Source organism: Streptomyces sp. NPDC054796 (assembly GCF_053611545.1).
Genome location: NZ_JBSHAO010000068.1, coordinates 1 through 41,479, shown reverse-complemented (window position 1 = coordinate 41,479; position 41,479 = coordinate 1). Strand labels below are relative to the sequence as shown.

Below are 41,479 nucleotides of genomic sequence, written 5' to 3'. Positions count from 1 at the left end.
TGGGGTGTCCCCGCAGGTCGAGACGAACGACGGCAGAAAGCCGACAACGAAAGCTTCACGCCGAGGAGACACCCCACCGCGGCACCGGACACCCCCCACCCACACACCCCACACGGCCACCGGCACAAGCCAAGAACCACGCGGCGCCAGCCGCACCGCACCGCAACCACACGCCGCGCCGTAGCCACCGGCCCGCACCCGAACACGGCGCCCCGCCACACGCGCACCGCCCCCGTGCAGCAGCGCGAAAATCAGCGCGGGACCCTACAGTGCGCACCACACCGGCCAACCGTCCCGCGCAACACCCCCGACGAACCGGCAACCCCCCGTTCCCTTACGCACCCCGCGAAGGGGCCCCGCGGTCCTCCGGGAAGTGGCAGGCCGAGGGGTGGTGGGGTGGGCCGGAGGTGGAGGCGAACTCGGGTGGGACCGTGAGTGGGGGTTCGAGGTCCGCGCAGCGCTGTTGGGCCTTCCAGCACCGGGTGCGGAAGCGGCACCCGGAGGGCGGGTCGGCCGGAGAGGGGACGTCCCCTTCCAGGACGATCCGCTCCCGTCGGGCCTCCGCCGCGGGGTCGGGAACGGGCACGGCCGAGAGCAGCGCCTGCGTGTAGGGATGCGTCGGATGCTCGTAGATCGCGCTGTCGGACCCGATCTCGACGATCCTGCCGAGGTACATCACCCCGACCCGGTCGGAGATGTGCCGCACGACGGACAGGTCGTGCGCGATGAACATGTACGAGAGGTCGAACTCGTCCTGGAGCCGGTCCATGAGGTTGACGACCTGGGCCTGGACGGAGACGTCGAGGGCCGAGACCGGCTCGTCGGCGACGATGATCTCGGGGCGGAGGGCCAGCCCCCGCGCGATGCCGATGCGCTGGCGCTGCCCGCCGCTGAACTGGTGCGGGTACCGGTTGATGTACTCGGGGTTCAGCCCGACCACGTCGAGCAGGTCCTGGACCTTGCGCCGCCGGTCGCCCTTGGGTGCGGCCTCGGGGTGGATCTCGAAGGGTTCGCCGATGATGTCGCCGACCGTCATCCTCGGGTTCAGCGAGGTGTACGGGTCCTGGAAGACCATCTGGATGTTGCGCCGCACGGCCTTGAGCGCCTTGCCGGACAGCCGTGTGATGTCCTCGCCCTTGAAGCGGATCTCACCGGCCGTCGGCGCCTCCAGGCTGGTGACCAGCTTGGCGACGGTGGACTTGCCGCACCCCGACTCCCCGACGATGCCGAGCGTCTCGCCGCGCCGCAGGTCGAAGGAGACGCCGTCCACGGCCTTGACGGCGCCGACCTGGCGCTTGAGGACGACGCCTTGGGTGAGCGGGAAGTGCTTGACGAGGTCGCGTACCTCGAGGATGGGCTCGCCCGCCGCGTAGGCCGTCTCGGCGCGGGACCTCGCGAGCAGCTTCCGCGCCGTCTCGCCCTCCTCGCGGGCCTCTTTCCGGCCGGAGCTGTCACGGTGCATCGAGCATCTCCTTCCAGAAGTGGCAGGCGCTGGCGCGGTCCTCGGTCACCTCGTACAGGGGCGGCTCGTCCGTGCGGCAGACGGGGCGTGCCATGGGGCAGCGGGGGTTGTAGGCGCAGCCGGGCGGGATGCTGAGGAGGCTGGGCGGCAGGCCCTTGACCGCGTTCAGTTCCCGGCCCTTCTGGTCGACGCGCGGGATGGAGTCGAGCAGGCCCCTGGTGTACGGGTGGGCCGGGGCGGCGTACAGCTCCCGTACGGGTGCGCGTTCCACGATGCGGCCCGCGTACATGACGGCGATGCGGTCGGCGACGTCGGCGACGACCCCGAGATCGTGGGTGATCAGGATCAGGCCCATGCGGTACTCGCGCTGTAGCTCCGCGAGCAGGTCCATGACCTGGGCCTGGACGGTGACGTCGAGCGCCGTCGTCGGCTCGTCGGCGATGATCAGTTCGGGTTCGAGCGCCAGCGCCATCGCGATCATGATGCGCTGGCGCATGCCGCCGCTGAACTGGTGCGGGTAGTCGTTCACGCGCTCCCGCGCGGCGGGGATGCGGACCCGGTCCATCAGCTCGACGGCCCTGGCCCTGGCGTCCTTGCGCGAGCTGCCCTGGTGGACGCGGTACATCTCGCCGAGCTGGTAGCCGACGCTCAGCACCGGGTTCAGGGAGGAGAGCGCGTCCTGGAAGATCATGGCCATCCGGGCGCCCCGTACCTTGCGGCGCTCTTCCTCGGGGAGTTTCAGCAGGTCCTGGCCCTGGAAGAGGATCTCGCCGCCCGTGATGCGCCCCGGCGGGACGTCGAGGATGCCCATGACGGCCTGCGCGGTGACCGACTTGCCCGAGCCCGATTCGCCGAGGACGGCGAGGGTCTCGCCCGCCGCGACCTCGTAGCTGACGCCGTTGACGGCCTTGGCGACCCCGTCGCGGGTGTGGAACTCGACGTGCAGATCGCGTACTTCGAGCAGTGTCACGTACGCCTCCCTCAGCGCAGCTTGGGATCGAGGGCGTCGCGCACCGCGTCGCCGAGCATGATGAAGGCCAGCACGGTGAGGCTCAGCGCGGCGGCGGGGTAGAGCAGGATGTGCGGCGCGTTGCGGAACTGCATCCCCTGGGAGGCGGCGGAGATGTCCGCGCCCCAGGAGACGGTGGGCGGCTGGAGGCCGACGCCGAGGTAGCTGAGGGTGGCTTCGAGCGCGATGTACGTGCCCAGCGCGATGGTGGCGGTCACGATGACGGGCGCGACGGCGTTGGGCAGGATGTGCCGGACGAGCATGCGGGTGTTGCCCGCGCCGAGCGCGCGGGCCGCCTGGACGTAGTCGTTCTGCTTGGCGGTGATGACGGAGCCGCGCGCGATACGGGCGATCTGCGGCCAGCCCAGCAGGACGATGAAGGTGACGACGGTCCACACGGAGCGGCTGCCGGTCATGGAGAGGAAGACCAGCCCGCCGAGCACGATGGGGATGCCGAAGAAGATGTCGGTGATCCGGGAGAGGATCGCGTCCCACCAGCCCCCGAAGAACCCGGCGAGCCCGCCCAGCACGCTGCCCAGCACGGCGACGCCGAGGGTGGCGCAGACGCCGACGGTGACGGAGGTGCGGGCGCCGTAGACGACGCGGGTGTAGACGTCGCAGCCCTGGGTGTCGTAGCCGAACCAGTGGCCCGAGGACGCCTCGTTGAGCGATTTGCCCAGTTGGCAGGAGAGCGGGTCGCGGCTGGCGATGAGCCCTGGCCACAGGGAGATGAGGACGAGGAAGAGGATCAGCAGCCCGGCGATGAGGAAGACGGGGTTGCGGCGCAGGTCGTACCAGGCGTCGGACCACAGGCTCCGCGCCCGCTCCCGTGGCCCCGTCCCGTCGGGGCGCGGGCCTCCGCGCAGCTCGCCCGCCTCCTCCGTGGCCAGGTCCAGCGCGCCTCCGGCGCCGCCGATGGCGGGGGGCCCGCCCGGCGCGACGGGGTCCCCTGGCAGCCGCTCAGCCATGTGCCACCCCCAGGTGCCGGTACGGGTGCGGAGGCGCGGGTTCAGACATAGCGGATCCTCGGGTCGAGCACGGCGTAGAGGAGGTCGACGAGCAGGTTCGCGAGGAGGAAGACGATGACGAGGATCGTCACGAAGCCCACGACGGTCGGCGAGTTCTGCCGCACGATGCCCTGCCAGAGCTGGAAGCCGACGCCCTGGATGTTGAAGATCCGCTCGGTGACGAGGGCCCCTGCCATCAGGTTGCCTACGTCGGTACCGAGGAAGGTGACGACGGGGATCAGCGAGTTGCGCAGCAGGTGCCGCACGGTCACCCGGCTGCGCGGCAGGCCCTTGGCGACGGCCGTACGGACGTAGTCGGCCCGCGCGTTCTCCGCGATGGAGGTACGGGTGAGCCGGGTGACGTAGGCGAGGGAGACGAGGGCGAGGACGAGCCCGGGGAGCAGCAGTTCGCCCGCGGGCGCGGCGGGCGAGACGGCGGGCCGGATCCAGCCCCACTTCACGCCGAACACGAACTGGGCGAGGGTGCCGGTCACGAACGTCGGCACGGAGATGACGACGAGGGTGAGCATCAGCACCGTCGTGTCGACGGGACGGCCGCGGCGCAGCCCCGTGACCACGCCGAGAATGATGCCGATGACGATCTCGAAGGCGATGGCGATGAGGGTGAGCCGGAGCGTGATGGGAAAGGCGGTGGACATGAGTTCCGTGACGGGCTGGCCGTTGAAGGCGTTGCCGAAGTCACCGGTGAAGATCTTTCCCATGTAGAGCAGGTACTGCTGCCATACGGGCTTGTCGAGGTTGAACTCTGCGCGCAACTGGGCCGCGGTCGACGGGTCGGGTGCGCGGTCCCCGAACATGGCGTTGACCGGGTCGCCGACCGCGTAGACCATCACGAAGATGAGAAAGGTGGTCCCGATGAACACCGGGATCATCTGGAGCAGTCGTCTGATGACGTAGCGCCCCACGGAGCCTCACTTGACCTTGATGTCGGTGAACACCGGCACGGAGAAGGGGTTGAGCCGCACGCCGCTCACCCGGTCCGAATAGCCCGCGTTGCCGTTCTGGTACCAGAGGGGAATGGCGGGGAGGTCGCGGAGCACCTGCTTCTCGGCCTCCTGGAACTTGGCGATCGCCGCCGATTCCTGGGCCGCGTTCGCCTCGTCCATCAGCTTGTCGACGGTGGAGCTGGAGTAGCCGGAGTCGTTGGAGGAGGCGTCGGTGTAGTAGAGCGGCTGGAGGAAGTTCTGGATGAGCGGATAGTCCATCTGCCAGCCGGTGCGGAAGAGGCCCTTCATCTTCTTGCCCGCGATGTTCTTGCGGAATTCGCCGAAGGTCGGGACGGGGTTGACGCTGCACGCGTCGCTCTTGCCGAGGGTGTCGTTGATGCTGTTGCAGACGGCTTCCATCCACTGCTGGTGTGAGCCGGTGTCCACGTTCGAGGTGAGGGTGATCTTCCCGCCGGGGAGGCCGCCGCCCTGCTTGATGAGCTGCCGCGCCTTCTTCGGGTCGTAGGTGCAGGTCTCGCCGCACAGGCCCGCCTTGTAGCCGCCCGCGGCCTTGAGGACGGGCGAGGTGAGGTCCGTGGCGGGCTTGCGGGTGCCGTGGTAGATCTTCTCGGTGACCTCTTCGCGGTTGATGGCCATCGACAGGCCGCGCCGCACGAGCAGCGCCTTCTCGCCCTTCCACTGCTTCTTGTAGAGGGGCAGCGAGACGGTCTGGAGAATTCCCGCGGGCTGGTTGATGTAGCGCCCGTCGAGGTCCTTCTTCGCGTTCTTGAGCTGGGCGGCCGGCAGTTCGTCGACGACGTCGAGGTTGCCCGCCTGGAGGTCGGTGTAGCCGGTGTTCTGGTCGGTGTAGACCTTCAGCTCGACGCCCTTGTTCTTCGGCTTGTCCTGGCCCGCGTACTTCCCGTTCCTGGACAGCTTCATGGACTGTCCCTTGGTGTACGAGTCGACCTTGTACGGGCCGTTCCCGACCGGCTTCTCCAGCCAGCCGTCGTGGTCCTCGAAGAACTTCTCCGGAAGCGGCGCGTAGGCGGCGTAGCCGAGCGTTTCGGGCCACAGGGAGAACTTCTGGTTGAGCTTCACCGTGAAGGTGTGCTTGTCCTCGGCCTTGAGCCCGGACAGCTTCTTCGCCTTCGGCTTGCCCTTTTCGGGGTGAACGTCCTCGTACCCCTCGATGTATTCAAAGAAGTACGAGTTCACCTGCTTGTTGGTGACCAGTGCCCCGTAATTCCAGGCGTCCACGAAGGACTTGGCCGTCACGGCTGTGCCGTCGGAGAACTTCCAGCCCTTCTTCAGCTTCACCGTGAAGTTCCGCTGGTCGCTGGTCTCGATGGACTCGGCGACGGCGTTCTCGGCCTTGCCGGTGTCCGGGTCGTAGCGCTTGAGACCGCGGAAGGTCATGTCCAGGACCTTGCCGCCCTGCACCTCGTTGGTGTTGGCGGGCTCGATGGGGTTCTGCGGGTCCGTCCAGAAGGCGCGTACGACCCCGTCCTGGGTCCCCGTGTCCCCGCCCCCACCGCCGCCTCCGCCGCATCCTGCGGCTGCCAGCACGATGGCCGCACATCCGACGGCCCCTGTGACTCGCGTGGCTCCGCGCATGAGGTGCCTCCCGTGGTGCTGAAAGTCATGACTCAGAACCACATAACACTCTTTTCGCCCCAGAAGCCGGTTCACCAGGCCGCCAGGGGAAGGACGCGATGCGCAGAAACCCCCGTATGCCGTACCGCGCCCGGGACGCACACGCACGAGGGCGGCCCCCGCGCGATGCGGGAGCCGCCCCCAGGCGTGCGTGCTACGGGCCGACGGTCACCGGCCGCCGGTCACCGGTCAGCGCTTGGCGCGGGCAGCCGCGCGGGCGCGCTCCTTGTGGTCGAGGTTCACCTTGCGGATGCGGATCGTCTCCGGGGTGACCTCGATGCACTCGTCCTCGCGGCAGAACTCCAGCGCCTGCTCCAGCGAGAGCTTGCGCGGCGGCACCAGGTTCTCCGTGGTGTCGGCCGAGGCCGCGCGCATGTTGGTCATCTTCTTTTCCTTGGTGATGTTGACGTCCATGTCGTCGGAACGCGAGTTCTCGCCGACGAGCATGCCCTCGTACACCTCGGTACCGGGCTCGATGAAGATCGTGCCGCGCTCCTGGAGGTTCATCATCGCGAACGGCGTCGCCTTGCCCGCGCGGTCGGCGACCAGCGACCCGCTGTGACGGGTGCGCAGCTCGCCGAACCACGGCTCGTGGCCCTCGAAGAGGGAGTGCGCGATGCCGGTGCCGCGGGTCTCCGTCAGGAACTCCGTGCGGAAGCCGATCAGGCCGCGGGCCGGGACGATCCACTCCATGCGGATCCAGCCGGACCCGTGGTTGGTCATGGTCTCCATGCGGCCCTTGCGCGTCGCCATGAGCTGCGTGATGGCGCCCATGTGCTCCTCGGGGGCGTCGATGGTCATCCGCTCGACGGGCTCGTGCAGCTTGCCGTCGATCTCGCGGGTGACGACCTCGGGCTTGCCGACGGTCAGCTCGAAGCCCTCGCGGCGCATCGTCTCGACGAGGATGGCCAGCGCCAGCTCGCCGCGGCCCTGGACCTCCCAGGTGTCGGGGCGCTCGGTGGGCAGGACGCGCAGCGAGACGTTGCCGACCAGCTCGCGGTCCAAGCGGTCCTTGACCAGGCGCGCGGTGACCTTGTGGCCCTTGCCGCCCTTGCCGACCAGCGGCGAGTTGTTCGTACCGATGGTCATGGAGATCGCGGGCTCGTCCACCGTGATCAGCGGCAGCGCGACCGGGTTCTCCGGGTCCGCCAGCGTCTCGCCGATCATGATGTCCGGGATGCCGGCGACGGCGCAGATGTCACCGGGCCCTGCCTCCTCGGCGGGCTTGCGGGTGAGCGCGTCCGTCATCAGCAGCTCGGTGATGCGCACGTTCTGGACGGTCTTGTCCCGCTTCATCCAGGCCACGGTCTGGCCCTTCTTCAGCTTGCCGTTCTTGACGCGCAGCAGCGCGATACGGCCGAGGAAGTTGTCCGCGTCCAGGTTGGTGACATGGGCCTGGAGGGGCGCGTCCTCCTCGTACGTCGGCGCCGGGACGGTCTCCAGCAGCGTGGTGAAGAACGGCTCCAGGTTCTCGCTGTCCGCCGGGACGGTGCCGTCCTCGGGCTGCGTCAGCGAGGCGATGCCGTCGCGCGCGCAGGCGTAGACGATCGGGAACTCGATCTGCTCCTCGTCCGCGTCCAGGTCGAGGAAGAGGTCGTAGGTGTCGTCGACGACCGCGGAGATGCGCGAGTCCGAGCGGTCCGTCTTGTTGATGCACAGGATGACGGGGAGGCGGGCCTCCAGCGCCTTGCGGAGCACGAAGCGGGTCTGCGGCAGCGGGCCCTCGGAGGCGTCCACGAGCAGTACGACCGCGTCCACCATCGACAGGCCGCGCTCGACCTCGCCACCGAAGTCGGCGTGGCCCGGGGTGTCGATGATGTTGATGACGATGGGGCCGCCGCCGTCCTTGGGGTGGTACTTGACGGCGGTGTTCTTGGCGAGAATGGTGATGCCCTTCTCGCGCTCCAGGTCATTGGAGTCCATCATGCGGTCGTCGACGGACTCGAGCTGGTGCGCGGCGAAGGCGCCCGCCTGCTTGAGCATGGCGTCGACCAGGGTGGTCTTGCCGTGGTCGACGTGAGCGACGATGGCGACATTGCGGATGTCATTGCGCGTGGGCATGCTGCGGCGCTTCTCCCGGAGTTGTGGGTGGGGCGCGGTGCTTTTGGGTTCTTTTTCGCGCGCCCTGCCGGGCTGATCCGCCGCGGCCTCGTCAACCATGGTACGGGCCCGGGGCGGCAACGCCTCCCCGGGCCCTCATGCTGACCGCGTAGCGCGATCGGGTGACTACTTCTCGTATCCGATGTCCTGGTAACGGGGCGTCTGGAAACCGAAGGCCCCGGCGTTGACGACCTTGTCCTTCGTGGCGACGAGCTGCGGGCGCTGGTAGAGCGGGACGGAGCCGGCCGCCGCCCAGATGCGGGCGTCGGCGCGCCGGATCAGCTCGTCGCGCTCCCCTTCGTCCAGCTCGCCCGACGCCTGCTCGAAGAGCTGGTCGATCTGGTCGGTTCCGACGCGGGTGTAGTTGTGCCCGACGGAGAGCGAGCCGTCGGCCGCGGGGCGCGGCTTGGCGAAGATCGGGCGGGCGTCGGTGGCGGGGTAGGCGGAGGCGGGCCAGGAGTAGAGGGCCATGTCGTACTCGCCCGCCGCGATGTGGTCCTTGAAGTAGCTCTCGTCCGCGACCTTCTTGATCTGCGTACGCACGCCGATGCCGTTCAGCATGTCCGCGATCCGCTCCCCCGTGGCCCGGATCGGCCCGGAGCCGGGACCGGCCGGGAGGACGAAGCGCAGCGCGAGGGGCTTGCCGTCCTTGGTGCGTACGGCCATGGCCCGGCCGCCGGAGAGCAGCCGCAGCTCGTCGGCTGTGGCCCGCTGGTCCCGTGCGGCACGGAGCGCGGCGCGCGCGACGCGCTTCTTGCGGGGGCTGCCCTCCCAGACGGCGTGCCGCAGCTCGGCGCGGGCCGCCTGGACGAGCAGCGCGGCGCGCTGGCCTGCGGCGGGCGCCGCCGGGCTGAGCGGCTTGCCCTCGACGCGTGCGGCGTCCTCGGCGCTGACGCTGACCGCGGCGGCCTCCGCCTCGGTCCTGTGCTGCGGGCGGGGCTGCGCAGGGCGGGGGGCTCCGCCTTCGGGGCCCGTGCCGTTCTTCGGGTGGGCGCCGGTGGAGCCGTCGGGGGCGTCGCGGCGTGCGGCGGGCTTGCCGTCGTCCTGTGCGGCGGCGGCGCGGGGCTTGTCGTCCGTACCGGCGTACCGGTCGCCCGCCCCGGCGTGCTTGGCGTCACCGTGGCCCGCTCCGGCCTGCTTGCCGTCGGCGCCCGCGGGGGGCTGGGCCGGGCCGCCCTTCCAGCCCGCCTCGCCGAGGAGGCTCTGCGCCGACTCGACGTCCCTCTTGCCGATCGCGGCACTGTTGTCGCTGTAGCCGTGCTGGTCGACCATGCGCAGGTGGCTGCCCAGCGGCTTCGCGGGGAGCCCGCTGTCGCTGAGCGCCTGCTCGGCCAGGGCCTCGCGGTCGATGGCGCGGGCGACGGCGCGCCGTACGCGCTCGTCGGCCAGCGGACCCTCGGCGCCGTTCAGCGCGAGCTGGGTGTAGGCCGGGTCGAGGGCCTTGCGCAGGGTGTAGCCGCGCAACTGGCGCTGCTGGGCCGCCAGCGCCTTGGCCTTCGCGCGCTGTTTGGCGGCCTTCTCGCGCTCGGCGCGCTCCGCCTTGCGGGCCTCCTTGCGCGCCTTCTTGCGGGCCTTCTCCGACAGGTGCGCGTCGGCCCAGGCGTGCAGCGAGTCGGCCGCGCGCTGCCCGCTGACGAAGCGGGGCTCCTGCCCCGGTTCCCTCGGGCTGATGTCCTGGCCGCCCCGTGCCGCGTGCCCCACCTCGCCCGGCGCTGAGGGGGCGCCGCGCTGGGGGAGCTGCTTGTCGGCCTGGTCGCCGTTCTTCGACGAGGCGTTGGCGGCGGAGACGAGCTGCGCGACGCTGCCGTCGACCTCGGCGAGGTCCAGCTTGTGCCCCTCCAGGGCCGCCGCGCGCTTGGCGCGGGGCACCGCCTTCAGCTTGATCCTGTCCAGCTTGGCCCGCTCGCCCCACCACGCGGGGTCGCGCACGAGGCTCACGGACCGGCTCGCCTTGCTCACCCGGCTCAGCTTGAAGGGCCCGGCGGAGACGGGGAGCTTCTTGCGGGAGCCCTGGTTGAAGGCGTGGGGCCCGCGCATCGCGGACTTCGGGTAGAGCGGCGCGAAGAGTGACTGCCAGTCCGCGTACGGCTTCCCGAACACGACCTTGACCTGGTGCGCGCCGGACCCCTTGGTGATCTTCGCGATGCGGTTGTACCCGGCGTTGCGGGCCGACCAGTACGCGCCGTGCCTGCCGTTCAGCGCCTTCCACTGGGCGACGAAGTCCTTGGCGCCCAGCGGGCGCCCGTCGTTCCACTTCGCCTTCGGGTTGAGCTTGTAGACGACGGTCTGACGGGGCTTGGTCGCCGTGACCTTGGCCGAGACGAGGTAGTCCTTGTTGGCCTGCGGCCTGGCCTTCTCGTCGAGCGTGAACAGCGAGGGCAGGGTGGCGCCCGCGACGCGGTCCGTCGTGGCGTCGGCGTCGGGCTGGTACGTGTTGAACGTCTGCGGCACGCTGTCCACCGCCCACCGCAGCGTCCCGCCCTCGGCGACCTGCGCGCGCGAGGCGGTGGGCACGTCCCGGGCTGCGCCCGTCGCGCCCCCGGCGGAGTCCTCCGTGGTGGAGCTGCACCCGGCGAGAGGGAGCAGCGCACCGGCCGCGAGAACGGCGACGTAGCGCCGAGCGACGGTATCGATGGCTGGCACGGCTGGCATGGCAGAAACCTCCCGGGCTGGCCGCTCACCCATGCTTGTCCACATTTGGCGGCTTTGGCGGCTCATCACATCTTTTGCCCCACTGAATGCGAGCCCTTCCCCCTCATCGGGGAGGCACGCGTGAATCGGCCCCGACGCCACCCGTGCGGAGCACGCGGGGGCGCGCCGCAGCCGGGACGGCCGGTCACCCGACAGGCCGAGCCGCCTCCCCCAGGGCGACCTCGGCCCAGACGGACTTGCACGGAAACGGGCCCGGCGCGACTCCCCAGCGCAGGGCCAGCGCCTCGACGAGCAGCAGCCCGCGCCCCGACTCGGCGTCCTCGGCCACGACCCTGAGCCCACCGGACCCGGGCGGACGCGCCTCGCCCCGCGCGTCGGCCACCTCGACGCGCAGCACACCGTCGCAGCGCAGAAACAGCTCCAGCCGGAAGCGCCGCCCCGGCACGCGCCCGTGCGTCACCGCGTTGGCGGCCAGCTCCGCGACCACGCTCGCGGCCCCCTCGGTCGCCACGACGGGCACGCCCCACGCACAGAGCTGTGCGACGGCGACCAGCCGGGCGCGGTGGGCGCCCTTGCGGGTGGAGGGGAGCAGGACGGTGAAGTGCGGTCGGCTCATCTCACCCAGCGTGGCCAGCGGCACGGAGGGTGACCAGCAACGGCAGGCGAACGAGGCGCACTTGTACGGATGAGGTGGGGGTTTGTACGGGCCATCGACCGTGACACGCCTAAACCCACCTGTGTTGAGTACGGGGAGAGACGTCACGACGAAGGCAGGCGCACGTGAACGAGGGAACATCCGGCACGCGACGATCGAACTACACCACGGACGGCGCGGACGGTAGCACCTGGGATCCCGACGCGGAGGACGACAGCGGACCGGTGCTTCGCGCCGTCGGCCGCATGATCAAAGTGTGGCGCGAGGCCGCAGGGCTGAAGCAGTCCGAGCTAGGCGTACGTATCGGCTACGGCGAAGACCTGGTCTCCTCGGTGGAACGCGGCAGGCGCGTCCCGAAGCCGGAGTTCCTGGACAACACGGATGCGGTGCTGGGGGCCAACGGCAAGATCTCGGCCATGAAGAAGGACGTGGCCGAGGCCCGCTACCCCAAGAAGGTCCGGAATCTGGTCAAGCTGGAGGAGCACATCGTTGAGCTGGGCGCATACGGGAACCACAACCTGCACGGCCTCCTACAGACCGAGGACTACGCCCGAGCACTGTTTGCCATGCGACGACCGGCCTACAGCGAAGATGAGATCGACCGCCAGGTAACCGCACGAATGGCCCGGAAGAAGATCTTCGACCGGCAACCGGCGCCAACACTCATCTTCGTCCAGGAAGAGGTAACGCTGCGCCGCCCCCTGGGTGGCAGGACTGTGTTCCGTCGCCAGCTCGAACACCTCTTGGAGGTAGGGCGTCTACGGCACGTGGAGCTCCAAGTGATGCCGACAGGCTGCGAAGAGCACGCCGGGATGGGAGGCGGGCTACGCGTGCTGAAAATGGATAACGGTGCGACAGTGGGCTTCTTGGAGACCCAGCTCTCGCACCGTTTGATCTGGGATCCGAAGGAGTTGCAGCTCATCACGATGCGATATGGCATGCTCCGAGCGCAGGCTCTCACCCCACGCGAGTCGTTGCAGTTCATCGAGAAGATCCTGGGAGAGACATGACCCGCCATCACCGGACCGGACCTGATGCCCCGCTGACATGGGTCAAGAGCAGCTACAGCAGCAACGAAGACCCGGACTGCGTCGAGGTCGCCGCCACCTCGGCCACGGTCCACATCCGCGACTCCAAAGACGTCACCCTCCCCCACCTCACCGCGTCCCCCACCGCCTGGTCGACGTTCGTCGCGCACGCCACCACGCGCTGACCACCCGGCACGGCGCACGGTTCGCGAACCGTAGGCCGTCGGCAAGGTGAAGCGCCCGGAACTTTGACACGTCCGGGTGTCGAGAATGCCGCAGCGGCTCCGTCCCAGGGGTAACAGCAGCCAGAACGGACTGGGCTGCGCGACGCAGGAGGAGCACCCCGTGACGATTCAGCGGATGGACAACGTAGGCATCGTCGTCGACGACCTGGAGGCCGCCGTCGACTTCTTCATCGAGCTGGGCATGGAGCTGGAGGGCGAAGCGCAGACCGGGGGAACCGTGGCGGACCAGATGCTCGGTCTCGACGGGGTCCGCAGCGCCATCGCGATGATGCGCACCCCTGACGGCCACGGCAAGCTGGAGCTGACGAAGTTCCACGCCCCCGCCGCGGTCACCGCCGGGCCGCTCGACCCGCCACCCAACACGCTGGGCCTGCACCGCGTCATGTTCGCCGTCGACGACATCGACGACACGATCGCCCGTCTGCGCCGCCACGGTGCCGAACTCCTCGGCGAGGTGGCGCGGTACGAGAACGTATACCGGCTCTGCAACCTCCGCGGGCCCTCGGGAATCATCGTCGCGCTGGCCGAACGGATCGGCTAGGTTCCGTCACCCGCGAGGTGGGTGGCGCGCGAGGTGGGTGGGCAGCTATGCGCGGCGCATGTCCACGACGAACTTCCCGCGCACGCCCCCCGCTTCGAGCCCCCGGTGGGCCTCCGCGATGCCGTCCATCGGCAGGACGGCGTGGATCACGGGCCGCACGTCCCCCTTCTCGGCGCGCCGGGCGAGTTCCGCTATGCGCTCGGCGGGCGGGTTGTTGCTGAACAGCTTGATCCGACGGGGCCGGAGCGCGGCGCGCACTCCCGTCCCGAGCATGGACGCGACGATGCGGTCCGGGTCGAAGGCGAGGGCGATCATGCGTCCCCGCCGGTCGAGCCGGGCCTGATAGGCGCCCAGCTCGGTGCCGACCACGTCGACGATGACGTCGAAGCGGCCGAGGTCGCCCGGCCGGGTGGTGCGGTAGTCCAGGGCCTCGTCGGCGCCCAGTTCCCTGATCCAGTCGAGGTTCCCGGCACCGGCGAGGGCGGTGACGTGCGCACCGAGCGCCTTGCCGAGCTGCACGGCGATGCTGCCGACGCCCCCGGTGGCGCCCCGGATCAGTAGCCGCTCGCCGGGGGCGAGGCGCGCCTTCTCCGTCAGCGTGGTCAGCGCGGTGGTTCCCGACGTCGGCAGCGCCGCGGCCTCCAGCAGGCTCAGGTTCCCGGGCGCGGCGGCGAGCCGTTCCCCGGGGACGGCGACGTAGTCGGCGATGGCGCCGAAGGTGAAGTGCGGCATGACGCCCCACACCGCGTCGCCGGGCTGCCAGCCGCGCACCTGCGCGCCTACCTCCACGACGCGCCCGGCGAAGTCGCCGCCCACGCCACGGGGGAACTTGGCGCGGGCGATGCCGCGCATCTTGCCCGCGCGGAAGGCGGTCTCCCCCGCGTCCACGCTGGCCGCGTGCACCTCGACCAGCACTTCTCGCGGTCCGGGGCCGGGCTTCGGCACCTCGGCGACGCGCAGCACCTCGGGCGGGCCAAAACGGTCGTACTGCACGGCACGCATGACGGTTCTCCTGACTCTCCGTACCGTCCACCCCGAGAAACGGGGTGGCCCCCCACTTACGCTCGCTACAATAAACGGAGAGGCACCCCATTTGGCAAACCTGGAGGTCATGGTGGTCGGCAGCACGGCGCGAGGGCCCATGCGCGCGGACGCCCGGCGCAACTACGAACGCATCGTCGCCGCCGCGGAGGAGACCTTCACGGCCCACGGCGCCGACGCGTCACTGGAAGAGATCGCCCGCAGGGCCGGTGTCGGCTCCGCGACCCTGCACCGGCACTTCCCCTCCCGGCGCTCGCTGCTGGAGGTCGTCTTCCGCGACCGCGTCGAAGCACTGTGCGCCCGGGCACGGGAGCACGCGCAAGGCGGCGAGCCCGGCACCGCGCTCTTCGCCTGGCTGCGGGACTTCACCGCCTACGCGGCAGCCAGCCACGGCCTGGTCGGGTCACTGCTGCGCGGCGGCGGCCAGGACGCCGACCTGCTGGAGGGGAACGACGGCTGCGCGACGATGATCACCGCCGCGGCGGACGAGCTGCTCGACCGGGCGCGGCAGGCGGGCACGGTACGTGCCGGTGTCCGGGCCGAGGACCTGCTCGCTCTCGTCAGCGCCATCTCGGCCACGTCGGAGGAGCACGACGGCGGCGCGCAGGCGGGCCGGCTGCTGGACCTCGCCATCGAGGGCGTGCGCTCCCCCGCCCCTGACCCCGCCTCCGCTCCGTCGGACGGCGCCTGACAACGCCGGCCGGACATGCCGCTGCCCCGGAGACCGGTGGGCCTCCGGGGCAGCGGGGCAGCGGGGCGCTCGGAACGACGAGCGCCGGGCCGGGTCTGCCGGGTGTCAGCGCAGCACCTCCAAGAAGACCCAGCCCTTCTCGTCGGTGTAGCACCGGGCGTCCTTGTAGGTGCCGTCAGCCTTGAGCTGCGCCGCCTCGGCCTCGCACTCGGCCAGCGAGCCGTACACCGCGGGACCGCCACCGACCGGCTCCCAGCCCTCAGCGGCAGCGGAACCGGCGGTCAGCGGGATGGCGACCACAGCGGCGGCCACGGCCAGACCGGCAGCGGCACGGGAACGCCACGACTTCATACATCCTCCAAGTGAGACCAACTTCAGAGCTTCCGCGCACAGCACCCCGGAAAGGTGAGCCCGGCCGGTGAGTCCTCGGCGCCGCCGCGTCTTTCATAAGGTTGGACGCGCGCTCTGTGACGTGAGTTCACGAAGTGGCGCCCCTCTTCGGCACCCCCACCGATCGCCCACCGCCCAGTCACACCGCTCTCACTCCGCCCTCTTCGGCGGCTTCCGCTGGTGAGGAGTCGCGCGCGGAGTTGTTCCGGTCAGTGACGACTGAACGGCATGTACTCATCGTGCTGGACAACGCGGCCACCGCCGGAGAGATCCGCCCCCTCCTGCCCGGCTCTGCGAACTGTCTGGTTGCCGTCACGAGTCGTACCCGTATGTCGGGTTTGGTGATTCGGGAAGGTGCACATCGTGTGAACGTGGAAACGCTGTCACAAGACGAATCGATCCAGTTGCTGCGTGCTGTCATCACCGACTACCGCACCGATGACGACGACGCGGATTTGGCCGAACTGGCCCGCCTCTGCGCTCATCTGCCGCTTGCCCTGCGCATCGTCGCCGAACGCGCCGCAGCACGTCCCCGTATGCCACTGCGCGATCTGATCAGGGATCTCCGTGACGAGTCAGGACTGTGGGACGCGCTGTCGGCGACGGCCGAAACGACTGAAGGGGAATCCGACGAGGCGGACGCCGTGCGTACGGTATTCGCGTGGTCCTACCGCGCGCTCACGCCGCAGACCGCTCGGGTGTTCCGACTGCTGGGGCTGCACCCTGGACCCGAGTTCGGGGTGGCTGCCGCGGCGGCCCTCGCGGCCACCACGCCCGCCCGCACCCGCCGTCACCTCGACAGCCTGGCCGGCGCGCATCTGCTGGAGGAGTGCGGTCACGACCGCTACCAGTTCCACGACCTGCTGCGGGCCTACGCCGTCGACCAGGCCCAGCGCGAGGAATCGCCCGAAGACCGGCGTGCGGCCTTGGCACGCGTCCTCGGCTGGTATCTGCACACCGCCGCTTCCGCCGCACGAGCCGGTTCGTGCACGTTCACCATGCCGCTGACGCTCGAACCGCTGGACGACGGGGCCGAGCCCACCGTCTTCGACGGCGGTAAAGCGGCCGTCGCCTGGTACGAGACCGAGCGCGACAATCTCATCGCCTCGGTCCGCAGCGCCGACGGTACCGGTCTGGACCGGATCGCCTGGCAGATCCCGGCCGTGCTGACGATGGTCATCGCGGACCGTGAGTCGGCCGACACCTGGCTGCCCGCGCAAGGCGTGGCCCTGGAGTCCGCCCGTCGAGCAGGCGACCGGTACGGAGAGGCGATCACCCTCGACACCCTCGGCATCGCCTACCGGCACCTGTTCAGGCTGACCGAGGCCGAGGAGAGTTTCGACGCCGCGCTGCGGATCTTCCGGGAGCTGGGAAACAGCTTCGGGCAGGCTCACGCCGCCAACGGCCTGGGCGTGGCCCACATGTTCGTGCACCGTCTCGACGCTGCCGCCTCCTGCTTCGAGCAGGCTCTGGAGCAGGCGCACGAGCTGGACGACGCCCTCTATACCGGTGCCTTCACACGAAACCTCGGCTGGGCGCTCCTCGAAAGCGGGGACCTCGACCGGGCGGAGGCGCTGCTGAGCCGGTCGGCCACCATGCTGGCCGACATCGAGGAGCCCCTGGAGCAGGCCGAAGCGCTGACACGGCTGTCGGCCATACACCGACGGGCAGGACGTCTCATCTCAGCGCACCAGACGGCCGAACAGGCACTGTCCATCGCGGGCGAGGCGGACGGCACCCTCTTTGAAGCCCTCGCTCTCCTGGAACTGGGCCACATCGCCCTGGCTCAGGAGAACGGCGCTGAAGCCCTCAGCCACCTCCAGCAGGCCGCTGCCCTGTTCCAGCGCGTCGGCCGCCCCGACCTCCAGGCCGCCGCATGGGACACGACCGGCGAGGCATACCTCCTGCTCGGGCGCGCCGACGACGCGGTCGCGTTCCACCGTCAGGCGTCCGCCGCGTTCCGCGGCAAGGACGACCGGTGGTCCCTGGCGCTCTCCCTGGCCCACCTCGCCACCGCTCTGACCCGCAAGGGGGTTCAGGAGGAGGCCAGGGAACATCGCGGAGAGGCGCTCCGCCTGCTCGCGGGGTTCCCCGACGCGGTGGCGCGGGCGATGCGGTCCGAGGTGGAGGCGGCATCGTCGTAGGGCGCGCCCTCACCCGCGTACGAACCGGCCACCCGGCCGGTCCCGCACCGCCGCTCGCCCGGTCCGCACCGCCACCCGCCGCGCCGCCGCACCCCGCGAGGCCCCGCGCAAGGCCCACCGCAAGGGAACGCACCCCCTTAACGCCCCCTCGTGCGGCGTAAACCCGTGCAGCGCCCTTCACAAGCGGGAGTGTGACGCGCAACACTCGCCAGGCGCATGAACGTCGAGCCAGCCAGCCGCCACCACTTCGCGGAGGTGGGCAAGTCATGTCTCCTCACGGTCACGGTCACGGTCCGCACAGCGCCCCTGACGCCCGAGGCGCGCCCGGAACGTCCCTCTACGACGAACTGACGGCCGCCCAGCGCTGCGTGGACGATCTCGCCCGCAGCATCAGCCGCCTGGAACAGCACATCGGCACAGGGCTGGAGATCCGCCGGGTACGCAGTGACGCGGAGCATCTGCGCGAATCGCTCTCGCTCCTGCGGGCCGCGACGCCCGACGCCGCTCCCGCACCGCTGACCGAGATGGTGACCATCCCGGACCAGCCGTACGACAGCGGGCTGTGGAACGACGTCGACGACGAGGGGCTCGGCGCCAAGGACCGCCACGCGCCCTGATCGTCCCGCGCCCCGGCGGTGAGCGGGCCGCCCACCCTCACCGCCCTCGCCTCGCACCTCGCACCTCGTACCGCCCTCACCGACGTCGTCGCCTCACCCGGAGAAACCGTTGGCCACTGGCACCGAACCCTCTACCCGAGCGGGCGGCGTGCGCGAGGGAACGCGCCCCGCCATCGCCGAACGGCACCTGCGCAAGGACCACTGGTGGCTCCTGCCCGCCACGAACGCGGCGGGCCTGCTCGCGTTCATCGTCTACTCGACGTGGCGCGCGTTCGCCAACGCGGACTACTACGCGGCGCCCTACGTCTCGCCGTTCTACTCCCCCTGCCTCGCGGACAACTGCCACGAGATGCGCGCCGGTCCCAACTGGGCACTCCTCGGGGACTGGTGGGGGCTCTCCCCCGCGCTGATCATCCTGATCTTCCCGCTGGGCTTCCGGCTGACCTGCTACTACTACCGCAAGGCGTACTACCGGGGCTTCTGGGCCTCGCCCCCCGCCTGCGCCGTCGCCGAGCCCCACAAGAAGTACACCGGCGAGACCCGCTTCCCGCTGATCCTCCAGAACATCCACCGGTACTTCTTCTACGCGGCCGTCCTCGTCGCGCTGATCCTCACCTGGGACACCCTGCTCGGGTTCCGCAACCCCGAGTACGAGTGGGGCCACATGGGCCTGGGGACCGTGGTCTTCCTGGTCAACATCGTGCTGATCTGGGCGTACACCCTCTCCTGCCACTCCTGCCGTCACATCGTCGGCGGACGGCTCAAGCACTTCTCCAAGCACCCGGTGCGCTACAAGCTCTGGGGCCTGGTCGGGAAGCTGAACGCACGGCACGCGGCGCTCGCCTGGGCCTCGCTGATCAGCGTCGCGCTCGCGGACTTCTACGTCTACCTGCTCGCGACCGGCGCCTTCACCGACCCCCAGCTCTTCTGACGGCCGGACGGCCCGACGGCTCACCCGCACGAGACCGCGACACCGTGAGACATCTGAGAGGGATGCACGAGACATGACGCAAGTCGAACGCCAGCAGTGGGACGTCGTCATCGTCGGCGCGGGCGGCGCCGGGCTGCGCGCGGCGATCGAGGCACGGGAACAGGGACTGCGCACCGCCGTGATCTGCAAGTCCCTCTTCGGCAAGGCCCACACCGTGATGGCGGAGGGCGGCATCGCCGCCAGCATGGGCAACGTCAACGAGGGCGACAACTGGCAGGTCCACTTCCGCGACACCATGCGCGGCGGCAAGTTCCTCAACCACTGGCGCATGGCGGAACTGCACGCCAAGGAGGCGCCGGAGCGGGTGTGGGAGCTGGAGACCTGGGGCGCGCTCTTCGACCGTACGGCCGACGGGCGCATCTCCCAGCGCAACTTCGGCGGCCACGAGTACCCGCGCCTCGCGCACGTCGGCGACCGCACCGGACTGGAACTGATCCGCACGCTCCAGCAGAAGACCGTCGCCCTCCAGCAGGAGGACTTCAAGGAGAGCGGCGACTACGAGGCGCGGCTGAAGGTCTTCCAGGAGTGCACCGTCACCCGCGTCCTCAAGGACGGCGCGGGCCGGGTCGCCGGGGTGTTCTGCTACGAGCGCGAGAGCGGCAGGTTCTTCGTCATCGAGGCCCCCTCCGTGGTGCTGGCCACGGGCGGCATCGGCAAGTCGTTCAAGGTGACGTCCAACTCCTGGGAGTACACGGGCGACGGGCACGCGCTGGCCCTCCTCGCCGGCGCCTCGCTCATCAACATGGAGTTCGTCCAGTTCCACCCGACGGGCATGGTCTGGCCGCCGTCGGTGAAGGGCATCCTCGTCACCGAGTCCGTGCGCGGCGACGGCGGGGTGCTGCGCAACTCCGAGGGCAAGCGGTTCATGTTCGACTACGTGCCCGACGTCTTCAAGGAGAAGTACGCCGAGTCCGAGGCGGAGGGCGACGGCTGGTACGAGGACCCGGACCGCAACCGCCGCCCGCCCGAACTGCTCCCCCGCGACGAGGTGGCCCGCGCCATCAACGCCGAGGTCAAGGCGGGCCGGGGCTCACCGCACGGCGGGGTCTTCCTCGACGTCTCGACGCGGATGCCGGCCGAGGTCATCAAGCGGCGGCTGCCGTCCATGCACCACCAGTTCAAGGAGCTGGCTGACGTGGACATCACCGCCGAACCGATGGAGGTCGGCCCGACCTGCCACTACGTGATGGGCGGCGTCGACGTCGACCCCGACACGGCAGCCGCGGCCGGGGTGCCGGGGCTGTACGCGGCGGGCGAGGTCGCGGGCGGCATGCACGGCTCCAACAGGCTCGGCGGCAACTCGCTCTCCGACCTCCTCGTGTTCGGCCGCCGGGCGGGGCTGCACGCGGCCCAGTACGCGGCCACGCTCCAGGGCGCCGACCGGCCGGGGATCAGCGACGAGCAGATCGACGCGGCGGCGGCCGAGGCCCTGCGCCCCTTCAGCGCCGAGGAGGAGGCGGCGGGCGCGCCCACGGAGCGGGCGGCGCCCGCGACCGCCGCGACCGCCGCGCCCGCCGCCGCACCGGCGGAGAATCCTTACACCATCCACCAGGAGCTCCAGCAGTCCATGAACGACCTGGTCGGCATCATCCGCCGCGAGGAGGAGATGTCCCAGGCCCTGGAGCGGCTGGCGGCTCTGGGCGTACGGGCGCGGCGCGCCGGAGTCGAGGGGCACCGGCAGTTCAACCCGGGCTGGCACCTGGCGATCGACCTGCGCAACATGCTGCTGGTCAGCGAGTGCGTGGCACGTGCCGCGCTGAACCGTACGGAGTCCCGCGGCGGCCACACCCGCGACGACTACCCGGACATGGACCGCGAGTGGCGGCGCGCCAACCTCGTGTGCACGCTCGCCGAGGAGACCGGGGAGCCGGAGGCGCCGGGCGGCGCCGGCGGCCGCATCAGCCTGCGCAGGCGGGAGATGCCGCCGATACGGGCCGATCTGCTGGAGCTCTTCGAGAAGGAGGAGCTGATCAAGTACCTGACGGACGAGGAGCTGACGACCGAGTGAGCGCACCCGAGACATCCGAGGCGGCGGGCAACCCTACGGGCACCGGCAGCAGCACCGGCACCGGCACCGGCACCGCGTACGACGCGCACTTCCGCGTCTGGCGCGGTGACATCGAGGGCGGCGAGCTGACGGACTTCACCGTCGAGGTGAACGAGGGCGAGGTCGTCCTCGACATCATCCACAGGATCCAGGCCACCCAGGCCCCCGACCTGGCCGTGCGCTGGAACTGCAAGGCGGGCAAGTGCGGCTCGTGCAGCGCCGAGATCAACGGGCGGCCACGGCTGCTGTGCATGACCCGGATGTCCGTCTTCTCCCGTACGGACACGATCACCGTCACCCCGCTGCGCGCGTTCCCCGTGGTCCGGGACCTGGTGACCGACGTCGGCTACAACTACGCCAAGGCCCGCGAGGTCCCCGCCTTCGTGCCCCCGGAGGGGCTTGGGCCCGGTGAGTACCGGATGCGGCAGGAGGACGTGGGGCGCTCGCAGGAGTTCCGCAAGTGCATCGAGTGCTTCCTGTGCCAGGACACGTGCCACGTGGTGCGGGACCACGAGGAGAACAAGCGCCCCTTCGCGGGCCCGCGCTTCCTGATGCGGGTCGCCGAGCTGGACATGCACCCCCTCGACGCGGCGGAGGACGAGGGCCTGGACCGCAAGAGCGCGGCCCAGGAGGAGCACGGACTCGGCTACTGCAACATCACCAAGTGCTGTACGGAGGTGTGCCCCGAGGGCATCCGCATCACCGACAACGCGCTCATCCCGCTGAAGGAGCGGGCTGCCGACCGCAAGTACGACCCGCTGGTCTGGCTGGGCAACAAGATCCGCCGCCGGACGACGTGACCCCACCGGACCACCGGGCCACCAAGTACCCGGGGGGGCGTCAGAACAGGCTGAGCAGGGCCTCGGCGGGGTCGGTCACCTTCGTCTCCCCGTCGGGGCGCGACAGCTCGAACCACACCGCCTTGCCGCGCGGCGTACGCCTGCTCCCCCACCCCGAACTGAGCAGTCCGACGAGCTGGAGGCCGCGTCCGCCCTCGTCCGTGTCGTGTGCCCTGCGGCGCCTGGGCTGGACGAGACCGGCGTCCCAGACCTCGCACACGAGCGTGCGGTCGAGCAGCAGCCGCAGCCGGATCTCGCCCTCGCCGTGCCGCAGCGCGTTGGTGACCAGCTCGCTCACCAGCAGCTCGGTCGTGTCCGCCAGATCGCTCAGGTCCCAGGCCGCGAGCTGCTCGCGGGCCAGCTCCCTGGCCCGGGCCACGGAGCGCGGCTCGGACGGCAGGCTCCAGTCGCCGACGGACTCCTCGGGCAGGCCGTGCACCCGTGCCATCAGCAGGGCGATGTCGTCCTCGCCGTGGTGCACGTTGAGCGTGTGGAGCACTCGGTCCGAGACGTTCTCCAGCGGTTCGGTCGCGTCGGTGAGCAGCGCGCGGAAGGCGTCCAGGCCCTCGTCCAGCGGGTGGTCGCGGGACTCGACGAGGCCGTCGGTGTAGAGCGCGAGCATCCCCCCGTCGGGCAGCTCGACCTCGATCTCCTCGAACGGCTCCCCGCCGACACCCAGCGGCACCCCCTTGGGGACCTCCAGCAGCAGCGCGGGCTCGTCCGGCTCGACGAGGATCGGCGGCAGGTGGCCCGCGTTGGCGAAGGTGCAGCGGCGCGAGACGGGGTCGTAGACGGCGTAGATGCACGTGGCGAGGTAGACCTCGGAGAGGTCGGTGCTGCCGCGCCCGCCCCGCTGGGAGCGCGGGGTGCCGCCGAGTCCGCGCGCGATCTCGTCCAGCGCGCCCAGCACTTCGGCGGGTTCCATATCGGTGAGCGCCAACGTCCGCACCGCCGTGCGCAGTTCGCCCATGGCGACGGCCGCGCGCAGTCCGCGCCCCATGACGTCGCCGACGACGATTGCGGTGCGGTGGCCCGGCAGTTCGATGACGTCGAACCAGTCGCCGCCGACCTCGGTGGCCGGGTTGCCCGGCAGATAGCGGCAGGCGATGTCCAGTCCGGCCGCCTCGGGGTCGCCCGGGGGCAGCAGGCTGCGCTGGAGGATCAGCGCGCGCTCGTGCTCCCTGCGGTAGAGGCGCGCGTTGTCGATGCAGACGGCGGCGCGGGCCGCGAGTTCGGCCGCGAGCGCGGCATCCCGCTCGCCGAAGGGCTCGCTCCCCTTCGTACGGGAGAACTGCACGAGTCCGAGCACGCGGTCGCGCGCCACCATCGGTACGGCCAGCGTCGACTGGACGATGGTGCCGAACTGCGCCGGCACGGTGCCGTCCTGGCCCGGGATGTGCTGGACGCGGGCGGTACGCAGCGCGGTGGCGCAGGCGGAGTGGATGGCGTAGCAGTGGGTGGACCCGACGGTGACGGGGCTCGTCCCGTCGGACTCGCTGCCCTTGTCCCCGCCGGCGCGGTGTCCGGAGAGGGGCAGCGGCGCGTCGGACACGGCGCTCGCGAAGGCCACACGGCGCAGTTCGCCGCTGCCGTCGGCGGGTCCCACGGGGCGCGGTTCGTCGCCCGCGAGGACCTCTTGGTAGAGATCGACGGACGCGAGATCGCAGAACTGGGGGACGGCCACGTCGAGCAGTTCGCGTGCCGTGGTCTCCAGGTCGAGCGAATTACCGATGCGGGCACCCGCCGCGTTGAGGAGCGCGAGCGCGCGACGAACGTCGTCGGGCTTGCCCGCCGCCTCCACTGGGATATCGCTCAACGCCTCCCCTTCCCGTGACCAGTGTGTGCCCCGGTCAGAGCAGTGTCGCAGGCAAACACCATACGGAACACGCTCTTCCCGATCGCTGCACGATTTTCTGTCGGAAGAGACAGAAACCGTGCGGACTCACACCTCTGTGCTTGCCGCTCTGTGCTCGGCCGCCTGTCGTCCCGCAGGGGCCATCCCCTCTCTCCTAACCCGGAGAAGCCCGCCCGAACCTCCCTCCCCGTGTGACCTCAGCCCTTCGGTCGGGGCAAGGCTCAGGGCAGGGCTCGGGACAGTGCCGCAAGGCAAGGGCTCCGGGCAAGGGTCAGGGCAGGGCGAGTTCGCACCAGACCGTCTTGCCCATCGCCCCGTGCCGCGTCCCCCACCTCCGCGCCTCGCGCGCGACGAGCTGGATCCCCCTGCCGCCCTCGTCCTCCTCCGTCGCTGCCCGCTCCCGCGGCGGATCGGGCAGCGGATCGGAGACCTCCACCAGGAGCGAGGTGCCGCGTACCATCCGCACGCCGATCGGACCGTGCGCGTAGCGCGCCGAGTTGGTGACCAGCTCGCTCACCAGCAGCACCGCTGTGTCCTCCAGCGCTTCGAGACCCCACTCCCGCAGCGTCTCCCGTACGACCTCACGCGCCCTGCGTACCGCGTAGCTCTCCGCCGGAAACGTCCAGGATGCTGCGCTCCCTTCGGGGAGGCCGCCCAGCTTCGCCATGAGCAGGGCCACGTCGTCGGCAGAGCCCGCGCCCTCGCGCTGGGCGAAGTCGGCGATCAGCGCCTCGCAGGCGTCCTCCAGGCGGGGCCGCTCTCCCGCGTGGTCTCCTGGCCCGCAGGTGAGCTTGGCGCGGAGGCGGTCGAGGCCCTCGGTGATGTCCTCGTCGCGGTTCTCGATGAGGCCGTCGGTGTAGAGGACGAGCACGCAGCCCTCGTCCAGCTCGGTCTCGACGGACTCGAACTCCACGCCGCCGACCCCGATCGGCGCGCCCGAGGGCAGCTCCATGACGTGGGCCTCCCAGCCGCCGTCCGCGCCGGGCACGAGCAGCAGCGGCGGCACATGGCCCGCCTTGCAGAGGGTGCAGCGGCGGGTGGAGGGGTCGTAGACGGCGTAGACGCAGGTGGCGATGAGGGGGTCGTCGGGGTCCTGGGCGATGTCGTCGGCCAGGTCGTTGACGCGGCGGACGAGTTCGTCGGGCGGCAGGTCGAGGCCGGCGAGCGTGCGGACCGCCGTGCGCAGCCGCCCCATGGTGGCCGCGGCGCGCAGTCCGTGGCCCATCACGTCGCCGACGACGAGGGCGACGCGGCCTCCGGCGAGCGGGATGACGTCGAACCAGTCGCCGCCGACCTCGGTACCGCTGCTGCCGGGGACGTAGCGGTAGGCCACGCGCACGCCGGGCGGTTCGGGCACCCGCTGGGGCAGCAGGCTGCGCTGGAGCATGAGGGCGCCCTCGCGCTCGCGCGCGTACAGGCGCGCGTTGTCCAGGGAGGTGCCCGCGCGGTCGGCCAGTTCCATGGTGAGCGCGAGGTCGTCGCGGTCGAAGGGCTCGCGCTGTCCGGCGCGGCTGATGACGAGCAGGCCGAGCACGATGCCGCGGGCGCGCAGCGGCACGGCCATGAGGGAGTGGATGCCCAGGTCCAGCGCGGCCTGCACCTTGGGGTCGCCCGGGTAGGTGGCGGCCAGCAGCTCCTGCTGGGAGGCGGCCAGGTGGGGCGTGCCGGTGAGGAGCGCCTGCCCGAAGAAGGAGCCGGGCTGGAAGGCGATGTCCTGGCCGACGCGCAGCATCCGCTCGACGGCGGGCCCGTCGTAGCGCGCGGCCACCCCGAGCTGGAGCAGCGGCGTCCCGGCGAGGGGTCCGGAGTCGGGGAGTTCCCCGCCGTGGGCCACGGCGCTCAGGAGCTGGACGCCGGAGTAGTCGGCGAAGCGGGGCACGAGCGCGGAGGCGAGGGCCTGCGAGATGGCACGGACGTCGAGCAGGTCGCCGAGCGCGACGCCCACGTCGTCGAGCAGCGCCAGCCGCTGCCGTGCGGCCTCGATCTTCTCCAGCGCCTCCTTGCGCTCGGTGATGTCCATGACGGTGCAGCTCACGCCGAGCACCTCGCCGTTGTGGTCGGTGAGCCTGCTGTACGAGACGGAGCGCGCGCCCGCGCCGTCGGGCGAGGGCATCACCATGTCCACGACCGAGCGGCCCGTCTCCAGGACGACGGACTGGACCTGCGAGATCTCGTCGGCCATCCAGGCGGGCAGCACCTCGTGGATGGTCTTGCCCAGGTGCTCCTCCGGCGTGGAGTGGTTCAGCCGGGCCAGCGCGTCGTTGACGCGGACGAAGCGCTTGTCCCCGTCGAAGAGGGCGATGCCCAGGGGAGAGGAGCCGAAGAGGGCGTCGAGCGCGGCGAGGTCGTGCTCGACGGCGCGCAGCCTGCTGGTCTCGACGATGTTGGCGAGGACGAAGGGGTTCCGGTCCGTGTCGTGGAGCGCGGAGGCGCGGCCCTCGACCTCGACGGTGTGGCCCTCGGCGTGCCGGATGTGCAGGATGCCGCGCCAGTGGTGCTCGTGCCGGAGGGTGCGGCGGACGCGGAGGCCGACGTCGCCGTCCTCGATGTACTCCTGGATGGGGCGGCCCACGAGCTGGTCGGCCGTCCAGCCGAGGATCTCCTCGGTCATGGGGCTCCACAGGAGGATGCGGCCCTCGCCGTCGAGCATGACGATGCCGACGCGGAGGGTGTCGAGGAGCGGGGAGGCCGCCCGCTCACTGGCGGGCTCTGCGGGCTCTGCGGGCTCAGCGGGCGCGGGACTCTGCGACGGTGCCTGCGACGGCGCACGCCGACTCCCGGGATGGCCGGTGTCCCCGGTGTCCTCGGAGGGTCCTGTGCTCACGCCGCCCACGTCCCTGATCGGGTAACGGTCTCACCGGGACGTCCCAGCCATGCCGCAGGAACATTCCGGTCAAGATGGACTTACAGCCCGTATACCCGATTCTGCACGCGATCAGCCGCGGCCACCGCTCCCGCGGTCCATACGCTCCACCAGATAGCTGTCAGCGCCGCCGTCCCCGTTCTTCCCGAGACGCTCGGCGACCTGCTGCGCTTCACTGCGGGTGGCGTAGGTGCCGACGCGGTAGCTGTTGCCGTTGCCGTCCTGGCGTATGACGTGCCAGAGCAGCACGGTGCCGCTGTCGCCGCTCACACTTCGCATATGCCGGAGCTTACGCCCGACCTTCACTCAGCGCATTCGTCTTGGCACAATGGGGCAGCGATTTCGGCCAGACGTTCGCACCGGAACCGTCAGCCGCAGGTCAGAGGACCGGGGAGCGACGGCTGAGGCATGAGGAGGCGGGGGGAGGCAGAGGGAGGCTCCGGCTCACTTCACCGGAAGGTGGTACGCGACCCTGAAACGGTCCGCCGGAATGACCACATCCGCCGTCTCGACGGGACGGCCGCCCGCGAAGAACGTCCGCGTGATGACCATGACCGCGTGCCCCGGCACCCCGCCCAGCTCCACCGTCTCCTCCGCGAGACCGGGGCGCGCGCCGACCTCCTCCACGACGTTGTCCACGATCACATCGATGGCCGCCATCCGCTCGACCACACCCTTCCCGCCGAGCGGGCCCTCCTCGGGCAGCATCACCGGGGTCCGCCCCGTGATCGCCAGGGGCTCCCAGGACGTCGACAGCATCGCGGGCTCGCCCTCGACCCGGAACAGATAGCGGGTGCGCATCACCCGCTCCCCCGGCTCGATGCGCAGCCGGTCCGCCGTCGCGGGCGCGGCGTCCTCCTGCTCGCTGCGCGACTCCCAGGTGCCCTTCACCCGCTCGTCGGAGTGCTCCTGACGGAACGGCGTGGAGTCGCCGATGGTGCGATAGCCCGTACGGGAGACGCGGCGCGGGGCCGGCAGCTCGCGCACATACGTCCCCGAACCGGAACGCCCCTCGACCAGACCCTCGGCCATGAGCACCTTGCGCGCCTCCAGCGCGACGGTGTCCGAGACGCCGTACTCCTCGCGGATGCGGGCCTGGGAGGGGAGGCGGGTGTGCGGCGGGAGATCGCCGTCGACGATTTTCTGCCGCAGGTCTCCGGCGACACGCAGATACGCGGGCTGCTCACCGAAAGGCACGTGCGCCCTCCCCGTTCCCACCTGAATCGTGCACATGGTTGACAGTGCGCAACAGCTTGGCAACACACGGTTGTTGACCGCAACAAACGGCCAAGGTTTCACCCGATGTGATGAGTTGCTGCTCAGGGCGCACACAGAGCGGTCGCCGGAGCCTCACACTCCCCAGGCGAAACGGTTTTGCGGGGCTGGCCGGAAGGGCTCCGGACGGGGGTGCCGACGAGGATACGTCGGCGGGGCGCGTCGGCACCGTCGCCCACGAGGGCGGCGGAGAATAGCGCAGGGACGTCCGTATCCGCACCCAATTCCTGTGATCCGTGGGAAATTCGGCGCTCACGGGGCCTGTGTCACCCCTGGTGCTAGCGTCCGGTGCCCCGAGGGACAGAGAGACCCGAGGGACAGAGAGAACGGAAGCGCTGTGACGGAGACCATTCCAGCCGTCGGTGAGCGGGTGCTGCCGCGCCCCGTGGGAGAGCTGCCGACCCCGGCCCTCGCGACGGCGGTCAAGAACCTCGCGGGCAAGCTGGTCGCGCAGTTCGCCATGGAGGAGGAGGCCGCGTTCGCCTTCGCGCAGGCCGCCGTCGATCCGGCCGCCGCACGCAAGGCGGCCGAGATCCCCGAACGGCTCCCGGTCCCCGGCGGGGTGGTGCTGGCGCTGCGCACCCACGTGTGGGCGCGCCATGTGATGCCCGACCCCCGCAACCCCCGCATCGGGCCCTCGCGCAGGCATCCGGTCTCCGACGTCGTCGGCCTGAGCGAGCAGAACCGCCTACGCCCGTTACCCGAGCCGAGGGCCTGCCAGGACAGGCGGCCGGGGCTGGTCCAGGAGATCGACAGCCAGGAGCATCTGGTGTGGGCAGCGCAGCAGGCGCGGGCCTGTGTGCTGGAGAAGAACGACTGGCGCGCGTCGATCAGGAACCAGGGCATCATGACCGAGGTCTGGCTCGCGGCGACGACGTTCCGGCACGGCGACGGCACGCCGGACGTGACCGTCCCCGTGACCGCCGAGGGGTCCAGCAGGCTGACGTGCGCCCACGACATCCTCGGCGTCAGATCGGCCGACGTCCCCTACACGCGGGACACCGCCAAGCTGCGCGCCCGGCTCCGCCACCTCAGCGGGCTGCTCGAACAGGCCGGGGAAGCCGATCAGGTGGAGCCCGACGACGCCGAGGCGATGCGGTGCGAGACGCTTCCCGCGCTGCTGCTCGTCGGCTTCGAGCCACATCCGTCGACGGTCACCGACTTCGACGTGGCGGTCAGGTCGCTCGTCGCCCTGCGGCACGTCGACGCCCCGAAGCCCTGGGGAGAGGCGGCGGAGCACGAGGCGCTCGCCGACGCGGTGGTGAACGAGATCGCGCGCCGTGACCTGATCACCTCCGTCTACGCCGAGTGGATCGCGGGCGCGCTCACCCCGGAACAGGCGGAGAGCCACGGCCTCCCCCCGGACACCACCGCCCGCGCCGCGGCCGTCCTGCGGCTGTTCACCGAGCGGAAGCCCGAGGTCCACCAGGCCGTGCGGGTGGCCATCACCAGCCAGAGCACCCGGAAGAACATCACCACCAAGCTCCTCCTCGACCTCGCCGGATCCCTCGTCATGCGGTCCGTGCCCGAGGAGGACGCGCGGCGCAGGGAGAGGACACGCAAGTACCTCAAGACGGCGTTCTCCAACGAACTCGCCAAAACGTGGGAGGCCACCTTCCGCGACGCGGAGGAGCTGTCGGCCGCCGCGCTCGCCGAGGTCGCGCGGGCGGAGCCGGGCCCCGCGACCAGGGAACTCGCGGCGCGCAGCGCTTACCCCCTCGTCGTGCAGGGGCAGTTGTCCGGCGACCGGGGCAGCAAGAACAACGACCAGCCGGACCGCCGTCACCCCGGCGAGGTCATCGACCGGATGCGCGCGACACCGCACGGCATCCACCAGATGAGGCAGGCGCTCGTGGACTTCGCGGCGGGGCGGCGCACCCGCATGGTCGAGGAGGACGGACAACTGAAGCAGAGGCCCGACGGCCGCTTCGTCCTCGCCAAGGACGCCGAACTCCGGCGCGCCTTTCCCCCGGCGGGCGAGGGCCCCTCGCTCGTCGCGGCGCCGCAGAGCCCGGCCGAGCTGCTGGGGAACGCGCTGCACGACCTCGGCCGCTCGGTCCAGGGGCTGAAGGACGCCGTGAAGGCGGTCGAGTCGGTGGAGGCCCAGGACGGAGTGCCCGCCATCGAGTCGCTGGGGGCCGACCGGCAGGACTGCGACGCCTGGCGGGACGTCCTCCAGGACGTCCTGGAGAAGCTGCCCGTCTGGAAACTGCGCAGCGCGCAACGCCACGGTACGGACCTCCACGAGACCGAGGCCGGGGCCGGAACCGGTGCCGACGAGGACGAGGACGAGGACGAGGGGGAGGGCGAGGACGAAGCTGACGTCGACGTCGACATCGAAGAGACCGAGGACGAGGGGGAGGAAGCGGGCGATGACGTGGACGGCGGTGACGGCGGGGGTGAGAGCGACGGCCCCGGGCCCCGGGAGCACGGAAGAGGGGCCTGACCACGGTACTCACCACACCCCCTGAGACCTCGCCGTCCCGCTGACAGTTCTCCGCGGGACACCTGACCGGCACTCAGCCGGGAACGCGACACGGAAATCCTCGTAAGGCCCACTCCCCTGACCGGGGCATGGCGGTGACGCCGAGTTCGAGCCCGTCTCTGACATCGGTAAGCCTCGGGGCCCACGCGGACAGCCGTTGCCGCTTGCGCCGCACCGGGACCTTCCCGGGAGGCACCAAGCGGGTGCGCCGGGAATCCAGCCCAGGCCACCCATGCCACCATTCGGCCGGCCACAGGGCCTGGCCCGGAGCTGGAGACATTCTCGTGCGGCGGTCAGCCACCCCGATTCCGTACGACCGTTACCCCGCTGTGCGGGACATGGTCGGCGGCACCACACCACCACGGATCACGGACGCGGCGTGCCGCGGCCGGAGCCCCGACCTCTTCCACCCCGACGACGGCGACCCCGACGACGCCGTCACCGCGCTGTGCGCGCTGTGCCCCTCCCGCCTCCCCTGCCTCGCGCTGGCCCTGCGGACCGAGGACCCGGAGGCCCGCTCGGGCTGGTACGGCGGCCTCGGACCCGCCGAGCGCGGCGCCCTCGCGGACAGGCTGGGCTGCAAGGCTCCGTCGCCCCCTGACGAGCTGCCCGGGGACGCCGCCACCGCGCTCCGGCTCCGTCGCGCGGGGGCGAGCAACGCCACGATCGCCTCGGCGCTCGGGCGCAGCAGGAGGACCGTGCAACGGCTGCTGCGGGCGGCGGAGCGGTGGGCGGCCGAGCACGAGGAGCGGGGCGGGCGGCCGTGAGACCCGCCGCGCGAGGGCCGACCCGTCGCACCGGTACGGGTACCGGTGTCCCCGGGCGCTCCCCCTCCCCCTCAGCGCCAGCCGCGCGTCGTCACCTCCGCCTCCGGCCCACCGCCCAGATACGCGCGCAGGGCGCTGTCCGTGCTCGGCACCATGGCGTCCGGGAGGGCGCCGGTTCCGGTCCAGCTGACCCGGGAGTGCTTGCGGGGCTCGCGGTTGTGGGGCTCGCCGGTCCAGGCGCGGGTGGCGAAGACGACGACCAGGAAGCCGTTGGGCGCCTCGACGCCCCACGCGCCGTGGACGAGGTGCGCGACCCGAAGCGACTCGGGCGCCACGGTGACCCCTGTCTCCTCGTACAGCTCGCGCACCGCGGTCGCCGTGACGGGCTCGCCGGGTTCGCTCTTGCCGGTGGGCAGGTCCCACAGCCCCGGCGCGAACTTGGCGTGTCCGCCGCGCTGGAGGAGGAGGACGCGGTCCGCGGCCTCGTCGTGCACGATGACGGCCGCGGCCAGCAGCGTCATCGAACTGGTCGCCGGTGGAAGGGCCTGCTGACGGTGGTCGGCCTGCTGGGCCACAGTGCTCCCCTCGTCGCGTCGGACACGTCGTCGGACGGACGCCACCCTTGCACAGGCAGGTGCGCACCGACGGCCCTCTCACGACGGCCGCGGCGGCGAACCGGGCGGCGCCAGCTCCGCCCAGACCGTCTTGGTGACGAGGTCGTCGTGCGTGCTCCCCCAGCGGGTCGCGAGCGCGCCGACGAGGAGCAGGCCGTGTCCGGACGTGAGGTCGTCCGACGGCCTCGGCGGCCCCGGCGGAAGAGGACGGTCGGCGCAGGCGTCGGTCACCTCGACCCGGACGCCCACGCCCAGCCCCGCCCCCGTCAGCAGCCGCAACCGGAAGTCGCGCCCTCTGCCGCCGCAATGACGCACGGCGTTGGCGGCCAGCTCCGCCGTGACGAGCGCGACCGCCTCGAAGAGCCCGCTCCCGCCCGGCACACCCCACTCGGCGAGCTGCCGCACGGCGAAGAGCCGCGCGAGACGGGCTCCGCGCCGGGTCGAGCTGAGCTGCACGGCGAAGGATCGCGTGTACGGGCCGGTCGGGGGCGACGCGGCGGGGGCGGGGGTGTGGGGGGAATCTGTTTCCATGCGCCGACTTTCCCGACGCACCAGGCCGCTGACCAGCGCGTATGGCCGTGCGGACGGGGCGGGTACGGGTGTGTACCGGTGCGGTACGGCTCGGTACGGGTACGGCACGGCCCGCTCCACCGCGCGGGGGTGGCGCGCAGTGGCGCTTTGCGGATGTTGCCCAGTTCGCCCGGTGACAGCGTGTACGCGCGCGTAACGTGCGAGTTCTCCCTCCCATACGGTCCGCACAGAGGCGCGGTGATGCGCATGGAACGCGCGAACGGCAAGCAGCAGACGGCTGGTTCGGCCACGGCTCCTCACCGGGCGAGGCGGGTGTCCCGCGCGAGAGCGAGCGCTCCCAAGGCCGAGGATCGCCCGGGAATCTGGACCGCCTACGGCAAGGTCCTGCAACGCCTCCGCAAGCGCGCTGGACTCACCCAGGAACAGCTCGCCGAGTCCGTCGGCTACTCCCTGGAACAGACCGCCTCCATCGAACAGGGCCGCCGCCCCGCGAAGGCCGCCTTCACGACGGCGGCCGAACGTGTCCTGGACGCGGGCGGTGTCCTGGAAGACCTCCAGGAGGAGGTGGACTTCGCCAAACTGCCCGCGTTCTTCCGGGACTTCGTCCTCATTGAGATGGAAGCGGTGAGCCGGTTCGACTACGACCCGCTACTGGTGCCGGGGTTGTTGCAGACGCCGGAGTACGCACGGGCGTTGTTCGAGGGCCAGTGCCCTCCCCTCGGAGACGAGGAAGTCGAGCACAACGTCGACGCGCGGATCAGCCGACAGAAGATCCTCGCGAGGACGCCGCTTGTCGACTTCTCCTTCGTCATCGGCGAGGCAGCTCTCCGAAACCCTGTCAGCAGCCCCCACGTCATGAGTGCACAACTTCAGCAGTTGCTGACGCACGCCCAACTCCGCAACGTCGAGGTCCAGATCATGCCGATTGCCCATGGGGTGCACCCCGGACTGGAAGGCCCCATGGTTCTCGTGGAGACAACCGAAAACCAGCAGTTCGGCTACTTCGAGTCGCAGGGAATCGGCTCCGTAGTCAGCGACCCCACGCAGGTGAGCATCTTTCGGCACCGCTATGGCAAGCTGCGGTCACTGGCTCTGAACGTCGAGGAGTCAGCAGCCTTCGTCGAAAGCCTGGCAGGGGAGCAATGAGCACGCAGCGAATAGTTGGCGTAGCCGTCGGCGAGTTGAGCTGGTTCAAGAGCAGCTACAGCGGCGGGAGCGGCGGCAACTGCGTCGAGGTGGCCGAGGCCGAAACCACCGTGTACGTACGCGACACGAAGGACCGAGGCGGCCCGACACTCAGCATCCCGGGCGGCCAGTGGAACGCGTTCGTCACACACATCACCGCAGGAACCCGCTGAAGAAACCGCCGCACGGGGGGGCGTCAGCCGACGAGTCTGGCGCCCCGCGCCTCGCCTGCGACCCGCCGGGGGCTCACCGAATCAAGCAGCGTCGTGGCGGTGGGCGGTGAAGGTGACGTAGGTATCGGCGTCGTCCAAGGCGATGTTGAGGGTGGCGTCGAGGGCTTTTTCGTGGGCCGGTTCATGCTCGGCCTCGCAGAGCTTCTGTGCCCGTTTGGCCCGTTCGACCTCGGCGTCCTCGCGCATGCGGGTCTTGCGGAAGACCGTCAGCAGCACCGCGGTGCGGGCAGGCGTGAGCCAGCACATGATCCGCATGTCGGTGCCATCCAGCGTGGGACGCAGCTCGCGGACTCCGTCACCCAGGTGGCGCGCGTAGGGCTCGCTCAGGGCGGTGGCGTACTCCGCGAGCAGGCCGACGTGTTCGTCGACCTTGAGGAAGTGCTGGCCGGCAGCGCCTGGAGCCAGTCGCGCACGGTATATGCCGCCTACGACATATACAAGCAAAGGAAGAGGCCCGGCTCCGAAGAGCCGGGCCTCTTCCTTCTGGCCTGCGTATTCGCTGAATCATCGACGTGGTGACACGTCACCCGTCACACGTTGAACCGGAACTCCACCACGTCCCCGTCCCGCATCACGTAGTCCTTGCCCTCCATGCGCGCCTTGCCCTTCGCGCGGGCTTCCGCCACCGAGCCGGTGGTGACGAGGTCGTCGTAGGAGATGACCTCGGCCTTGATGAAGCCCTTCTGGAAGTCCGTGTGGATGACGCCGGCCGCCTCGGGGGCCGTCGCGCCCTTCTTGATGGTCCAGGCGCGGGACTCCTTGGGGCCCGCCGTCAGGTAGGTCTGGAGGCCCAGGGTGTGGAAGCCGGCGCGGGCCAGGGTGGCGAGGCCCGGTTCTTCCTGGCCGACCGTCTGGAGGAGTTCCAGCGCCTCCTCCTCGTCCAGCTCGGCGAGGTCCGCCTCCAGCTTGGCGTTGAGGAAGACCGCGTCTCCCGGGGCGACCAGGGCGCGCTGCTCGGCCTTGAAGTCCTCGTCCACCAGTTCGTCCTCGTCGACGTTGAAGACGTAGAGGAACGGCTTGGTCGTCAGCAGGTGCAGGTCGTACAGCGGCGCCGCGGCCTCCGTGCCCTGCGCGATGCCCGCGGAGAAGAGGGTGCGGCCCTCCTCCAGGATGGCCTTCGCCTCCAGTACGGCCTTGACCTCGGGCTGCTTGTCCTTCTTGACCCGGGCCTCCTTCTCCAGCCGCGGCAGGACCCGCTCGATGGTCTGGAGGTCGGCGAGGATCAGCTCGGTGTTGATCGTCTCGATGTCGCTCTTCGGCGAGATCTTGCCGTCGACGTGGACGACGTTGTCGTCCTTGAAGGCGCGGATGACCTGGCAGATCGCGTCGGACTCGCGGATGTTCGCCAGGAACTTGTTGCCCAGGCCCTCGCCCTCGCTCGCGCCCCGGACGATGCCCGCGATGTCGACGAAGTCGACGGTGGCGGGCAGGACCCGCTCCGAGCTGAAGATCTCCGCCAGCTTGGCCAGGCGGGGGTCGGGGACGCCGACGACGCCGACGTTGGGCTCGATGGTGGCGAACGGATAGTTGGCCGCCAGCACGTCGTTCTTGGTCAGGGCGTTGAACAGCGTCGACTTGCCGACGTTCGGCAGGCCGACGATTCCGATCGTGAGCGACACGTGGCGACTTCCCGTAGCGAGAGGGGGTGGTGAGCTGGCCGGACCGGGCCGGTCCGGGCCGATCCACCAGTCTACGGGCTCGAACTCACGGCCAAAGGCGTGTCCGTCCGCTACGGGGACGGGGGCCCCGGCCTACGTTGGTGCAGTGGAGCAGCACAGCGCGCGCATGACAGAAAACGGCCGAGGTCAGCGGCAGCGGTTCCGGGGCTCCGGGGCCGCCGCGGCGGCCCCTTCCCCTGGCCGGGCCCGGCCAGGGGGCCCCTTCGACCCCGCCGACACCCTCGATCCCCCCGCAGACACGGCAGGCGGCACAGACAACCCGGACACCACCGACGACGCGGCCCCGCCGCCCCTCCCGGCCACGGGCCGCGTCTACGGCGCCCGGCGCCCCGGCCCCCTCGGCGCCCTCAAGGCCCGCCTCCCGAGGCCACGCCTCACCGCCCTGGGCGGCGGCGTGCTCTCGACGCTGCTGACGGTGATCGTCGGCGGCCTGGACGAGCTGCTGCTGGACGGCTCAGGACCGGTATACGGCGTCTTCTTCCTGCTGATCAGCGCCGTGTGCGCGCTGTGGGTGCGGCCCGCCGACGTCTTCACGTCGGCCGTCTCCGTCCCCCTCGCCTTCACCATCGGCCTCCTGCTCATCAGCGACGGAGGCGGCGGCCTCGGCAGCCACGCGATGGCGCTGTTCTCGGCCCTCTCCTCGAACGCGGTCTGGCTCTACGGCGGCACCCTGCTGGCGCTGCTGATCGCGACCATGCGAAAGGCCGCGCTGCTCTGGCAGCAGCGCGGCCGGTCGACCGAGGGAGGGTGAGCCGGGGCCGGTGAGCCCCGGAGCCGGGTACGGAGAGTACGGAGAGTACGGAGACGTGTCCGGCGCCCGGTCCGGGCCCCTTCAGGAGCGGGCTCAGCCCTGCGTCTTCTGCGCCGCCTCGGCGCGCAGATCCCGCCGCAGCTCCTTCGGCAGCGAGAACTGCATGTGCTCCTTCACGGGCTGGACGATCTCCACGTCCTCCCACCCACGCTCCGAGAGCCACTCCAGCACGCCGTCGACCAGCACGTCCGGCACCGAGGCGCCCGAGGAGAGGCCGATGGTGGTGACGCCCTCCAGCCATGCCTCGTCGATCTCGTCGGCGCCGTCGATGAGGTGGCCGTCCTTGGCGCCGTGCGTCAGGGCCGTCTCGACCAGGCGTACGGAGTTCGAGGAGTTCTTGGAGCCGACGACCAGCACCAGATCGGCGTCGGCGGCGACCTGCTTGATGGCGGTCTGACGGTTCTGCGTCGCGTAGCAGATGTCGTCGCTGGGCGGGGAGAGCAGGTTCGGGTACCGGCCCTGGATGGCCTCGACGGTCTCCATCGTCTCGTCGACGGACAGCGTGGTCTGGGAGAGCCAGACGACCTTCTCCGGGTCCTTGACCTGGATGTTCTCCACGTCTCCGGGGCCGTCGACGAGGGTGATGTGCTCGGGGGCCTCGCCGCTGGTGCCGATGACCTCCTCGTGGCCCTCGTGGCCGATGAGGAGGATGTCGTAGTCCTCCTTGGCGTAGCGCACCGCTTCCTTGTGCACCTTGGTGACCAGGGGGCACGTCGCGTCGATGGTGGCGAGCTTGCCGCGCTCGGCCTCCTCGTGGACGACGGGCGCGACACCGTGCGCGGAGAAGATGACGATCTCGCCCTCGGGCACCGCCTCCGTCTCCTCGACGAAGATCGCGCCCTTCTTCTCCAGGGTCTTCACGACGTACTTGTTGTGCACGATCTCGTGGCGCACATAGATCGGTGCGCCGTACTGCTCCAGGGCTTTCTCCACCGCGATGACCGCGCGGTCCACCCCCGCGCAGTAGCCGCGGGGGGCGGCGAGGAGGACGCGGCGGCGCCCGGCGGAGCCGGACGCCGCGGAGGCGGTCTCGGTGGCGCTCGCCGTGGAGGCGGTCTCGGTGGCGCTCGCCGTGGCGGGGTTGTCGGGCGACGTACGGGCGGGGCGTGCAGACATGGCTCCATCGTACGGGCGCGGCGCCCCGCCCGGAGAAGCAAGGAGAAGGCGGGAGAAGCGGGAGAGGCTGACGGGAGAGGGCGGGCTTCTTGGGGCAAGCTGTCGCTATGCCTGGAGCACGCGCCCACACCCCCCACACCCCCCACACCGCCGCCACCGCCGACGACGGCCTCAAGCGCACCCTCACCCTCCGCGACCTGATCGTCTACGGTCTGCTGTTCATCGCCCCCATGGCCCCCGTCGGCGTCTTCGGCGCGCTCGACGCGAAGAGCCACGGGGTGGTGCCGCTGGTGTACGTGGTGGCGACGGTCGCCATGGCCTTCACCGCGTACTCGTACACCCGGATGGTCCGTGCCGTCCCCCAGGCGGGCTCGGTCTACGCGTACGCGCGCACCGGGCTCGGCGAGGGCGCGGGCTTCGTCGCCGGGTGGATGGCGATGCTCGACTATCTGCTGATCCCGGCCGTCGGCTATCTCTTCTCCGGCATCGCGATGAACCAGCTCGTCCCGTCCGTCGACCAGTGGATCTGGACGGCCGCCGCCGTCGTCATCACCACCGCGCTCAACCTCTCCGGCGTGCGCAGGGCGGCGGCGGTCGGCTTCGTCGTGCTGGCCCTGGAGATCGTGGTGCTGCTGGTCTTCGTGGTGGCGGCGCTGGTGGTGCTGGCCCAGCACGGGCCCGCGCGCGGCTGGCTCTCCCCCTTCACGGGCGACCAGGACTTCTCGCTGGTGGCGGTGCTGAGCGCGGTCTCGGTCGCGGTGCTGTCCTTCCTCGGCTTCGACGCCATCGCGAACTTCGCCGAGGAGACGGTGAGCAAGAAGGGCGGCGCGGAGAAGGACGGCTCGGAGAAGGGCGGAAAGGGGGCCCAGGGCCGCGACGGGTCCTCCGTCGTCGCGAAGGCGCTGCTCGGGTGCCTGCTGCTGGCCGGGGTGCTGTTCCTGGCGCAGACGTATCTCGCCGCGCTGCTCTCCTCGGACTCCTCGCGCGACCTGGCCCGCGACCCCGCCGCGCAGGGCTCCGCCTTCTACGTGGCCGTCGAGTCGGCCGTCGGCGGCTGGCTCCAGACGACGGTCGCGGCGAGCAAGGCCGTCGGCGCCGCGTTCGCCGCGCTGGCGGGGCAGGCCGCCGCGGGACGGCTGCTGTACGCGATGGCGCGGGACAGGCGGCTGCCGCGGGCGCTCTCGAAGGTGGACGCGGGCACGGGCACGCCGCGCCGCACGCTGCTGCTGACCGCCGTCATCACGCTGTGCGCCGCGGTGTGGGCGGCACGCACGCCCGACGGCCTTGACCGGCTGGTCTCGGTCGTGGACATCGGCGCCCTGACGGCCTTCGCGCTGCTGCACCTCTCGGTGATCGGCTACTACGGGGTGCGCAAGCGCGACGGTGCGGCCGGGGTGCTGCGGGACTGGGTGCTGCCGCTGGCGGGGCTCGCGATCACGGTCGCGGTGATCGTCACGGCGCACCGGGACGCCCACCTCGTCGGCCTCGCCTGGCTGGCGGCTGCGCTGGTGATCCTGGCGGTGCTGCGGGCGCGGAAGGTGACGCCGGGAAGCGGGGGGTCCGGGGGGGGGGGCGGGGCCGGGCAGTGACGCACGGCGCCGTCGTACGGGCTGTCGTACGGGGCTGTCGTACGGGACGACTAGCCTGCCCCGTATGGCTCTCAACACGTCCGCGGAAGCCCCCATCCCCGTCAGCGAGGTGTCGCGGCTGATCGGCGGCTGGATCGACCGGCTCGGCGCGGTCTGGGTGGAGGGGCAGGTCATCCAGCTCTCGCCCCGCCCCGGCGCCGGGGTGGCCTTTCTCACCCTGCGCGATCCGTCGCGGGACGTGTCGATCACCGTCACCTGCTTCCGGCAGGTCTTCGAACCGGTGAAGGACATCATCACCGAGGGCGCCCGCGTCGTCGTCCACGCCAAGCCCGTCTGGTACGAGCGCAACGGCTCGCTGTCGCTGCGCGCCGCCGAGATCCGCCCCGTGGGCATCGGCGAGCTGCTCGCGCGCCTGGAGCAGTTGAAGAAGAAGCTGATGGCCGAGGGCCTCTTCGCCTCGGAGCGCAAGCGGCGGCTGCCGTTCCTGCCGCACCGCATCGGCCTGGTGACGGGCCGCGCCTCGGACGCCGAGCGGGACGTGCTGCACACGGCCCGCGAGCGCTGGCCCGCCGTCCGCTTCGAGGTGCGGAACGTGGCGGTGCAGGGCGTGCGGGCCGTGCCGCAGGTCATCGAGGCCGTCAGGGAGCTGGACGCACACCCTGAGGTCGACGTGATCATCGTGACGCGCGGCGGCGGCAGCATGGAGGATCTGCTGCCGTTCTCCGACGAGCGGCTGGTGCGCACCGTCGCCGAGGCCCGTACGCCCGTGGTCTCCGCGATCGGCCACGAGGCGGACGCGCCGCTGCTCGATCTGGTGGCCGATCTCCGCTCCCGTACGCCCACGCACGCCGCGAAGGACACGGTGCCGGACGTGGGCGAGGAGCACGAGCGGGTGCGGGAGCTGCGCGCGCGGGCCTGGCGGGTGATCACCGGGCGGCTCGAACGCGAGGAGCGCGGCCTCGTCGACGTCATGAGCCGCCCCGCGATGGCCGATCCGCACACGCTGGTCGAGGAGCGCGAGGAGGACATCGCGTTCCTGCTGGAGCGGGCCAGGCGCACCCTCGGGCACCGGCTGGACCGCGCGGAGGACGAGCTGTCCCACACCCACGCGCGCATAGTGGCCCTCTCCCCCGCCGCCACCCTCCAGCGGGGTTACGCCGTGCTCCAGCGCGAGGACGGCGCCGTGGTCCGCGACGCCGCCGAGGTGGCCGAGGGCGACGGGCTGCGGGCGCGGGTGGCCGAGGGCGAGTTCGGCGTGACTGTCGGCCCGCGCGCTTAGGCTGGGGCGCATGACGACGACGGACACGGAGACCGGCCCCCACACGGGCACGGAGGCCGAGGGCGGGAGCACCCTGTCCTCGCTCAGCTACGAGCAGGCGCGGGGCGAGCTGGTCCGGGTCGTCCAGCAACTGGAGGCGGGCGGTTCGACGCTGGAGGAGTCCCTCGCCCTGTGGGAGCGCGGCGAGGAGCTGGCGCGGATCTGCCGCGAGTGGCTGGAGGGCGCCAGGGCACGGCTGGACGCGGTGCTGGAGGCCGAGGCGGACGCCGGGGAGGAGCCGGAGACGGCCGGGGACGCGGACGAGGACTGAGGGGAAGAAGACCGAGGGAAGAGTGACGAGAGAGACAGTGGCGAGCGCCCGACTTTGGTTGAACCTTTAAATAACGCGCCCTACGGTGGATCATGCCAATTTGAACCACTCTGTAAAGGCTAGGCACAGCAGCATGGCTCTCGCCCTCGATCCCGCCGCCCAGGACCTGCTCTTCCGTGAGGCCCACACCGCCAACACGTTCACCGACGAGCCGGTGACCGACGAGCAGATCCAGGCCGTCTACGACCTGGTCAAGTTCGCCCCCACCGCCTTCAACCAGTCGCCGCTGCGCGTCACGCTCGTCCGCTCCCGCGAGGCCCGCGAGCGCTTGGTGAAGTACGCGATGGGCGCCAACGGCGACAAGACCCTCAGCGCTCCCCTGACCGCCGTGCTCTCCGTGGACCTGGACTTCCACGAGAAGCTGCCGGAGCTGTTCCCGCACGCGCCGGGCATCAAGGACGCCTACTTCTCCGAGGCCACCTCGCGCGAGGCCGCCGGTACGCAGAACGCCACCCTCCAGGCGGGCTACTTCATCCTCGGCGTCCGCGCCGCCGGGCTGGCCGCCGGGCCGATGACCGGCTTCGACTTCGCCGGGATCAACGAGGAGTTCTTCGGCGACGGCAAGCAGAAGGCGTTCCTGGTCATCAACATAGGCAAGCCGGGCGACGACGCGTTCTTCCCGCGCTCGCCCCGCCTGGCCTTCGAGGACGCCGTCGCGACGGTCTGAGCCGCGAGGTCCCGGTCCGAGCCGGGGGGGCCCGCGCACCCGCCCGGGCGCGCGCGCGCGGGTCGGCCCCGGTAGCGCACAAGCCGCGTGAACGACGT

At 70.9% G+C, this 41,479-nt stretch carries 37 protein-coding genes; 18 read left to right on the top strand and 19 right to left on the bottom strand.

Annotation, left to right across the window (positions count from 1 at the left end; genetic code table 11):
* Window positions 1-334: 334 nt before the first annotated feature.
* The 8 genes from ACWGJ2_RS35370 to ACWGJ2_RS35335 form a co-directional block, all read right to left on the bottom strand.
* Complete coding sequence (locus tag ACWGJ2_RS35370) at window positions 335-1,462, bottom strand: ABC transporter ATP-binding protein (protein ID WP_453350456.1); 1,128 nt, start codon at window positions 1,460-1,462, stop codon at window positions 335-337.
* Window positions 1,452-2,432: an ABC transporter ATP-binding protein gene (locus tag ACWGJ2_RS35365; RefSeq protein WP_453350455.1), complete on the bottom strand. Its 981-nt coding sequence runs from the start codon at window positions 2,430-2,432 to the stop codon at window positions 1,452-1,454. Before ACWGJ2_RS35365 ends, ACWGJ2_RS35370 begins: the two co-directional genes overlap by 11 nt.
* Window positions 2,433-2,443: 11 nt before the next feature.
* Window positions 2,444-3,439 carry an ABC transporter permease gene (locus ACWGJ2_RS35360; RefSeq protein WP_453350454.1) on the bottom strand — a complete coding sequence of 332 codons (996 nt, stop codon included), beginning with the start codon at window positions 3,437-3,439 and terminating at the stop codon, window positions 2,444-2,446.
* 41 nt (window positions 3,440-3,480) lie between these two features.
* Window positions 3,481-4,404 carry an ABC transporter permease gene (locus tag ACWGJ2_RS35355; RefSeq protein ID WP_453350453.1) on the bottom strand — a complete coding sequence of 308 codons (924 nt, stop codon included), beginning with the start codon at window positions 4,402-4,404 and terminating at the stop codon, window positions 3,481-3,483.
* A gap of 6 nt (window positions 4,405-4,410) precedes the next feature.
* The gene (locus ACWGJ2_RS35350; RefSeq protein ID WP_453350452.1) at window positions 4,411-6,042 is read right to left on the bottom strand and encodes a peptide ABC transporter substrate-binding protein; all 1,632 of its coding nucleotides are present in this window, start codon (window positions 6,040-6,042) and stop codon (window positions 4,411-4,413) included.
* 228 nt (window positions 6,043-6,270) lie between these two features.
* Complete coding sequence (gene typA / locus ACWGJ2_RS35345; protein ID WP_453350451.1) at window positions 6,271-8,142, bottom strand: translational GTPase TypA; 1,872 nt, start codon at window positions 8,140-8,142, stop codon at window positions 6,271-6,273.
* Between the two features lie 165 nt (window positions 8,143-8,307).
* Window positions 8,308-10,833, bottom strand: a complete 2,526-nt coding sequence (locus ACWGJ2_RS35340; protein WP_453350450.1) for an ABC transporter family substrate-binding protein — start codon at window positions 10,831-10,833, stop codon at window positions 8,308-8,310.
* 184 nt (window positions 10,834-11,017) lie between these two features.
* Window positions 11,018-11,449, bottom strand: a complete 432-nt coding sequence (locus tag ACWGJ2_RS35335) for an ATP-binding protein (protein ID WP_453350449.1) — start codon at window positions 11,447-11,449, stop codon at window positions 11,018-11,020.
* Between the two features lie 284 nt (window positions 11,450-11,733).
* Between ACWGJ2_RS35335 and ACWGJ2_RS35330 the strand changes: the two genes are divergently transcribed.
* From ACWGJ2_RS35330 to ACWGJ2_RS35320, 3 genes are all read left to right on the top strand, one after another.
* Entirely contained in the window at window positions 11,734-12,498 is a 765-nt protein-coding gene (locus ACWGJ2_RS35330) for a helix-turn-helix domain-containing protein (RefSeq protein WP_453350458.1), read from the top strand.
* Window positions 12,495-12,701, top strand: a complete 207-nt coding sequence (locus ACWGJ2_RS35325; RefSeq protein WP_453350448.1) for a DUF397 domain-containing protein — start codon at window positions 12,495-12,497, stop codon at window positions 12,699-12,701. Before ACWGJ2_RS35330 ends, ACWGJ2_RS35325 begins: the two co-directional genes overlap by 4 nt.
* 175 nt (window positions 12,702-12,876) lie before the next feature.
* Entirely contained in the window at window positions 12,877-13,302 is a 426-nt protein-coding gene (locus ACWGJ2_RS35320) for a VOC family protein (RefSeq protein ID WP_453350457.1), read from the top strand.
* A gap of 45 nt (window positions 13,303-13,347) precedes the next feature.
* Here ACWGJ2_RS35320 and ACWGJ2_RS35315 read toward each other — a convergent pair whose 3' ends face one another.
* Window positions 13,348-14,304 carry an NAD(P)-dependent alcohol dehydrogenase gene (locus tag ACWGJ2_RS35315; protein ID WP_453350447.1) on the bottom strand — a complete coding sequence of 319 codons (957 nt, stop codon included), beginning with the start codon at window positions 14,302-14,304 and terminating at the stop codon, window positions 13,348-13,350.
* Window positions 14,305-14,395: 91 nt separating this feature from the next.
* Here ACWGJ2_RS35315 and ACWGJ2_RS35310 point away from each other — a divergent pair, with 91 nt between their 5' ends.
* Window positions 14,396-15,034, top strand: coding sequence for a TetR/AcrR family transcriptional regulator (locus ACWGJ2_RS35310; RefSeq protein WP_453350446.1), 639 nt, complete (start codon window positions 14,396-14,398; stop codon window positions 15,032-15,034).
* A gap of 105 nt (window positions 15,035-15,139) precedes the next feature.
* Here the strand turns inward: ACWGJ2_RS35310 and ACWGJ2_RS35305 are convergent, their stop codons facing one another.
* Window positions 15,140-15,385, bottom strand: a complete 246-nt coding sequence (locus tag ACWGJ2_RS35305; protein ID WP_453350445.1) for a hypothetical protein — start codon at window positions 15,383-15,385, stop codon at window positions 15,140-15,142.
* A gap of 134 nt (window positions 15,386-15,519) precedes the next feature.
* Here ACWGJ2_RS35305 and ACWGJ2_RS35300 point away from each other — a divergent pair, with 134 nt between their 5' ends.
* From ACWGJ2_RS35300 to ACWGJ2_RS35280, 5 genes are all read left to right on the top strand, one after another.
* Entirely contained in the window at window positions 15,520-17,568 is a 2,049-nt protein-coding gene (locus ACWGJ2_RS35300; RefSeq protein ID WP_453350444.1) for a tetratricopeptide repeat protein, read from the top strand.
* A gap of 266 nt (window positions 17,569-17,834) precedes the next feature.
* Entirely contained in the window at window positions 17,835-18,185 is a 351-nt protein-coding gene (locus tag ACWGJ2_RS35295; RefSeq protein ID WP_453350443.1) for a hypothetical protein, read from the top strand.
* Between the two features lie 109 nt (window positions 18,186-18,294).
* Window positions 18,295-19,116 (top strand): hypothetical protein, encoded by an 822-nt coding sequence (locus ACWGJ2_RS35290; RefSeq protein WP_453350442.1) that lies wholly within the window; start codon window positions 18,295-18,297, stop codon window positions 19,114-19,116.
* Between the two features lie 73 nt (window positions 19,117-19,189).
* Window positions 19,190-21,184 (top strand): fumarate reductase/succinate dehydrogenase flavoprotein subunit, encoded by a 1,995-nt coding sequence (locus tag ACWGJ2_RS35285; RefSeq protein ID WP_453350441.1) that lies wholly within the window; start codon window positions 19,190-19,192, stop codon window positions 21,182-21,184.
* Window positions 21,181-22,023, top strand: a complete 843-nt coding sequence (locus tag ACWGJ2_RS35280; RefSeq protein ID WP_453350440.1) for a succinate dehydrogenase/fumarate reductase iron-sulfur subunit — start codon at window positions 21,181-21,183, stop codon at window positions 22,021-22,023. Before ACWGJ2_RS35285 ends, ACWGJ2_RS35280 begins: the two co-directional genes overlap by 4 nt.
* A gap of 40 nt (window positions 22,024-22,063) precedes the next feature.
* Here the strand turns inward: ACWGJ2_RS35280 and ACWGJ2_RS35275 are convergent, their stop codons facing one another.
* From ACWGJ2_RS35275 to ACWGJ2_RS35260, 4 genes are all read right to left on the bottom strand, one after another.
* Window positions 22,064-23,878 carry a SpoIIE family protein phosphatase gene (locus ACWGJ2_RS35275; RefSeq protein ID WP_453350439.1) on the bottom strand — a complete coding sequence of 605 codons (1,815 nt, stop codon included), beginning with the start codon at window positions 23,876-23,878 and terminating at the stop codon, window positions 22,064-22,066.
* A gap of 310 nt (window positions 23,879-24,188) precedes the next feature.
* Window positions 24,189-26,741 carry a SpoIIE family protein phosphatase gene (locus tag ACWGJ2_RS35270; protein WP_453350438.1) on the bottom strand — a complete coding sequence of 851 codons (2,553 nt, stop codon included), beginning with the start codon at window positions 26,739-26,741 and terminating at the stop codon, window positions 24,189-24,191.
* 111 nt (window positions 26,742-26,852) lie between these two features.
* Window positions 26,853-27,059, bottom strand: coding sequence for an SPOR domain-containing protein (locus ACWGJ2_RS35265; protein ID WP_453350437.1), 207 nt, complete (start codon window positions 27,057-27,059; stop codon window positions 26,853-26,855).
* Window positions 27,060-27,224: 165 nt separating this feature from the next.
* Window positions 27,225-27,977, bottom strand: a complete 753-nt coding sequence (locus tag ACWGJ2_RS35260; protein WP_453350436.1) for a GntR family transcriptional regulator — start codon at window positions 27,975-27,977, stop codon at window positions 27,225-27,227.
* Between the two features lie 415 nt (window positions 27,978-28,392).
* Here ACWGJ2_RS35260 and ACWGJ2_RS35255 point away from each other — a divergent pair, with 415 nt between their 5' ends.
* The gene (locus ACWGJ2_RS35255) at window positions 28,393-30,501 is read left to right on the top strand and encodes a hypothetical protein (protein ID WP_453350435.1); all 2,109 of its coding nucleotides are present in this window, start codon (window positions 28,393-28,395) and stop codon (window positions 30,499-30,501) included.
* A 323-nt stretch (window positions 30,502-30,824) separates the two neighbouring features.
* Window positions 30,825-31,307, top strand: coding sequence for a WhiB family transcriptional regulator (locus tag ACWGJ2_RS35250; protein ID WP_453350434.1), 483 nt, complete (start codon window positions 30,825-30,827; stop codon window positions 31,305-31,307).
* Window positions 31,308-31,378: 71 nt separating this feature from the next.
* Here the strand turns inward: ACWGJ2_RS35250 and ACWGJ2_RS35245 are convergent, their stop codons facing one another.
* Together ACWGJ2_RS35245 and ACWGJ2_RS35240 are read right to left on the bottom strand one after the other, a co-directional pair.
* Window positions 31,379-31,882, bottom strand: a complete 504-nt coding sequence (locus ACWGJ2_RS35245) for an NUDIX domain-containing protein (protein ID WP_453350433.1) — start codon at window positions 31,880-31,882, stop codon at window positions 31,379-31,381.
* Window positions 31,883-31,960: 78 nt separating this feature from the next.
* Window positions 31,961-32,452, bottom strand: a complete 492-nt coding sequence (locus ACWGJ2_RS35240; RefSeq protein ID WP_453350432.1) for an ATP-binding protein — start codon at window positions 32,450-32,452, stop codon at window positions 31,961-31,963.
* Between the two features lie 246 nt (window positions 32,453-32,698).
* Here ACWGJ2_RS35240 and ACWGJ2_RS35235 point away from each other — a divergent pair, with 246 nt between their 5' ends.
* Together ACWGJ2_RS35235 and ACWGJ2_RS35230 are read left to right on the top strand one after the other, a co-directional pair.
* Window positions 32,699-33,598: a helix-turn-helix domain-containing protein gene (locus tag ACWGJ2_RS35235; RefSeq protein ID WP_453350431.1), complete on the top strand. Its 900-nt coding sequence runs from the start codon at window positions 32,699-32,701 to the stop codon at window positions 33,596-33,598.
* Window positions 33,595-33,810, top strand: coding sequence for a DUF397 domain-containing protein (locus ACWGJ2_RS35230; protein ID WP_453350430.1), 216 nt, complete (start codon window positions 33,595-33,597; stop codon window positions 33,808-33,810). Before ACWGJ2_RS35235 ends, ACWGJ2_RS35230 begins: the two co-directional genes overlap by 4 nt.
* Before the next feature lie 81 nt (window positions 33,811-33,891).
* Here ACWGJ2_RS35230 and ACWGJ2_RS35225 read toward each other — a convergent pair whose 3' ends face one another.
* Entirely contained in the window at window positions 33,892-34,314 is a 423-nt protein-coding gene (locus ACWGJ2_RS35225) for a type II toxin-antitoxin system RelE/ParE family toxin (protein WP_453350429.1), read from the bottom strand.
* 86 nt (window positions 34,315-34,400) lie between these two features.
* The gene (gene ychF, locus ACWGJ2_RS35220; RefSeq protein ID WP_453350428.1) at window positions 34,401-35,489 is read right to left on the bottom strand and encodes a redox-regulated ATPase YchF; all 1,089 of its coding nucleotides are present in this window, start codon (window positions 35,487-35,489) and stop codon (window positions 34,401-34,403) included.
* Window positions 35,490-35,634: 145 nt separating this feature from the next.
* On the opposite strand from ychF, the gene ACWGJ2_RS35215 reads away from it, so the two are divergent.
* Complete coding sequence (locus ACWGJ2_RS35215) at window positions 35,635-36,300, top strand: DUF6542 domain-containing protein (RefSeq protein ID WP_453350427.1); 666 nt, start codon at window positions 35,635-35,637, stop codon at window positions 36,298-36,300.
* 93 nt (window positions 36,301-36,393) lie between these two features.
* On the opposite strand, the gene ACWGJ2_RS35210 is transcribed toward ACWGJ2_RS35215, so the two are convergent.
* A complete protein-coding gene (locus ACWGJ2_RS35210; RefSeq protein WP_453350426.1) occupies window positions 36,394-37,476 on the bottom strand; it encodes a 4-hydroxy-3-methylbut-2-enyl diphosphate reductase in 1,083 nt (360 codons plus the stop codon).
* A 107-nt stretch (window positions 37,477-37,583) separates the two neighbouring features.
* Between ACWGJ2_RS35210 and ACWGJ2_RS35205 the strand changes: the two genes are divergently transcribed.
* The 4 genes from ACWGJ2_RS35205 to ACWGJ2_RS35190 all read left to right on the top strand — a co-directional run bounded on the left by ACWGJ2_RS35205 (window position 37,584) and on the right by ACWGJ2_RS35190 (window position 41,381).
* On the top strand, window positions 37,584-39,065 hold the full coding sequence (locus ACWGJ2_RS35205; RefSeq protein ID WP_453350425.1) for an APC family permease: 1,482 nt from the start codon (window positions 37,584-37,586) through the stop codon (window positions 39,063-39,065).
* 64 nt (window positions 39,066-39,129) lie between these two features.
* On the top strand, window positions 39,130-40,344 hold the full coding sequence (gene xseA / locus ACWGJ2_RS35200; protein ID WP_453350424.1) for an exodeoxyribonuclease VII large subunit: 1,215 nt from the start codon (window positions 39,130-39,132) through the stop codon (window positions 40,342-40,344).
* A gap of 10 nt (window positions 40,345-40,354) precedes the next feature.
* The gene (locus ACWGJ2_RS35195; RefSeq protein WP_453350423.1) at window positions 40,355-40,654 is read left to right on the top strand and encodes an exodeoxyribonuclease VII small subunit; all 300 of its coding nucleotides are present in this window, start codon (window positions 40,355-40,357) and stop codon (window positions 40,652-40,654) included.
* A gap of 133 nt (window positions 40,655-40,787) precedes the next feature.
* On the top strand, window positions 40,788-41,381 hold the full coding sequence (locus ACWGJ2_RS35190) for a malonic semialdehyde reductase (protein WP_453350422.1): 594 nt from the start codon (window positions 40,788-40,790) through the stop codon (window positions 41,379-41,381).
* Window positions 41,382-41,479: the final 98 nt, after the last annotated feature.

Bases quoted from the DNA above. Each gene is read 5' to 3' on its own strand.
- ACWGJ2_RS35235 (WP_453350431.1), top strand. From the start codon at position 32,699: ATGGAACGCGCGAACGGCAAGCAGCAGACGGCTGGTTCGGCCACGGCT.
- ACWGJ2_RS35325 (WP_453350448.1), top strand. From the start codon at position 12,495: ATGACCCGCCATCACCGGACCGGACCTGATGCCCCGCTGACATGGGTC.
- ACWGJ2_RS35190 (WP_453350422.1), top strand. From the start codon at position 40,788: ATGGCTCTCGCCCTCGATCCCGCCGCCCAGGACCTGCTCTTCCGTGAG.
- ACWGJ2_RS35370 (WP_453350456.1), bottom strand. From the start codon at position 1,462: ATGCACCGTGACAGCTCCGGCCGGAAAGAGGCCCGCGAGGAGGGCGAG.
- ACWGJ2_RS35195 (WP_453350423.1), top strand. From the start codon at position 40,355: ATGACGACGACGGACACGGAGACCGGCCCCCACACGGGCACGGAGGCC.
- ACWGJ2_RS35340 (WP_453350450.1), bottom strand. From the start codon at position 10,833: ATGCCAGCCGTGCCAGCCATCGATACCGTCGCTCGGCGCTACGTCGCC.
- ACWGJ2_RS35295 (WP_453350443.1), top strand. From the start codon at position 17,835: ATGTCTCCTCACGGTCACGGTCACGGTCCGCACAGCGCCCCTGACGCC.
- typA (WP_453350451.1), bottom strand. From the start codon at position 8,142: ATGCCCACGCGCAATGACATCCGCAATGTCGCCATCGTCGCTCACGTC.
- ACWGJ2_RS35205 (WP_453350425.1), top strand. From the start codon at position 37,584: ATGCCTGGAGCACGCGCCCACACCCCCCACACCCCCCACACCGCCGCC.
- ACWGJ2_RS35285 (WP_453350441.1), top strand. From the start codon at position 19,190: ATGACGCAAGTCGAACGCCAGCAGTGGGACGTCGTCATCGTCGGCGCG.
- ACWGJ2_RS35305 (WP_453350445.1), bottom strand. From the start codon at position 15,385: ATGAAGTCGTGGCGTTCCCGTGCCGCTGCCGGTCTGGCCGTGGCCGCC.
- ACWGJ2_RS35360 (WP_453350454.1), bottom strand. From the start codon at position 3,439: ATGGCTGAGCGGCTGCCAGGGGACCCCGTCGCGCCGGGCGGGCCCCCC.
- ACWGJ2_RS35230 (WP_453350430.1), top strand. From the start codon at position 33,595: ATGAGCACGCAGCGAATAGTTGGCGTAGCCGTCGGCGAGTTGAGCTGG.
- ACWGJ2_RS35350 (WP_453350452.1), bottom strand. From the start codon at position 6,042: ATGCGCGGAGCCACGCGAGTCACAGGGGCCGTCGGATGTGCGGCCATC.
- xseA (WP_453350424.1), top strand. From the start codon at position 39,130: ATGGCTCTCAACACGTCCGCGGAAGCCCCCATCCCCGTCAGCGAGGTG.
- ACWGJ2_RS35315 (WP_453350447.1), bottom strand. From the start codon at position 14,304: ATGCGTGCCGTGCAGTACGACCGTTTTGGCCCGCCCGAGGTGCTGCGC.
- ACWGJ2_RS35320 (WP_453350457.1), top strand. From the start codon at position 12,877: ATGGACAACGTAGGCATCGTCGTCGACGACCTGGAGGCCGCCGTCGAC.
- ACWGJ2_RS35210 (WP_453350426.1), bottom strand. From the start codon at position 37,476: ATGTCTGCACGCCCCGCCCGTACGTCGCCCGACAACCCCGCCACGGCG.
- ACWGJ2_RS35265 (WP_453350437.1), bottom strand. From the start codon at position 27,059: ATGCGAAGTGTGAGCGGCGACAGCGGCACCGTGCTGCTCTGGCACGTC.
- ACWGJ2_RS35335 (WP_453350449.1), bottom strand. From the start codon at position 11,449: ATGAGCCGACCGCACTTCACCGTCCTGCTCCCCTCCACCCGCAAGGGC.
- ACWGJ2_RS35240 (WP_453350432.1), bottom strand. From the start codon at position 32,452: ATGGAAACAGATTCCCCCCACACCCCCGCCCCCGCCGCGTCGCCCCCG.
- ACWGJ2_RS35330 (WP_453350458.1), top strand. From the start codon at position 11,734: ATGATCAAAGTGTGGCGCGAGGCCGCAGGGCTGAAGCAGTCCGAGCTA.